The organism is Bacillus cereus group sp. Bc061 (genome assembly GCF_027715825.1).
Lineage (GTDB): Bacteria > Bacillota > Bacilli > Bacillales > Bacillaceae_G > Bacillus_A > Bacillus_A paranthracis.
Genome location: NZ_JAQFTZ010000006.1, coordinates 57,672 through 115,342 on the forward strand (window position 1 = coordinate 57,672; position 57,671 = coordinate 115,342).

Consider the following 57,671-nt stretch of genomic DNA (forward strand, 5'->3'; position numbering starts at 1 on the left):
TGTATTATCTACAGTACGAAATGAGAAACCTCATAGCGCCTTTATGATGTTTTTCCACGAAGATTTTGTACTGTATGTTGCAACAGATCGACAATCAAAAAAGATAACAGATATTAAAAACAATCCAAATGTACATGTACTACTTGGTCGTGAAGGAAAAAAATTAGATGAAGATTATATCGAAGTGGAAGGCTTAGCCTCCATCGAGGAAGACTCCACATTAAAAAACAAGTTTTGGAGTAATAGCTTAAAGCGTTGGTTACTCGGTCCTGAAGACCCTAATTATGTACTAATTAAAATCAACCCCGATACAATTTATTACATCGATGGTGCGGGTACGACGGAGCCCGAGTTTTTACGACTATAAAGTGAAACAAGCCCACCTTTAGGTGGGCTTGTTTTGTCGAAAAGTTCTTCTGAAAAAAACAATAAAATAGGTGGAACTTTCTAAAGATTCTGTTATATAATAGCAGTAACTTAAATAAACTGTATTAAAACAGATTGAGAGGAGAAATAAAATTGATGAAAAGAGAAGAACGCAAAAACATGATTGAGTTTATCGAAAAGAAAAAAGGGATTGAGCGTGACGAATTATTATTTATGACAGACGATGAAGTAGAACATATTTATAATGTAACGTATTTTTTATATGAAGAAATTGCAGAGTAGTATAATAATCCCCACCTTATGAAAAATATAAGGTGGGGATTATTATGTTATCTATCCAGCTCGTTGCGAGGCGGTAAAACCCCATTCACTTTATACATGAGAATGGTTTTCATGTATAATAATGTAAGATTGGAGGAATTTTACTATGAGTTCATGGCTCTTGTTCGCACTATTATCAGCAATTGCTGCTGCCCTTGTATCTATTTTCGGTAAGATTGGTTTAGATGGAATCGATGCCAATGTTGCTACGACGGTTCGTTCTATTATCATGGCATTATTTATGGTAGGCGTTATTATTATACAAGGTAAATTTCAAAATATTGGCGATGTACTTCTAAATAAAAAAGCACTGCTCTTTATCACATTAAGCGGAATTGCAGGTGCTTCGTCATGGCTATTTTATTTTCTTGCCCTTAAAACAGGAAAGGTTTCACAAGTAGCTCCTGTCGATAAATTAAGTGTCGTATTTTCTATCATTCTCGCTATGATTATACTCGGCGAAAAGTTAAACTTTATGACTGGTATTGGTGTTGTCTTTATTACAGCTGGTGTACTATTTATCGCTTTCAGCTAAAAAACCGCTACTCGCGGTTTTTCTTTTTCTTTATGTAAAACCATACGACACATGTAACAACTACTGAAATGGATAAAATCCATATTCCATAATGATGCAAACTATACTCAACGAAACGCCACTTCTCTCCTAACTTCCAGCCAAGTCCAATAAAAACACTTATCCAAATAAGTGCACCACCGTAAGCGTACAAACAAAAACGCCAAAGTGTTAAATTCGACATCCCAGCAAAATACGCTGTTAAATGACGTACTCCTGGGATAAAATAACCAACTATTAAAAGAAATGGGCCATATTTTTCAAATAAAATATGTGTTTTTTCAATGTGATGTTCTTTAATTCTAATTTTCGGTCCATATTTTTTTAACACAGGGAGTCCAAGTTTTAAACCTAATATGTAGCTTAATGTAATGCCTAACATCGCACCAGCCATCCCACTTAAAAACGCAGCTGTTCCTGACATAACGCCTTTTGAAACGTTATAACCAACGAAGGTCAATAAAAACTCGTCTGGTATCGGTAATCCAACAATCCCGCCAGCTAAAGCTATAATAATTCCAAAATACCCATAATGTGCGATTAACTCGCCAATATGTTGTTCCATTCGGAAGACACATCCTATACACGATCGTTATTCCACATTGTGCCCTTTCTATCTTTCAGACAAACATGGTATACATATTCACTATACATTGTTTTTATAATGAACTCTACTTCTATCCATTCCTTTAGCAGACAGAAATTGAACTATTAATCAGTGACCTCGCTCATTCTTAGTACACATCAATCACGTGCTAGACTCCCGCCTTCTTTCCTTATATCCATCTCCTCTTGAAGGACTAATCTTACTATCCACAAATACCATGATTAAAAAATAAAAATTCATATGCTTGTTTTTTTGTTACAATAAAGGAAAGTTACTTTTCGCAACGGTTTAACTCTCAGGAAAAATGATATACCTAGCAAAAACATAGTTTGGTCGATATAATGCAACTTCTACCTATTAAAAGAACATGCACCCTTTACATACAACATCATTTTTCTAAATTATACAGGGGGAACGAACATGACCATTGAAAATCAATTTATCCAAAAGGTTTACTATAAAACATTTTTAACAGAAAAAACTTCTACTCCAGTATCAGAAGTACTCGGTGAAGCATATATAAATGAATCTACAAATGAATTCTCCAACATTTCTAATATTCGCTTTGCTCAAGGTGAATTGTATTACCAAAATAAAGACTTTGAAGCAGCAATATTTAAATGGGAGAAAGTAAATAATGAGCTTGCACTTTGGGCAACCAAGAATATTGCAGATGCTTATTTTGAACTAGGATTCTTACCAAAGGCAGAAGAAATGTATCAATCTATCCAAACGGAAGATACAACTCTTACAATGGAAGTTTCCTTACAACTTCTTTCTCTTTATATCGAACAAGATCGTTTAGGTCTAGCATTTAAGACGATTAGTGAGGCTGTTGCATTTCAACCTGACTATCCAAATATTACTTCAATTGCTCGTTCATTCTATGAAAAACAAGAAGATTGGAATAACGCCATCGAACTTGCCGTTCAAGAAGGAATTCGAACAAAATCATTACACTGGTTCGATACTTTAATTAATTATGTGAATCAAGGATTTACGAAACAAATCAAACCAGAATATTTCTATGAATCTTTAAAAGCTTTATATGCAATTGATCAAGTCCAATTTAAGGAACTTGTTATTGCTCTTTGGAACAGCTATCAAAATGAAAAATCACATCTACCTTGGATTCAAACAATCAATCATTTATTCTTACATATTGAGACAGACAACAATGACGATTGGCATGAAATTGTTGAACGCTATCAAGATACGTACTTTGAATTAATTACTGGTGAACATTTCATGCATGAAATGCAAGGACTTGTACCTGACTTATTAACCAATTGGTTTAGTTTAACGAGAGCAAAAGACGCCCTATTCGTCTCTGCTGCAGTGTTAGCGTGGAATGAAGTTTCACCTACAACTTTAGAGTCATTACTCGTAAAAAGTGCGGGAGCCCTACTCTCTAATTCAACAGCTGAAACAAATGTGAATATGGAAACTGTTTCTCATTTATTCGAAACAATTGCTGTATGGGCTGAAAAAAATGATGTAGATTTAAGTCATCAATTTACGTTACTCGTTCATGAACTATGTGATTTAAATGTTACAAAATTACTAATTTCGGGAACTAGTGACTATGATAAATTATCATTCGTCAATTCAATATTAGGAGAGAACATCTTAACTGAAACTATAACAACTCCTATTCTATTTAAAGATGATAGCCAAACTGAAATAACAGAATTCACTGCGTTAGATGTGCACAATATACCGAACTTTGATGAATTCCATCAAATAATGGCTACACCTGAACAATCAGAACTTGAGAACAAATGTATAGAAATTAAATTACCAAGTAGATTTTTGAGAAAGAATAAATTTGCATTTCTTGTTACACCATCTGTTCGAGGACAAGTGGATAAAAACAGCTCATATTTTGAATACTTACAAGCCGCAGATAGCCTTATTTACGTATTAAATTCTGCTTCATCGTTACATGGTGAAGAACTTGATACATTACTTTATTTACGTGAACAAGTACCAAACTTACAAATTCATTTCGTATTACATACAAATAATGCGGATACGAATGAAAAACTAATGAGTAAGATGAAAGTCCATTTCCCAAATGCGCAGTTCTTCCCATACTCTCCTTCACAAGAGGGGAGCCAACAACTTGGGGACGTGACAGAGTCTATTCTTTCTAATCTAGCAGAACGCGATATAGAACAAGAACGTATCGAAAAACTAATATGGTTTACTCAAAAGACAATCGCATATCTTGTAAATGAACGTGTGGAATTAGAAAATACATTAGTCAAATCAGTACGCTGGAATAAACATATCTCAGTAAAACTAAACGGATTTATTAACAATCTTACTGCTCTTGAAAAAGATAAAATTCGTTCTATTACAGAATCTTATCTTTTAACGAAAGAAGAAATCACAAGAGATATCCATTCTCAAATTCCTGAATTATTACAGAGCTGCTCTGACCTTGTTCAAGAAGATAGTGATTTCAAATTAGTTCATGAAGAATTAAATACTGCGATGAACGAACGAATTCAAAAACATGTACAGCAAGTGCTTCTCCCTAAATTTACTGGGTTTATTCAAGAGTGGATTGAAACAGCACATAATGAATTTATTCAAGCTCAATCTTATTTAGATGAAATGAGTGAAACGTTTAATAAATTATATAAAGAAGAACGAATGAAACTTCCTTGCGATTTCAAATTACTAGATGATTGGCATCGAGATGTTGTACGCATGACCAATAGAATTACAGTATCGAATATCAATATTTTATTACGTTTTACACCGACACAATTTTTCTTAAAGAGTGCAGGAAAACTATTTGGTAACATGCAAAAAAATCAATCTATGCTTGCAAACAAATATAAACAATATATTGAAACGGAAGACTATACGGAAATTGCTCAAACGATTTCAAAACAATTCTTCCTTCAATTTGAAGTATTTGAAGGCGCATTAGAACGAGATATCATGATGTTCTTTAAAGATCCACTTAGCATACTGAAACAAAATGTAGAAGCCGCTCAACTTGAAATACAGGAAGACGAGCAAACATTAGCAACGTTAAGAAGCAACCCAGAAACTTATCACGATCCGTTAGCATTCTTTAAACTGCAACTATTGCAACACAAATTCGTTTTAAGTACGCACAAAAACAATGAAGACGTCTATGAATTTAATGAGTCTCCTACGATTTAACATAAAAAACCAAGCAAACTGAAATTTGCTTGGTTTTTTACTTTAATTCATTATTTTCATATGTTCAAATGGATAATAAATTGCCGCTAATTCTCCTAATACATCAGCTTTATCAATGAGTCCTAAACCATTTCTACTATCTCTGCTTATTAAGCGATTATCTCCCATAACAAAAATCTTGTTTTTAGGAACTGTAATTGGTCCAAAGTCCTCCGTTAAATTCATAAGTTTTTTTTCAGCTTGTTTTTTATTACTATACAAATACGCTTCCTCTATCACTTCATGATTCACATATAATTGATCATTTCTCACCTCAATAACATCGCCAGGCAAACCAATAACCCTTTTCACATAAAAATTATCTGTCTTTACAACAATAATATCTTCTCTCCCATAACTTTCAAATTTCTTTGCCAACTTATTCACAATCACCTTATCCCCATCTTGTAACGTTGGCTTCATAGACGCCCCTTTTACAGTCGTAGGAAAAAATACGAAAATTTTCGCCAAAAACACGAGCAAACAAGCAATTGCAATTGTTCCAAAGAATTCACGCAACCGTTTTTTCTTTTGCATCATTCCACCATCTCATCGTCTTTTTACTTTTATTATAAAGACTTCAACTGTATGTTTTCCACAAAATTCTGAATTGCGAAATTATAATATTACAAAAATACAAATAATAATATTCAAGAATGTATTATTTTGATATACTATACCTTGCATTTATCATTATATTTTTAGTTACTCAGGAGGACTTTTTCTATGAAAGTTATGCTTAAAAATGAAAATACCGGTCAAATTAAACAAGCAAAAATTGGTTTTAGTTGGACTGTATTTTTCTTTGGTTTCTTCCCTGCTATATTCCGTGGAGACTGGAAATGGTTTTTAATTATTTTAGTCGCTAGTATGTTTACATTCGGATTCTCTAACTTAGTCTTCTGCTTTATTTACAACAAGCTTTACATCAATGATTTATTATCCCAAGGTTATAAAGCAGCAGATGAATACAGCCTTTCTGCTCTACAACAAAAAAACATTGTAGCATAGTAACAAAAAAGATACTCTTCAAATAGTCTATACACTATTCGAAGAGTATCCTTTTATATTCCCACATATACAATACACATTTGAGCCGCTACATATGTAAACCAAATCCAAAGTGGTTCATACTTTAATTTGCGCCCTCCAATATCTGTCACGCCAATAATAAAATCAGAAATCACAAATAGTAAACCACCAAAAGCTGGTATCCACCATATTCCTGTATTCTCATAGTATAAGGCGAATGCAAAGCAAGCCATTCCTCCAACCCACAATCCGTAAATTAGCGCTCCTATCGTAAACAATTTATCTTGTTTCTCATTTCGAATAAAAAAGAACCATCCTATAATGAGAAAGAGTCCGTATGCGAGTAAACCAATCCAAAAACCATTCCATGAAATGCCTGTTTGCAAAAATGCTTTTACATAAAAACAATGCGCAAGCGCGAAAGTAATCATCCCTCCAATTAGCCTGTGACCAATTGGAATTAAACCTGCCATAAATAAATCCCCTACAGTTGATAACGTCATACCTAGTGCAACCCACGTACTATAATCTACTGATGGATCTTGTAACCATATCCAAATTGCACTTGCTGTTAAAGAAAAACTAAGAATAAGACGCACCGCTAAAGGTAACGGCATATTATTTCTTTTCTTTTTTGTCTGTCCTATTGCATAAATTACACCAATTAAAAAAAGAATGATTTGTGCAATTAACACCATGTAAAGTAGATTCATAATATGTTCTCCCCAATAAAATGCTTTTTGTATCTTTTTTCGTTACACCTAGTCTATTATCCTTTTTCTACATAAAAAAAGAAGAACAGTACTGTTCTTCTTTTTTAATCGTTTTCCTGTTATTTATGCTACTTGTTTTTCTTGCTCCATTTTCTGCTTAGCTGGCGTACGATTCACCACGATAATTCCCGCGGCTACACATGCTAAACCGAATAATACAAATGAATGAATTGCTTCTCCTAAAATCATGCTCGATAATAACACACCAAATACGGGTATGAAGAACATGTACATTGATACTTTTCCAACCTTGTTGTACTTCATAATTGTATTCCAAATGCAAAATCCTGCTGCGGATAAGAAAGATAAATAGATAAGCATTAGTATTGCATGTATACTAAATGTAAATGGCATAACTCCAACTTGCACAGCCCCTATACATAATAGTCCGATAGAACCAAAAATCATTTGGTAGGCTGTCATATAGCCAATATCTAATGTTTTACTACCTTCTTTCGCCAATATATTCCCATACGAGTACAACATTGCTGCAATCAGAAGTAATAAACTACCAATTCCGAAATGGAATGACAAACTACCATCACTCGGTACATTTACTAAAATGACACCACAGAAGCCGATAGAAACTCCAATTACTTTTCTCACATTAAGAGCATCATCTTTATATAAAAAATGTGCGAGTAAAATTTGAAAGAATGATGAGGTTCCTGAAATGATAGCTCCTTCAATACCAGAACTATAGCTCATTCCAATATAAAAGCATATATATTGAAGAAATGTTTGAAATAAACCAATTTGTACTAACTGCTTCCCCGTTCCTTTTTTGAAATTCATATCTTTTCCTAACGCTTTAAAGAAGAATAAAAGCATAACCCCAGATAAGAAGAAACGATAACCAGCAAATAATATTTGCTCCCCAACTTCTTGTGGCTGAATTCCAAGTTCAGCATAACTTAATTTAATAAAAGGGAATGCGCTCCCCCATAAAAAAGTCGCTACTATTGCAGCAATAAACACGCCAATCGGATGGGTAAAAAATTTCTCTGTCTTCACTTGTTGTCTTCCTTTCCGATCTTTTTACGAACAATATTCATATATACCAAAGGAACTGTGAAAACACAAGTTTTCAGTTTATACGCAAACAAAAACATATCATCTAACGAAAACATATGCTATACTATAGAATAATTACAACATAATAACTGTTAAAAACAGATTCAACAGAAATGCTGCTATCCATTATGGATGGCAGCTTTCGTCGTTTTATAGGGGTTTCGATTTTGATTATTTTTCTCAATAAGAATTTGGAAGGAGCGAGTAGTAATGAACTCAGAAGTAAAAACATTACAAGTACAAAAGTCTATTTCTCATCCCTCTTTATGGGATACATTAAAGAAACATTATGAACTTATATTTGCAATCGCATCTGGTATTTTCATTTTAGCTGGTTGGTTATTCACAAAGAACGATGTAATGAATGTAGGCATTACTTGCTATATCCTTGCTTATATAGTTGGTGGATATGCAAAAGCAAAAGAAGGTATTGAAGATACAATTGAGGAGAAAGAGCTAAATGTCGAAATGCTTATGCTCTTTGCTGCTATCGGTGCTGCAATTATTGGCTACTGGGCAGAAGGCGCGATTTTAATCTTTATTTTCGCACTAAGCGGTGCAATGGAATCTTATACATTAAGTAAAAGCCAAAAAGAAATTTCAGCGCTTCTTAATCTACAACCTGAAGAAGCATTACGTATTTCAAATGGAACCGAGGAACGTGTTCCTGTTGGACGATTACAAATTAACGACATTATTTTAATTAAGCCAGGTGAGCGCGTTCCTGCTGACGGTACGATTCATAGCGGTGAAACAAATATCGATGAGGCAGCGATTACTGGTGAACCTATTCCAAATGAAAAAAAACATGGTGATGAAGTATTTGCTGGTACTGTAAACTTACGCGGTGCTATCGAAGTTAAAATTACGAAGCCGAGCGATCAAACATTATTCCAAAAGATTATCCGTCTCGTTCAAAGTGCACAAAGTGAAAAATCACCATCACAACTATTCATCGAAAAGTTTGAAGGAACATATGTAAAAGGTGTACTACTCGTTGTTGCGCTTATGATGTTCGTCCCTCATTTCTTACTAGATTGGAGCTGGAATGAAACGTTTTATCGCGCTATGATTTTACTTGTAGTCGCATCTCCTTGTGCACTCGTTGCTGCCATTACACCAGCAACGTTATCTGCTATTTCTAACGGCGCAAGAAACGGAATTCTCTTTAAAGGTGGCATACATTTAGAGCGTCTCGCTTCAGTAAAAGCAATTGCTTTTGATAAAACAGGAACATTAACAGAAGGAAAACCTACTGTAACAGATGTATATGTTCGAGAAAATATGACAGAAAAAGAAGTACTTTCTATTACAGCAGCAATTGAAAGTCACTCTACACATCCTTTAGCTGAATCTATTGTGAAGTATGCAAAACATGCGTATGACATTACATTAAAAAAACCAGAAAACGTTGAAGATATAACTGGTTTTGGGCTAAAAGGAACATTCGAAAACAAAGCTTATAAAATAGGTAAAGCTGATTTTATTGGTGAAGAAACAAAGACATTTCATAATGGTATTTCTGCTTCCCTTGAAAAAGAAGGTAAAACTGTCGTTTATATTAGTGACGAGGATGGCATCCTTGGGCTTATCGCTTTAAAAGATACACTTCGCCAAGAAACGATAGCTGCTATTCGCGAATTACAAAGCATCGGTGTCGAAGCAATTATGATTACTGGTGATAATGAAGAAACAGCAAAAGCAATTGCCTCTGAAAGTAATATAAAGGAATATTACGCATCATGCTTACCAGAAACAAAAGTGGAAACGATTAAAAAGCTAAAAGAAAAATACGGGACAGTAGCAATGGTCGGAGATGGTATAAATGATGCCCCTGCACTCGCTACTGCTAGCATTGGTGTAGCGATGGGAGAAGGAACAGACGTAGCTTTAGAAACGGCAGACGTTGTACTTATGAAGAACGAGTTATCTCGACTTTCACAAGCAATTCGTTTATCAAAACGAATGAACCGTATTGTAAAGCAAAACGTAATCTTTTCACTAGCTGTAATTGCAATGCTGATTTGTTCAAACTTCATGCAATTTTTAGCTCTTCCATTCGGTGTTATCGGGCATGAGGGAAGTACGATTCTTGTTATTTTAAATGGCTTACGATTATTAAAAGGAAACAAATAAAGACGGGTCCCTTAGAGGACCCGTTTTTTCTAATGGTAGCTATTATGCCCGTTTGCACTACCACTCGTTTTATGCTTTGGATGCGAACTACTCTTTTGTTTATTGTTATTTTTATTGTTGTGATTCTTTTTATTATTACTCATGAAATATCCCCCCTGTTCCCTATTATTATGGAACAAGAGCTCACTTTTCATTACGGGAATTATTGTCACCCGTTCTATAATGATGGAGTAAACCATTAATTTCACCGCCAAGTAAAATTACCCATCCAGTTAAGTAAAACCATAACATTAAAATAATAATACCACCGAGACCACCATATGTATTGGCGTAATTCGCAAACTTATCTACATAATAAGCAAATGAGTACGATACCACAATCCATCCTACAGTAGCAAATGTTGCTCCTGAAATGACTTCTCTTCTTTTTAATTTTCGATCTGGTGCAAATGTATATAAAAAACTAAACAATGCAAATAACACGAAGAAACTCGCTACTAAACGCGTAATACTCCACACGTAAGAAAAACTATCCGATAAACCAATTGCTTTAAATACAGCTGCCCCAATGACTTGTCCAAACACTGGAACAATTAGTGCAAACACAATCATAAAAATAATCGCTAATGTAAATACAATTGATAACGCCCTCGTTTTAATAAAAGAACGTGTTTCTGTTACATCATACGCACGGTTAAAAGCATTCATCACCGCATTTACACCATTTGAAGCAAACCATAGCATTGATAATAAACCAAATGATAATAAACCACCATTTTGCTCATTTACAACTTTATCCACGTTTACTTCAATTAAAGACATTGCATCTTCAGGTACGTACGGTTCTAATAAGTTGAGCACACTTTCTGTTTGAAGGTCAATGAATCCAAGAAGCGTAATTAAGAAAACAAGCCCAGGAAAAATCGCAAGCAAGAAGAAATAAGCGAGCTGTGCTGCCAAGCCCGCTACATCATCGCGCATCGTTCGGTCATATAAATCTTTACCAAACGAATAAGTACGATTTCTTCTCACCTTTTCTAAAATTTTTCTCATATATGGTTAAACGCTTTTCTTCTCTTCTTTATCTTGCTTCAACTCAATGTACGCTTCAGTTTTTTTTTCCTCTACATTGGAGTCTTTCATAAATAGTTCACGCGCTTCTTTCATACCGCCATCTTCAGCAACTACCGGCTCTTCTTCTGCTTTCAGTTCATCTACTTTTGGAGAAACAGCTTGAATTTCAATCGTTTCTGGCTTCTCTGCTGGCTCAACCTTTTTCTTACTAAAAATTTCTTTCGTTTCTTTTAACGTCTCTACAACAGACGGCGTCAATTTTTTAATTTCTGCTACTTTTGCTTTCACTACATTTAAATCAGCAAGTTCGCGTCCTTTATCTGTAACAGTTTGCACTTTTTCTTTGATTTTTGCATTTTCACCAATTTCAATCATCTTTGTTTTTGCTTTTTCTGCAGTATTTTTTACTTTTTCACGGTTTTCTTTCTTCAACATAGATACAGCTACACCTGCAGCTACACCAATCGCAATGTTTCGAGCAATATTATTTTTCTTTGCCATATTCCTTCACCCTTTCATTTCTTATGTTAGAAAGTATTTCTTTCTAAGCTTCCTCATATTCCTTGTTCTTTTCGAATGAAAGCTAATAGCTTTGCACACCCTTCTGTTACAAGGTCATATACTTCTTGGAAATTCCCTGTATAGTAAGGGTCGGGAACGTCTGTCCAGCCACCGTCTGGAACAAAATCGGACAGCCTACCAATATAGCCTCCAGTTTTACCTAAACTTTTTAAATCTGCTATATTCTTGTTGTCCATGGCAATAATATAATCAAACTTTGTTAAGTCTTCTTTTTCTACTTGCCTTGCTTTAATTCCTTCAAAAGTGACTGCATTTTCTTTTAAAATTTTTTGTGTTCCTTTATGTGGCGGATGGCCAACATGCCAATCTCCAGTTCCTGCAGAATCAATGACAATTTTCTCTTCGAGTCCCTCTTTTACGACAAGATCTCGAAAAATCGCTTCTGCCATCGGAGAACGGCAAATGTTCCCAAGACAAACAAACAATACTTGAACCATATTTTTGTTTCTTCCTTTCTTGGTGCATTTCTTTATATATACTTATAGTATAAACAACCAATTAGTGAATATAAAGGAAATCCCTACTAATTTAATAGGATTGAAAAGATTCATTAACGAAAATGATAAAAAATGTTAAGATAGCCTTATGTTATTTTAAAGGGGGACACTTCGGTGGATTTATCCGTAAAGTCAGAAGAAAACGTTGAATATATGGTTGAAGCTATTAAAGAAAAATTACGTATGGTTAATGCTGGAGCGATGAGAGCTGCTAGCTTTAATGAAGAAATGTACGAAGACTTACGTGACATTTATGAGCATGTTATGAAACGTGAAACATTCAGCATTAGTGAAATGCAAGCTATTACAGAAGAATTAGGTACATTAATTAAAAAGTAAAGGAGCCTCGCTTATGGGGCTCTTTTTTACTTCCAACAAATTCATGACAACTCTTCTCTTTCCCTCAATCAACTGTAAAATATTGTACAATAGAAGTAGAACCTCACCTTAGATTTTTTCTCCATACATACTACTCACAAATAATAGCAACACTACCATTGCTAACTGTTTTTACTGGAGGTGCTTACTTATGAGCAATTGGTACAGTAAGACGAAAGACCAAACATTAATTGACTTAGAAACAAATGAACAACACGGTTTAACAGAAGAAATTGCAAGTGAACGTTTAAAGCAATACGGTTTTAATGAATTAGCTACAAAACAAAAACGCACTTTATGGCAACGTATTTTCGCCCAAATTAATGACGTCCTCGTATATGTCCTTATTATTGCTGCCCTTATTTCAGCCTTTGTAGGTGAATGGGCTGATGCAAGTATTATTGCGCTCGTTGTAGTTTTAAATGCTGTTATCGGTGTCGTCCAAGAATCGAAAGCAGAACAAGCTTTAGAGGCATTGAAAAAGATGGCGACACCTAAAGCTATCGTCAAGCGAAATGGTGAACTAAAAGAAATTCCATCTGAGCACGTCGTTCCAGGTGATATCGTTATGCTCGACGCCGGACGATATATCCCATGCGATTTACGCCTGATCGAAACCGCAAATTTAAAAGTTGAAGAATCTGCTCTAACTGGTGAATCTGTCCCTGTTGATAAAGATGCAATCTACCACCCTTCCATGCAAAGTGATGAACAAGTACCACTCGGTGATCAAAAGAATATGGCCTTTATGTCTACTCTTGTTACATATGGACGAGGCGTTGGTGTTGCTGTTGAAACTGGAATGAACTCACAAATTGGTAAGATTGCTACCTTGTTACATGAAGCAGACGATGATATGACACCACTTCAAAAAAGCTTAGCACAAGTCGGAAAGTATTTAGGCTTTGTTGCTGTAGCTATTTGTATCGTGATGTTTCTCATCGGCTTTTTACAAGGACGAGATACACTAGAAATGTTTATGACTGCAATTAGTTTAGCCGTTGCAGCTATTCCAGAAGGTTTGCCAGCTATCGTTTCCATCGTTCTTGCAATTGGTGTGCAGCGTATGATTAAACAAAATGTTATCATTCGGAAACTACCAGCTGTTGAAGCTCTCGGTTCTGTCACAATTATTTGTTCAGATAAAACAGGTACGTTAACACAAAATAAAATGACCGTTACTCACTTTTATAGTGATAACACATACGATCAATTAGAAAATTTAAACGTAAATAATGATGTGCAACGTCTATTGTTAGAAAATATGGTGCTATGTAATGATGCATCTTACAATAATGACTCACAAACGGGAGACCCGACTGAAATTGCTCTTCTCGTTGCCGGGAGCACCTTTAATATGCAAAAAGATCATTTAGAAAAAATACATGAACGTGTAAATGAGCTACCTTTTGATTCAGATCGTAAAATGATGTCAACCGTGCATACATATGATGAAAGCTACTATAGCATGACGAAAGGTGCTATCGATAAACTCTTACCTCGATGTACCCACATATTTAAAAACGGTAAAATCGAGGTTCTAACAGATGCTGATAAAGATCAAATATTAGAAGCCGCTGGGTCAATGTCTCAAGAAGCTTTAAGAGTACTTTCATTCGCATTTAAACAATACAATTCAAACGATGTGGATATAGATCATCTCGAAGAAAATCTCATCTTTATTGGTCTTGTCGGTATGATTGATCCACCGCGAACTGAAGTAAAAGATTCAATTACAGAATGTAAAAAAGCCGGTATTCGCACAGTTATGATTACTGGTGACCATAAAGATACCGCCTTTGCAATTGCTAAAGAACTTGGCATCGCTGAAGAAATATCTGAAATTATGATTGGAACTGAATTAGACAACATTTCAGATACAGAACTAGCAAACAAAATTGATCGCTTACATGTATTCGCTAGAGTCTCTCCAGAACATAAAGTAAAGATCGTAAAAGCATTACGTGCAAAAGGCAATATCGTTTCTATGACTGGTGATGGCGTCAATGACGCTCCATCTTTAAAACAAGCAGATGTTGGCGTAGCGATGGGCATTACAGGAACAGATGTTGCAAAAGGGGCAGCGGATGTCGTATTAACAGATGATAATTTCTCATCTATCGTGAAAGCTGTTGAGGAAGGTAGAAACATTTATCGTAACATAAAAAAATCAATTCTCTTCCTACTCTCTTGTAACTTCGGAGAAATTATCACTTTATTTTTAGCCATTTTACTCGGCTGGGCAACACCACTACGACCTATTCACATTTTGTGGGTGAATTTAATTACAGATACGCTGCCTGCATTATCACTTGGGGTTGATCCTGAAGATCCTGATGTGATGAAGGAAAAACCACGACATGCGAAAGAAAGCTTATTTAGTGGTAGCGTTCCTTTCCTTATTTTCAATGGGGTTGTCATTGGCCTTTTGACGCTAATAGCCTTTATCGCCGGAGCAAAGTTCTATACTGGAGATACACATCTATTCCCTCTTTTCCCAGAGCAAATTGATGAGGATGCTCTATTACACGCTCAAACGATGGCATTTGTCGTTCTTAGTTTTTCTCAGCTCGTTCATTCATTTAACTTGCGTTCAAGAACGAAATCGATCTTTTCAATTGGGATTTTTACAAATAAATATTTAGTCTTCTCCCTTCTTATCGGTGTTCTTATGCAAGTTTGTATCATCTCCATTCCGCCCCTTGCAAATATATTCGGTGTGCATGCATTAACGATGCGAGATTGGGGATTTGTTCTCTTATTAAGTATCATTCCGCTTGTTGTGAATGAAATCATTAAATTAGTGAAGAAAAACTAAAAGGCAATGAGGACTATTCCTCATTGCCTTTTCATTTACCCCACTATTCACCGGCAGTAAACATCCGATCGGTGAAGGCTAATAATCAGCGGGAATGAACAAAACCCCACTGATTAAAGTTTCACTTTATCCTTGTAATTCTTTTTTAATGTTCTCTGTTAATGTAGCCATACGTTTGCGGCTTTCTTCACGCTCACGTTTATTTTGTTCTTCAATTTGTTGTGTTTCTTGCATACCTCTTGAAATAATGTTCCAAGTTTCCTCAAGTGTTTCCATCTTAATACTAGAAGAACCTGATAACCTCGCTACTTCCACACTTTGCGTCGCAATATTTTGTGCATTTTTCTTCAGTAATTCATTTGTACGGCGATCCAGTTCAGCCATAGAATCTGCAACAAGCTTTTGACGCTTCGCATTTACCGCTTGAATGATACCATTTTTAAAGATAGGAATCGTTGTAATAAATGCTGTATTGATTTTACCAATTAATTTATTATTACCACGTTGAATCATACGAATTTGTGGTGCTGTCAGTAACGCCACCATACGTGCTTTTTCTAAATCATCGATACGTTGTTCTAAAATTTCAACAGAGTTTTTAAGCGACTCTAATTCAATACCTGCTAATTGATCATTATTACGTACACGCTCCTCATACATCGGAACTAACTCTGTATTTAAACGCTCTAATAACATTTCTCCTGCTACTACGTATTTTTCTAAGTCTAAATAATATTTTAAGTTTTGCTCATATAAACCATCTAACGTACCAATTGATTTTTTCATTTCATCTTGATACTTCGTAATTTCCACATACACTTTATCAATTTCACGGCCCATCGTTTGATACTTGCTAAAGATTTGTTCAATCATTTTATCCGCTTTTTTGAACATACGTGAGAAGAAACCGCTTTTCTCTTCCGCAAAGTCTTTGCTATCGAATCGGTCCATAATTTTACCAAGTTGTTTTAATAATTCACCCGAATCTTCTATTTTTGATAATGACATTGTATGTAAAATTTGATCAGCGAAACGTGAAATTTCCATAGAAGGTTCTTTTCCAAGTTCGATTAATTCTAATTGATCTTTAATATCTACCGCATTATAAATACGTTGTACATCTGCATCTTGTCTAAGCTGCAAGCGAACATCTTGTGCTGTTTGCTCATTTAATTCTGTTTTCGAATCTAGTACGACTGGGTTATTCATATGGTAATCTCCCTTTCCTTATAAAAATGGACGAAATAGTCCTTTTATTGTTTGTGATAAATTTTTATAGGCTGATGAACCATGAAACTCAAGATCGAAATTAACTTCTTCAAGCCAATGTGAATCAAATGCCTCCGCTTCAATATACGGTTCAATGTCGTTTCTTCCTGTTGGATTGAAATGGAATACATCTACTCCAATTTGATTTAAAAATAGTAATAAAACAGCATCAGAACGAGTTAACTCTCCACTCTTCTCATTATTAAATATAACAATTTTCGGTACATCTTGTGAATAATCAAATTTCTCAAGCTGTTCTAAAATATTCGGTGGTATTTGAGAAAGTTGCGCGAAAACATATAACGCTACATCTTGTTTCGTCTCTTTTGCAATTGGTTTACACATTTCGCTTTCACACGTATGGATAATCGCTTCTGCAATACCATGTTGTAATCCTTCTGGCAATCGTTTATGTGGCCACCAATGACTGTTCATAATTAAATCTGGATGCAATTTTCCCCCGCGGTCTAATGCATCTCGATAATGGTATTGGAAATTTGCTTTTTGTTCTTTCGTAAACGGAAATGTATTAATTAATAAACTGTTATCAAATGATGTAACAGCCTTTAATCGTTGAAAATACTCTTTATCATTCTTTGAAACACCTGATATTTTCGCAAATAAAGAAGGGATATAAATGTGTTTATTTTCAACAAAGAATGTCGGGCGTACAAACGCCTTTTCTTTCGTAATTAAAAAGAGTTCATCATATGTTGTTTTTAATGTACGAGCTACAGGCGTATAGGAACGGAATTGCCACGGCTTGTACAGCAGTGAATTATCGTGGTGAAGTACTTGCTCAATTTCTTTTGAAGCTTGATACGCTACTGTTGCAACACGCTCACGGCGGCGATCTGGAAATGGTTCAAGAGCAATACGGCCTGGATGAGACATAATAAATGTCCTTCCCTCTTCATCGACATTCTCAAATCCATCTTTTCCTTCTGGGTGATAATAAAGTACATCGCAGCCGAGCATAATAAGAAAGTATAAGAAATATATACGGCTTTCCTGTGCATCACCGTACCAAACAATACGCGGCATTTGTTTCTTATAGTTAATCGTAGAGAACCACTTCGCTACGTAATTTTCGCTTAATTTAATCATGTCGATTAAGAAACGACGGAAGCCTTCTGTCTTTAAAGATTGATTATGTTGTTTCTCATATAATTTCAATACAGAAATAAATGTCGTATGTATATAATGTTGTAAATCAGGATTATCTACTTTCGGCAAAAGTTGTTTCCCAGATAAGTGTGCCACTAGCCTATTTACTGTTAGACCATTTGGTGCTTCTTGATGTAATCCGAACACTTCTTGAATATGACGAAGTTTTTCCGAATCGATTACTTTATTTAAATTTTGTTCATGTAAAACTTCAATTCCTTTCGCTTCACTATAATCAAATAGTTCATTGAAATATTCATCTACATCATTAGGAACGCCAAGGATTCGACATGCTATATAACTAAATTTCATCTCATTCTCTGTCAGCTCATATTGTGGACGTTTTTCTAAAAGCGTTTCAAATTGCTTTAAATCTGATTCATCTTTTAATGCATATGGTTGAAGTGTAAAACGTGAAAACACAACAGTTCACCTCCAAAAACATTTACTTTTTCTAAGTCTTTCTTCTATTATAAACTATTTCTGTCTATAAAAAATGGGCGCTCGTAAAACGAGCAAACCCATTTCAATTATTTATTGTCTTCTTTAGTAGCTGCAACTTCTTCTTTAGCTTGTCCAGAATTCTTCATGTAGTGAAGTATAAATGTTGCTCCAAATGCTACAACTAAAATAATGAAGAACACTGTATGGCTTATTTCAATATGAATGACAGACAATAACATTTTTGCTGCGATAATTAAGATTAAAATATATGCTGTCGTTTCAAGTTCTGGAATACGCTCTAACAATTTTAAGAATACACCAGCGATACCGCGCATCATTAAAATACCGAGCATTCCACCTAATAATAGAATCCAAACTTCATTTGATACACCAAATGCAGCAAGTACGCTATCTACAGAGAATGCGATATCCATTAATTCAACCATCGCAACTGTTCCCCAGAAGACACCAAACATTCTGAAGAGAACACTGTTTTGGTTCATACCATGAGCTTCCTCTTCTTCTGCATTACCTTTTCGTTTATCAATAAAGTATTTAACTGAAAGCCATGCTAAGTAAAGTGCACCTAACACTTTTACCCATGCTAATTTAATTAAGAACATTCCAATTCCAATTGCGATAAATCGAAATACATAAGCTCCAATAAGTCCATAGAATAATGCTTTTTTACGTTTTTCTTCCGGAAGGTGTTTTACCATTACCGCTAATACAAGTGCGTTATCAGCAGATAACAATCCTTCAAGTACAACAAGTGTACCTATTAATCCCCAAGATACTGGATCCTGCAACACTTTAATCCACATGTCCAAGTCGAAAAATTGAGCATACGTATCAAGGATTCCTTGCAAAATACTCATCTTACCTATATCCCCTATTCTTTGCTAGATTTATAGAAAGGTCAAAAAAAGGAAACGAATATCGTTTCCTTCCTATGCATCCAAGCCATACGCTCTTACAAGCGCACCTAAGCCACCTTGGAATCCACTTCCTACTGCATTAAACTTCCACTGTCCATTATGACGGTATAATTCACAAAAGACAACTGCTGTTTCGATGGAGAAATCTTCCCCTAAATCAAAACGAAGAACTTCTTCATTCGTTTCTTCATTTGCTAAACGAACGAAAGCATTTCCTACTTGTCCAAAGTTTTGACTACGGCCTTCCGCATCATAAATCGTAACTGTAATAGCAATTTTGTGCACATCTGCTGGAACTTTCTTTAAGTCCACAACAAGTTGTTCATCATCGCCTTCACCTTCACCTGTACGGTTATCACCTGTATGTAGAACAGATCCACAAGGAGACTGTAAATTATTATAGAAGATAAAATCAGTTTCCTTCGTACATTTTCCGTTCGCGTCTAATAGAAAGGCAGATGCATCTAAATCGAAATCTGATCCACCATCATAAGATTTAATATCCCAACCAAGACCAATTACTGCTTTTGTTAAGCCAGGGCTTGTTTTACCTAAATCGATTTTCTGTCCTTTTTGTAACTGAATGGCCATGTATATTCACCTCTATATTTTAATCTTTAAAAACATATCCATTAGTAAATATATACTTACTAATGGATAGTTAAATCTATTACTCTACATCTAAACCGAAATTGTTACATAGAGACGCTAATCCACCTTGGAATCCACTTCCGATTGCATTGAACTTCCAGTCACCTGCATGGCGGTATAGTTCACCTACTACAACAGCTGTTTCAATAGAGAAATCTTCTCCTAAATCGTAACGAATTAACTCTGCATTCTTTTCTTCATCTAAAATACGTACGAAAGAGTTAGAAACTTGACCAAAGTTTTGGCTACGACCTTCTCCATCGTAAATTGTAATTGTGAAACAAATACGTTCGATATGTGCAGGTACATTTTTCAAATCTACTTTGATAGATTCATCATCGCCTTCACCTTCGCCAGTTCGGTTATCTCCTAAATGTTCTACAGCACCATTCGCACCTTTTGGGTTATTATAGAAAACAAAATCTTCTGCTCCTGAAACTTTACCGTTAGCACCTACTAAAAAGATACTAACATCTAAATCAAAATCAGCTTGTCCATCATAACGATTTGTATCCCAACCAAGTCCTACAAGAACTTTTGAAAGACCTGGATTCGTTTTTGTTAAGTCTACCTTTTGTCCTTTTTTCAATGAAATTGATGCCATATACAATTCCTCCTCGGTTTATATTATTGATAACGTGATACAATCTCACTTAAGTTTTTATCTTGTGTTCCTTCTCCAACAGCTGAAAACTTCCATTCACTTCCGTGGCGATACATTTCACCTGCAATTAGAGTCGTTTTGCCAGCATAATTATCCGATAAATTATAGCGTGCGAATTCTTCGCCAGTTTGCGGGTTTTGAATACGAATATATGCATTACGAATCATCCCGAAATCTTGACGACGATTTACACAGTCATAAATATTTACAACGAATACTAAACGATTAATACGGCTCGGAACTTTATGTAATTCTACGAAAATTGTTTCGTCATCACCAGCGCCTTCGCCTGTTAAATTATCTCCTGAATGAATAATACTACCACAAGTAGAAAGCTTGTTTCCGAAGTAAACTAAATCGTTTTTGTTTAAAAAACGATCTTCTTCTAACATAACAACTGATGCATCACAATCTACATTTGGTTTACTTCCAAATAATGAAGACAGAAACCCACCTGATTGCCCAATTGGATCCCAGCCTAAGCCAACCTGTAGTTTTGCTACTTTGGGTTGTCCTTTCGTTAAATCGATCTTTTGACCTTTTTCTAAAATAATAGGCATGCAGTTTCTTCCTTTCTACAAAGCATTTTCCAATACGGAAAATATTGTATTCTCCTCTTATATTGTAGCATTATTTACCTAGTGATAAAAAGGATAAATTCTCAGTTATATGAAAACATTCATATAATTTACTTATGATGATGTAAGAAGTGGTAAATAGCACCAATCATTCCTGCACAATTACCGTTTTGTGCAAGTTCAATCTCACAATTATTATAAATCTCTTTTTGTAAATATTTTTCTACCTCTTCTTTTACTTCTTTTAAGAACTGATTTCCTCTATCAGTAATTCCGCCACCTATAACAATCATTTCTGGATTGAAAATATAAGCAAGGTTACTAATTCCAATCGCTAAATGTTTAAAGAATACCTCAACTGCTTGCGTAACTTCCCTATCTCCTTTATCATACAGTTCGAAAATCGTTTTCCCATTCCAATCACCTTCTCCTTTATATTTTCGGACAAGATGAATTAACCCTGAAATGGAAGCGACCTCTTCAAACGGCTTTCCTTCTATTAACATATTTCCCCATTCACCAGCACTAAACGAATGCCCTCTATATAACTCTCCATCTATAAAAATTGCTCCTCCAATACCAGTTCCAAGGGTGAACATAATAAAATTTCCTTTCTCTCTTCCACTACCATTCCACTTTTCTCCAAACGCTGCACAATTCACATCATTATCAATGGATACAGGAACTTTTAATACCTCTTGCAATCTATTCATAATAGGAATCATACTATAGCCCGGAATATGATCCACACCTCCCGTCACCACCCCTTTATTAACGTCAACAATTCCCGCCGTACTAATACCAATTCCCCAAACCTTATGTTCCCCCATTAATTTTTTTGATAAAAGAATGAGTTTTTGAATGATTTGTTCTCCGCCCAAATGAATTTCTGTTAGAACTGTTTTATGCTTTAGTACTGTTCCTGTTTCTGAAACAATTCCATATTTAATGTGTGTACCACCAATATCAAATGCAATATACTCTTTCATCTGCTGTCACTTCCTCTACTGTAATGTGTGTGAAATTCCCACTACTCTACTATTATAAAGAATTTACACTAACTCTTTTCTCTCTTTAGAAATACACCACCTTTTTCTATATATAGATTTTTTTGTATAAAACTCTTTTTCCTATGAAATATTACAAAGGGATGTATTTTAGATGGAATATTAATTTTTCAGGAGGAAATCAATGACGAAAATTTTTATTTTAGCATCAACTCTTTCTTTATCTTTTTTTAGTGGTTTAAATATTGGTAATGCAGCAACAGAAAACTTCTCTCCAGTAACAAATGCGATTGTACAAAATAACGATCATTTCGCAGAAGGTAACTCAAAAGATAATAATAAACCACCAGGAAACGGTGGTTCTCAGGACGATAGTGGTTCTGGTGGCAATGGTTCTGGCGGCAACGGCCCTGATGGCAATGGTTCTGGTGGCAATGGTTCTGATGGCAACGGCTCTGGTGGCAATGGCTCTAGCGGTAGCGGTTCTGATGGCAGTGGTTCTGATGGCAGTGGTTCTGGTGGCAACGGCTCTGGTGGCAATGGCTCTAGCGGTTCTGATGGCAGTGGTTCTGGTGGCAATGGTTCCGGCGGTAGCGGTTCTGATGGCAGTGGTTCTGGTGGCAACGGCTCTGGTGGCAATGGTTCCGGCGGTAACGGTTCTGGTGGCAATGGCTCTAGCGGTAACGGTTCTGATGGCAATGGTTCTGGTGGCAATGGTTCCGGCGGTAACGGTTCTGGTGGCAATGGCTCTAGCGGTTCTGATGGCAGTGGTTCTGGTGGCAATGGTTCCGGCGGTAGCGGTTCTGATGGCAGTGGTTCCGGCGGTAATGGTTCTGGTGGCAACGGCTCTGGCGGCAGTGGCTCTGGCGACAACAGCTCTGGCGGCAATGGCTCTGGCGACAACGGCTCTGGCGACAACGGCTCTGGCGGCAATGGCTCTGGCGACAACGGCTCTGGCGGCAATCGTGGTAAAGGCGATAGCAGTTCTCAAGGGGGAAATGACTCTCATGGAGGTAACCGTGGTAAAGGCGATAGCAGTTCTCAAGGAGGAAATGGCCCTCAAGGTGGCAATAGTTCCAAAGGTGGTAACGTAAAAGATAACGCGAAAAAACAAGGCGATAAGTTACCGAATACTGCAACACATTATCCTGCATCTATTTTAATGGGACTTTCAACATTCCTAATTGGTATGTTACTATTCATTCGCCGTAAAAACGCAAAATAAAAACATATCCTTCCATCTTAAAAATACATGAAACAAATTGTAAAACTAAAAAGGACTTTGGATTGCATTTTATTATGCAGCCTAAAGTCCTTTTCATCCTTCCTATCCAAAAGAGCATTAATACGCTTTTCCCCAATACACCATTTGTTTTGCTTCTTTACCACAACAAATACATTCGTCAGCTAAATGCTCTTGCTCAAAAGGCATACAGCGAGAAGATACTCCGACTTCTTCTTTTAATTTCTCTTCACAAGCTAGTTCCCCGCACCACATCGCCTTAATAAATCCTTGCTTTTCATCAGCTAATTTTTTCATCTCTTCAAACTTCGTCACACTATACGTATTTTCATCACGAAATACTTTTGCTTTATTAAATAAAGAGTTATGAATTTCCTCAAGTAGTGCTGGAATGCGTTCTTCTAATTGATCCATTGATATAAACTCTTTTTCTTTCGTATCTCTTCTTACGAGTACAACTTGATTCTTTTCAATATCTTTAGGACCAACTTCTAATCGAATTGGAATACCTTTCATTTCATACTCATTAAATTTCCAACCTGGTGTTTTATTACTAGCATCTATTTTTACTCGTGCAACCTTTTGAATATGTCCTTGTAACTCTAGCGCTTTCGCCAAAACTCCTTCTTTATGCTGAGCAATCGGTACAATAACAACTTGCACTGGTGCAACTTTAGGAGGCATTACAAGCCCATTATTATCACTATGAACCATAATCAGTCCACCTATCATTCTCGTTGATACGCCCCAAGATGTTTGGTGTACATATTGCCACTTACCGGTACGATCCAAAAATTTAATATCAAATGCTTCAGAGAAATTCGTTCCAAAGTTATGGGATGTTCCTGTTTGAAGTGCTTTCCCATCATGCATTAAGCTTTCAATCGTATAAGTTGCCTTTGCTCCCGCAAATTTTTCTTTTTCTGTTTTTTGTCCTTTAATTACCGGTATCGCTAAATAGTCTTCACAGAAAGAAGCATATAGATTTAAAATATTTAATGTTTCAGCTTGAGATTCTTCTGCTGTTTCATGAATTGTATGACCCTCTTGCCATAAGAATTCCGTTGTGCGAAGAAATGGCCTCGTTGTCTTTTCCCAACGAACTACTGAACACCACTGATTATATAACTTTGGCAAATCATTATAGGATTGCACAATTTTTGAAAAGTGCTCACAGAATAAAGTTTCAGATGTAGGGCGTATACAAAGTCTTTCTGCTAACTTTTCATTCCCGCCATGTGTCACCCATGCTACTTCAGGAGCAAATCCTTCTACATGATCCTTCTCTTTTTGTAATAAGCTCTCTGGGATAAACATTGGCATATACACATTTTCATGACCGGTTGCTTTTAACTTCTCATCCATAACTTTCTGCATATTTTCCCATAAGGCATAGCCGTACGGGCGTAGAATCATACATCCTTTTACACTTGAATAATCAACAAGTTCTGCTTTTTTTACAATATCTGTGTACCACTGTGCAAAGTCCTCTTCCATCTTCGTAATCGCTTGTACTTGTTCTTTTGCCATAGTCAGTCTTCCTCCTTCTAGAAAATACAAAAAAGCCCGCGTCCCTAAATAGGGACCGAGCTTTGCCGGCGTTACCACCCTGATTCATGCACAAAATTGTGCATGCTCTCTTTTTGATAACGGGAAATTCCCGCTGCATATGCAGAACGCAAAGGTAGGTTCCATGTTGTCTTTTTAAGAATCTTTCAGCCTGACGGATTCTCTCTCTGCTAAAAAGGTTGAACATATACTAGTCCTTTTTCATCGTTATAACAAAATAAATTTGTTGAATATCATAATATAAATTTCACTTCAAAACAAGAGTGAATTTTCTTATTTTTATATATTCTTTTCATTTTTTACAGTTTTATACGTAGCTTTTTCGTGATATTTTTAAAAGTTGATGTGCAATCATACCAATAAGTGTACCAAGTAGGACGAAGAAACCAATAAACCCATACCCCATTCCTTCCCATCCACCAATAACCATCATTGTAACAGGAAAGGATGCTAAACAAAGAAGTATTAGACTAAGTGCAAATATAATATCGAACTGCTTGTCTGGAAACCGTTTCTTTAGTAAATACGAAATAGCAAATACAAGGATAATCGTGATTCCGCCAATGATGTAAAATATACCAAATCCATCTAACCAGTCCATACCATTCCCTCCTTCCATAGATTCCCTTATACTTATTATATGTTCAACTTTTCTGAAAATAAATAATAAATTTTATTTAAAAACATATTTTTATTACTAGGTATTAATAGTAGTATATAGTAATAGGTTTTATATAATTAGGAGGATTACTTTATGGATAAAGCATTAACGAATCGTGTCATCATTTTATCATTCGACTGTTTATCAGCTTTAGATTTTCCTATACTACAAAAATTACCTCACTTCCAATCTCTAATCAAAAAGGGTACGGTTGTCGAAAAAGTAGAACCAATTTATCCTTCTGTAACATACCCAAGTCACTCAACAATCGTAACTGGTAATTACCCTAATAAACATGGTGTTGTTAGCAATACGTTACTTCAACCTGGACGTGAATCACCCGATTGGCATTGGTACCGAAAATCAATACAAGGAACAACGTTATATGATGAAGCACATAAAGCAAATTTAACGACAGCTGCCCTTCTATGGCCTGTTACCGGCAGAGCAAATATTGATTACAATTTACCAGAAATCTTTCCAAATAGACCGTGGCAAAATCAAGTTTTAGTTTCATTATTTAGCGGTAGCCCGCTATATCAATTAGATTTAAATCGTCGTTTCGGCCATATACGAAATGGAGTGTCACAACCTGAACTCGATGATTTCGTACTTGCTTCTGCTGTGCATACAATCCAGACGAAAAAGCCTAATGTCATGTTTGTACATTTCACCGATTTAGACACCCAAAGACACTATCACGGCTTTGAATCAAAAGAAACAATAGCCGCAATTCATAGACATGATGAGCGACTAGGGAAAATTATTCAAGCTTTAAAAGACAGTGGACTATACGAAGAGAGCACTATTATCGCTCTTGGTGATCATAGCGCTTTAAGTGAAAACAAAGCCATTCAATTAAATGTACTATTTCATCAAAAAGGGCTTATCTCTATAAATTCAAAAGGAAAATTAGTAGACTGGAATGCTTATTGCCAAAGTTGCGATGGGTCCGCCTATGTATATGTGAAAGACAAAAACGATACCGATACAATTCGAGAAGTACAACTACTCCTTGAAGAACTGCTTCAAAATAAACAAAACGGTATTGAATTTATACTTCATGATGAGGATGCGAAGGAATGCGGTGCAGATGGTAATTGTTTATTTATGTTGGAAGCACGAGAAGGATATTATTTCACTGAAAACTATACAGGAGATTTTATAAAAGAAATTACTGAAAAAGATGTTACGCCTAGTAAAAAATATACATTTGGTACGCATGGATACTCTCCAACAAAACCTAACTATGAAACAATTTTTATAGCTGCTGGGAAAGGAATAAAAAGCGGCATTACCATACCGTATATGAGACTTATTGATGAAGGCCCAACTATCGCTAGACTACTCGGTTTACACTTAGGTGAAACAGACGGATCAATTGTAGAGGATTTACTCCAATTGTAAAGAACTGTGTATATATGTAAAAGTTATGTAAAATTCATCATTGTTTCTCTTTTTATAATTTTTATTTTTGTACACTGTTAGTAGAACAAATTTGAGGGGGAACATTATATGAAAAAAATGTCCAGACAAGAAAAAAGCTGGATATTATACGATTGGGCGAACTCCGTATATTCGCTCGTCATTACAACCGCATTATTCCCAATTTACTTTAAAGCAGCTGCAAAAGAAGCTGGGTTATCTGGTGCAACTTCAACAGCATATTGGGGATATGCAAACTCGTTCGCAACACTTTTAATTTCTATACTTGCTCCTATTCTCGGCACAGTTGCTGATTATAAAGGATTTAAAAAACGATTTTTCACATTCTTCTTTGGACTCGGTATCGTATTTACAAGTATGCTAGCAGTCGTTCCAACATCTCAGTGGTACTTATTACTAGGATGCTATATGCTCGCATTAGTCGGTTTTGCTGGAGCAAACATTTTTTATGATGCATTTTTAGTAGATGTCACTTCTGAAGATAGAATGGATCGAATTTCTACAAGAGGTTTCGCTTTAGGCTATATTGGGAGTACTATTCCATTTATCGGTTGTATCGCTCTTATCATTCTTGCTCAAAAAGGAACTATCCCTTTATCAGTCGGCATTGCTAGTCAAATTTCATTTGCGATCACAGCTCTTTGGTGGGGATTATTTACAATTCCAATGCTAAAAAACGTAGAACAAACGCACTATATTGAACGTCACCCAAGACCAATTACAATGAGCTTCAAACGCCTTGCTGATACTTTTAAAAATATTAAAGAATATAAAACGGTCTTTATGTTCTTAATTGCTTACTTTTTCTATATTGATGGGGTCGATACAATTATTACTATGTCCACCGCTTACGGAACAGACCTCGGTATTAGTGCAACAAATCTATTAATCATATTATTCGTCACACAAATTGTAGCTTGTCCATTCGCTTTATTGTACGGAAAACTATCGGAGACATTTACCGGTAAAAAAATGCTATATGTCGGTATTATTATTTACATCATTATCTGCATATATGCTTATTTCTTAAAAACGACACTCGATTTCTGGATTTTAGCAATGTTAGTTGCTACTTCTCAGGGCGGGATTCAAGCACTTAGTCGTTCCTATTTTGCAAAACTAGTACCTAAAGAATCTGCAAATGAATTTTTTGGATTTTATAATATATTTGGCAAATTTGCCGCGATTATGGGTCCAGTATTAGTCGGTGTTACAACGCAATTAACAGGAAAAACAAATGCTGGTGTTCTTAGTATTATTGTGTTGTTTATTATCGGTGGATTTTTATTAACTAAGGTCCCTGAAAATAATACATCCGTTACACCACCTAATCCGAAAACTAAAACGCTATAAGAAAAAGATCCTCTTCATGCAAGAAGAGGATCTTTTTTATCTATAACGTCTTACAATTAAAAACTCAACAGCCGGCTTTACAACTATCGCAGCACATAACGCAAACAATAACGGTATGTTATGAAAATCAATCCATCTATTAAAGCCTACCGATGCGAAAAACAAGCCAAAAATTAATACAACGAGTACATAATATGTAACATTGGCACTTATTTTTAATACATGTTTTTCTAAATCATCTTTCTCCTCAGTATCCCCTTCGACGCTATGTGATGCCAAACTTTTAAATAGATAATGTAACGCGATGCTACAAATAAATAGTGCATACCAGTTTACTTGAAGTTCAGTTAACCAATAGTAAAGTGCATACACTAACGTACCTATAGCAACTAATATAGTAACGAAAAGGCTTATCTTTTCTTTCCCCAACAACTACTCCCCCTACTGCTTGTACAAAAATAGTTTATCAACAGTTGTTCCTAATACTTCCGCTAAACGAAAAGCTAACGCTAAGCTTGGATCATATTTATTATTCTCAATTGCATTTATCGTTTGTCTAGAAACCTTACATTTATCAGCTAATGCGCCTTGTGAAATATTATTTTCAGTGCGTAATTCATAGATTTGATTTTTCACACCATTTCTCCTAACCTGTAAAATCGTTTTTACATCATCAGTATATAATTGGCTCATATAGTTGTCAAAAGTTCGCCAAAGAAAAAGGGAGCACTTCTGCTCCCTTACAATAGTTATTTCGACGCTAACGAATTTGTTAGTTCCTCTTTATTAGTGACATCTTCTTTCTTTATTTGCATGCGTAGAACTGGCCCTATTGCTAATAAAATAAGTGCCATTGCTATACAAAACACAATAACTAGTGATGTCATTTCCTTTAATCCTCCAGCTAAAGCAGTACCAATTAGCATAGCTCCCATAAACAGCGGTAAAATCGTCCCATTTACTCTTCCAACCATATTTTCTGGTACAAGTTGAATCATAAGCGTACCGACAACGATATTAACACAGGCTAAACAAATACCTGTTCCAAATCTCATGAAACTAGTAATCCAAAATGATGTAGATAGCCCTTCTACTAAAAATGACATCGCTAATATGCCCATACCGAATACGAACATTTTTTTCGGGTTCACTTTTGAAGCGAAAATCGCAGCAACAATACCACCAATTAACATACCTATTCCATCAGCTGCAGCTAAATATTGAACTGCTTCCTTTTCCATTCCAAGGCGTTCTATTACAAGAAACACTTCTAATGGCGTTGTTAATCCAACAGCTAAGCCTATAATGGTGAAAGTAATTGTAATCATACGTAAATTTTTCGTATGAAGAACGTATTTCCACCCTTCTTTTATATCATTTTTTAATGAATCTCTCGCCACTTGCTCTTGTTCAACCCATTTCGGTAAAAATGAAAGAGCGATAGCAGATAACAAAAATAAAATGATTAAGCTATATAGTGACGTAAATAAACCAAGTTGTGTATACACAAGTGATCCTACCACTGGTCCAAAAATCATAAATAATGACTGTAATGTTTGGTTAAATGCAATCGCATTCGCTACCTGTTCTTCCTTTACGTAGCGCTTAAATATACGCGAAGATGATGGCTGAGAGAACTGGCCTACAATCGCTGAAATGAGTGTTGCAAAAAATATAGCCTGCCAATAATCCAGTTTTAACAACAGGACAATTCCTATAATAGACATTACACTTAATACATCTCCAGCGACCATTGTTCTTTTCGGATTCCAGCGATCAGCTAGCGCACCACCGATAAACGAGAAAATAAAAATAGGTGCATATTCCATAACCGATAACAATGAAACGGAAACTGGATCATTATTCGTTCGCTCCATTATGAAATATAGAAGGGCCATATTTCTGATCCAAATTGCAAATTGTTGTAAAATATCAGACGCCATAACGAGCATAAATGCTCGGTTTTTAAATAAAGCGTTCATTTTCATTCCCCTTTCATAAACCGACCGTTCGGTCTAATTTATTTTATAGAAAAGCAACTGACTTATTATTCAGCTGCCATTCCTTTTAACAATACATCTATTGCCTTTTTATAAATACGTTTCAACTCTTTATAATCTAACTCGTAGTAAAGTACTCCAAGCCCTGATAATAATCCATTCACAATATACATAAGATCGCGCGTATTATCTTCACGAAACTCTCCAGACTGTATGCCTGCTTCAATTAGTTTCTCAAACATAACATATGATTCTCTAGTTAAAGCTAATAGTTCATCCAAAATCTCTTTACTTACAACTTGGCTCATAGAGAATTCCTCTATTGCATTTGAAATTGGTTGCTGTATGTCCTCTACATGATATTCCGCGAGACCATATAATTTTTCAGTATTCGTACTATACGACTTCTCTTTTTCATTCCATTTTTCAAGCCAATCATACGTATGCTGTTTTACCACAAATAAAAATAATTCTTCTTTACTTTTAAAGTGATAATAAATACTTCCTTTACTTCGTTCTGTAATTTCACAAATCTCTTCCATAGATGTAGCTGCATAGCCCTTCTGTGAAAACAGACTTTCTGCTTTATATGCAATTTCTTTCTTTATCTCTTCTGCACTTCTTCTCATATTCACACCTCTTTAAACCGACCGTTCAGTCTAATGATAACAAATTAAAAACCTCTATTACAAGAGGCTATATTCCTTATTTAAGAAAACGTACTCTCAAACCACGTTCGAATCATGTGTATAATTCCAATTTTAACTCCTAATTTAACAAGAAATACGCCTCCCGCAGCTAATAAAAATAACATTACTTTCCCCTTGTTTTTCACTTTCGGCTCCCTTTTCATTTCCATTCCCCTTAGTATGTTAAAAGTATTTAATCAAACGTTTGTTTAAAAAGAAATACGCCTATATAAGGCGCATTTTCATCAATCACCGCCACCACCGCAGCTTCCCCCACTATCTCCACCAAAAGACCCTCCACAATCATGTGAACCTCCATCATACGAGCTATCATTATCAGATCCAGCAAAGAAAAATAGCGGTGATGAGTTGTTAGATGAATTATGAATGTTATTTTGTTTTGTAAGATTTACCTTCTTTTTGTTTGATCGAACTGCTGTTAAGATTGTTACAACTACAACAAATAATAGTATGAAAATAATAAATTCCATATAAAAGCCTCCCCTATTCCTCGAATAATTGAATGGTTCTCTCTAGATTTTCAAGCGAAATGAAGCGCGATTCACGAAGAATCTCTTTTCCATTATGAAATAATAAAATTGTCGGTCCAGTAAATACTGCATATCGCCCTGCAACCTCTTGCATGTCTTGCAGTAATATCTCTATTTTCTCTACGTAATCATAATTCTCTAATACGTAATTTACTTTCCTTAACATGACATCACAAACACCACAATTTTCCGTTTTAATAAACAGAAGTACTAATTGTTGTTCTTCAATATATGTTACTAATTCTTCTATTGTTTCAAAGTTTTTCATCTTATCCCTCTTAACGTAGTTTATGAAATACTTTATCTTGATACATACGAAATGCTGAACTATCTTTAATCTTTCTTTTTTCCATTACTTGCTGAAAACGTAGCGTTTTTGCCGTTAACTCTTCTTTTAATTTTTTTCTCTCTTCTTCATCATAACAGCAAGCAATTAAATCCTCTATTTTTAATATATCTTTTTGCAGTTCCATTTCTGGTGGAATCATGCCCGCGTTTTTTAAAATTTTATAACTCATTCTAAGTTCTGGAGGTACCATTGAAAGGTCTTCTAATTGTAGTGGTTTTCCTTTTCCCGGAATATGATCAAGGTCTCCATTCCGTATTGCTTGTCGAATTTTTTCTTCGGCAATATTCAAAAACACATCCACATTACTCCCTCCCTTACATATTTTTACTATTATTTTACATGAAATTTCATTATCTTGCTACGCTATTACAAATTGACCTCATACAATTTTTTCTCAAATTTAACTCCAAGAAGCCCTTTCCTCTCTAATCGATATTTTATTTTCATGTGTAATCTGTATTAGAGCCATTTCATATTGAGAAAGTCTTTTCGAATTCAATAAAGCGTTTACACCAAATCTTACATTTGCTACGATTTAATCAGCTTCAGCTCCTTGTATAGACTTCGTGATGTCTGATCATTTTTATCTAGATTCATTTTGATTTATTGGCGCATGCCTTTAAATATATCTTTTATTTTGAAAGGAGAAATGGCTATGAAATCAAAAAAATTCACACTGCTATTACTATCCCTACTACTCTTCTTACCTCTTTTTCTCACAAACTTTATTACTCCCAATGTCGCATTAGCAGATTCACAAAAGCAAGGTCAAAAAATTGTTGGGTATTTTCCTTCATGGGGCATTTACGGACGTAATTATCAAGTTGCAGATATTGATGCATCAAAGCTAACTCATTTAAACTATGCTTTCGCTGATATTTGCTGGAATGGAAAACATGGAAACCCTTCTACTCACCCCGATAATCCAAATAAACAAACGTGGAACTGTAAAGAATCTGGTGTACCACTGCAAAATAAAGAAGTCCCTAATGGTACTCTCGTACTCGGTGAACCATGGGCCGATGTCACAAAATCTTATCCTGGCTCAGGTACAACTTGGGAAGATTGTGATAAATACGCACGCTGCGGAAATTTCGGCGAACTGAAACGATTAAAAGCTAAGTATCCTCACTTAAAAACAATTATTTCCGTTGGTGGCTGGACTTGGTCTAACCGCTTTTCTGACATGGCCGCTGATGAAAAAACAAGAAAAGTATTCGCTGAATCTACAGTCGATTTCCTACGCGAATATGGATTTGACGGCGTTGATTTAGATTGGGAATATCCGGGCGTAGAAACGATTCCTGGTGGTAGTTATCGTCCTGAAGATAAGCAAAACTTCACCCTACTCCTTCAAGAAGTTCGAAATGCATTAACGAAAGCTGGTGCAGAAGATGGTAAACAATATTTACTAACAATTGCATCAGGTGCAAGCCAACGTTACGCTGATCATACAGAGCTAAAGAAAATCTCTCAAATACTGGATTGGATTAATATTATGACATATGATTTCCACGGTGGATGGGAAGCTACTTCTAACCATAATGCAGCTCTATACAAAGATCCAAATGACCCAGCAGCGGATACGAATTTTTACGTAGATGGTGCGATAAACATTTATACAAATGAAGGGGTTCCAGCAGATAAACTCGTATTAGGTGTACCATTTTACGGACGCGGGTGGAAAAGTTGTGGAAAAGAAAATAACGGACAATACCAACCTTGTAAACCAGGTAGTGATGGAAAGCTCGCTTCTAAAGGTACTTGGGATGACTATTCTACCGGCGATACAGGTGTGTACGATTATGGTGATTTAGCAGCTAATTATGTTAATAAAAATGGCTTTGTTCGCGGATGGAACGATGTGGCGAAAGTACCTTATTTATATAATGCAACTACAGGTACATTTATTAGCTATGATGACAACGAATCTATGAAATATAAAACAGACTATATAAAGACAAAAGGTTTAAGTGGTGCAATGTTTTGGGAGCTTAGTGGTGACTGTCGCACCAGTCCAAAATATAGTTGTAGTGGACCAAAATTACTTGATACGTTAGTAAAAGAATTACTAGGTGGACCTATTACTCAAAAAGATATTGAGCCACCAACAAACGTAAAAAATATTGCTGTAACAAATAAAAATTCAAACTCAGTTCAATTAAACTGGACGGCATCTACTGATAACGTAGGAGTTACGGAATATGAAATTACTGCTGGAGAAGAGAAGTGGAGTACAACAACAAATAGCATTACAATTAAAAACTTAAAATCTAATACAGAATACACATTTTCAGTAATTGCCAAAGATGCTGCCGGAAATAAGTCACAGCCTACCGCTATTACAGTTAAAACAGATGATGCTAACACAACACCTCCTGGTGGAAATAGCAATGCTACCTTTTCAGTCACTTCAAATTGGGGAAGTGGTTACAACTTCTCGATTGTAATTAAAAATAGTGGAACGACCTCTATTAAAAACTGGAAATTAGAATTTGATTATAACGGCAATTTAACACAAGTTTGGGATTCTAAAATTAGTAGTAAAATAAATAATCATTACGTAATTACGAATGCAGGATGGAATGGTGAAATTCCTCCTGGTGGATCGATTACAATCGGAGGAGCAGGAACAGGCACTCCTGCTGAACTTGTAAATCCATCCATTAGCGAAAACTAAACGTAACTTCCAATAATTATTTCACTAAAGTTTGAATTTAGGTTTGATTCCTCTCTCCTAAATTCAAACTTTTAATTTTATGAAAAATCACAAATTAACATTATAATAACCTATTATAACTATATTTAGTTTACAATATGAAGTTCGTGTGAAGTTCACCTGAATTTTACATGAATTTCCTTTAAGCTCTATTGTCTTCCTATACTAATCACATTATCCTTTACATATAGGAATTATTTTCATTCCATTTCAAACTATCTATATATACATAAAGAAGGATAGTCGCCTATTAGGGAAAGGCATCTAGTATTATTATAAATATAAACATAACAAAAGAAAAAGCACGCTTATAAGCGCACCATAAGAGTGCTTCTTCATACAATTCTCATGTAAGAGTTCTCGAAAATCATGTTAATCACAAAGAAAAGGCATTAGCTTATACAAGCTAATGCCTTTTCTTTATTCATATTGTTCAGCGTTCCATTCTTCTATATTCCACACTTTTGTTATCCATGCTTCATAGAAAGAAGGCTCATGTGATACAAGTAAAACGGTTCCTTTATATCGTTGTAGCGCTTCCTGCAACGCCTTCTTTGTTTCTATATCCAAATGATTAGTTGGTTCATCTAAAATTAAAACATTACTTTTCGTTACGATCAGTTCACATAAACGTACTTTCGTTTGTTCTCCGCCGCTTAATAAAGGAATAGGTTTTAATACATGTTCTTCTCGCAATCCACACTTTGCTAATGCTTGGCGCACTTCTTTCTTTGTCATATCTGGTCGCTCTGCCCAAACTTTCTCTAAGGGTGTTGTTTCTGAAGCAAACTCTTCCTGGGCAAAGTACGCAGGATTTACTCGTTCTCCAACAGAAATTGAACCGCTTAGCGGCTTAATTTGACCTAATAATGTTTTTAACATCGTCGTTTTTCCAATTCCATTATGACCAATAATCGCTATCTTTTCTCCTTTTTTCACTTGTAAATTCAACTCTGGACATAAAGGATCACTATAACCTATCCTTAGTTTCTCAGCTTGCAATATACGACTCACCGGCTCCTCATAAACACTGAAATCAAAACGGGATCGAGTTACAGAATGAATCTTTTCAATCCTTTGCATTTTCTCTAATACTTTCTCTCGACTTTTAGCCTGTTTCGCTTTTCGAATTTTATTTTTTTGAATAAATATTTCTAACTGAGAAATTTCTTTTTGTTGTTTCGCATACGCCGATTGTAATTGTTTCTTTTGCACTTGGTAACTTTGCACAAACTTTTCATAGTTTCCTACGTATCGCTTCACTTTTCCTCCTTCTAGATGAAAAATAACATTTGTAATACTGTTCAAAAATAATTCGTCATGCGAAATGATTACATAAGCTTTTTCATATAGTCTCAAATATGATTGCAACCATTCTATATGAGCTGTATCTAAATAATTTGTTGGCTCATCTAGTAATAAAACATCAGCTTTTTCTAAAAGAAGCTTCCCAAGTAATAACTTTGTTCGCTGTCCCCCACTTAACTTCGATACATCCTTTTTCAAACCTATTTCAAATAAACCTAAACCGATTGCTACTTCTTCAACTTCTGTATGAATGTGATAGAAATTAGAGCTTTCCAATATAGTTTGTAATTCTCCATACTTTACTAACAGTTTTTCTACTTCTCCTGCTCCATTCATTTCTTCAGCAATTTTTAACATTTCGTATTCAATCGCATACAAATCAGCAAATGCACTTTGCAAGTATCCCTCAATTGTCATCCCTTCTTGTAAATCCATATGCTGCTGCAAGAAACCTACCTTCACATGCGGAAACCATTCAATGTTCCCATCATCATGTATAAGTTCTCCTGTTAAAATCCTTAGCAATGTTGATTTTCCAATTCCATTTTGCCCTACTACCCCAACATGCTCGCCCTTCAATATTCGAAAACATGCATTATATAAAATGGTTTTCTCACCATACGAATGACTTAAATTTTCTACCGTTAATATACTCATTATTTTCTCTCCTTTACTTATGATTCATAAGCTAAATAGAGAGAGCAACAGTATAAAGCCTTATTTAATTGTGCATATAAAAAATGGGTAAGGTGAATACACCTTACCCATTACATATTATCGTAAGAAAGGATTAAGGTTCTTTACCTGCTGTCTTCAATTTAGCTTAATCGATAAAAATGGGCAGACTTCTCCCATATCAAGCTAAAACCATTTGAAGAACAGTTGATAAAGTCATTTTATCCTTTCACTCCTTTAACATTTGTTATATTAAGAGTATAAACTACTCTGTTATATTCTATTCTCTATTTTTCCTTTTGTTCCTTCCCCATGTTATCGTTTTCTACATAAATTTCTTTATACATCTTTTCTAATGCATATGGACTTGTAAAGATGAGCGTTAACGATTTCCACATATAAATTCTTCTCTGTAATTCTATTCCGTATCCTTTACTCACCATACTTTTCACTTCTGAAATATGGTCTTCAGCTTGAAATTGTTGTACAGACTTCAATTCACCCGTTTTAAAATCTGTTAAAAGACCTATCACAACTCGTCCGTGTTCCTGTGATCTTTCTTCTAAATCAAACTGTATTGAATGAACAAAACCTAAAACGTGAAAAATTTGAGCATGTAAACCAACAACAGCACGCTGTTCCATTAAATTGTAGCACTCTCGTTTTAGCACCTCTACCATTTCCAAAGAATTTCTATCAACTTTCATTTTGCCGACAAACATAATTTTTACAATATGAGCGACTGCCCCCATACTTTTTAATACACTCTCTAGAATTTCTACCGCGTCTTCTACATAACCATTTGAAACTATGGAATGAATAAATTCATCTAATACCGCTTGAAACTTTTTAATTAAATGTAAATCACGTAACTCCGGAACATCTTTTCTCAATTGATCTCGACCTTGAACCCACCTTAAAATTTCTGTCATTTCTTCTTCTTTTAATTCATGATGTTCCATACCATACTTCATTAATAAAATATGATTTTTTAATACAGCTTTTCTTTCTTCAAGATTATCTGCCGTTAATTCATCCACTATTTTCTCTATAGTTTTCATCTTTCTCCCCCTATATAAAAAAGCCTCTTAACAGTAATTATACTAAAAACTGTTAAAAGGCTTTTTCTATTTTTTCATATAAGGAGCTAATACTCTCAAAATTTCTTCCTTATCTTTCTTTAACTCAAGTGATGTTAACATATCCATCGTTCTCGGCCTAGGTAATTTCACTTGTACCTCACCAACTATTGATGCTGGTCTTTGAGATAAAATAAATACGCGATCCGAAAGCAAGATTGCCTCATCTAAGTCGTGTGTAACCATAACGATTGTTTGCTTCTCTTGGTGCCAAGAGTTTAAAAGCCAGCTATGTACTTCCATTTTTGTAAAAGCATCTAATTTACCAAAAGGCTCATCAAGTAGCATAATTGGCTTTTCACATAAATATGTGCGCAGAAAACTAATTCTTTGACGCATCCCTCCAGACAATTCATCTGGATAATGGTCTGCATATTCATCTAGTTCAAACTGCTTTAATGCTTCCATTCCTTCTGTCAGCCTTTGTTTTTTCGGCTTCCCTTCAATTTCTAACGGAAGAACGATATTTTGCAAAGCTGACCGCCACGGTAGTAATAAATCCTGTTGCGGCATATAACTTACAACATCTTGCTCTTGCATTTGCTTATCGTTATACGTTACACTTCCACTTGTTGGATTTTCAATATTTGCGATCATATTTAATAGTGTACTTTTCCCACAACCACTCGGTCCTACAAAAGAAACAAATTCTCCCTCTCGTATAGAAGCACTAATATTTGCTAATACATTCTTGCCATCGAAAGATTTCACAATATCTTTTATTTGTAATCCACTCATTTTTCACTTGGAAGGAACTCATTTGTAAAGGCATCTTTCACATCAATTTTCTTCTTAATAACTTTGTTATCATATAAGAAATTCATGTAATTCGTCCAAACTTCTTCCTTCTGTACTCCCCACGCTTTTGCATCATCTTGATACTTCGTACTTAACCATTTTTGACTTTCTTGTACTAAATCTTTATTTACATCTGGAACAGCTTTAATTAAAATATCAGCAGCTTCTTTCGGCTCTTTAATTGCAAAATTATAACCCTCTGTCGTTGCACTCATAAACTTTTTCACAAAGTCTTTATCTTGCTTCGTATGTTTTTCACTCGTAATCATAACAGGACTATAGAAATCAAGCGCTGGATCTAAGTCTTTCACCATAATCGTATTTAACTCTTTTCCTTGGCGCTTCGCTTCAATTCCATCCCATCCGTAATAAATCCATTCAAAGTCTGCATCACGACCAATTGATTTAAAGAAATCTGTTTGTCCTAAAATGATTTTTTCAACTTTATTAAAATCGGCTTGGTGCTTATCCATAATTGTCTTTAATGTCGCTTCTTCCGCTGGTCCGCCCCAGCCACCGTAACGTTTCCCTTCAAAATCTTTCGGTGACGTCATATTATCTTTCTTAAGCGATGCAAAAGCTGAAGTGTTATGCTGAATAATCGCACCTACAGATACAACAGGAATACCTTCCACACGAGCCAACGTTACATTTTCTTGTGCGCTTATTGCGAAGTCAGCTTTTCCTGAAGCTATCATTTGCTCCGCCGTCACATTATCACCAGGCTGAATGATTTCTACATCTAAGCCTTGTTTTTTATAATAATCTTTCGCTTGTGCTACATATAAGCCAGTATGATTCGTATTCGGAAACCAATCTAATACGACTTTTACTTTTTGATCTTTACTTGCACTTTCTTCTTTCTTCGCCGGATTACATCCAGCTACACCTACTGCTAATAAGGCAGCCAACATAACTTTTAAACCTTTTTTCATTTTCTGCCGTCCTTTCTATATATCCATGGTGCTGTTATTCTTGCCATAAACTCCACGATAAAATACAGACATAATGTCACCATTACAATAATTGCTGCAACACCAAAGACTCGGGCTGTTAAAAAGGATTTCGTAGCCCTTGTAAGCATAACTCCTAATCCTTCACTGGCACCGAGCCATTCTCCAATAATCGCTCCCATTACGCTATATGTAACTGCAATTTTTAAACCGGAGAAAAAGTATGGAAGCACTGCTGGAAACTTTACTTTCTGGTAAACTTGCCATTTCGTTGCCTTCATCGTTTGCAACAACTTCAACATATTTTTATCTACCGTTTGAAAACCTTCTAAAATGCTAAGCGCAATCGGGAAGAAACAAACGAGTATGACTACCATTACTTTCGGTAGCATTCCATATCCAAACCAAATAATAAATAACGGTGCAAGTACAACGATTGGAATCGTTTGCGAAATAACAAGCAACGGATTTATTAAAATACGAAATAAAGGGATAACGTCCATAAGAATTGCAATGCTTGTCCCAATTAAAATCGCAAAGAACAGTCCAATTATAACCTCTTGCAGCGTCTGCATCGTATTCGGTAATAGTAAATCTTTCATTCCAATTAATTCTTGAACAATGGCAGAAGGCTTCGGTAAAATCCACGGTTCAATTTTAAATAATGAAACAGATCCTTCCCATATCGCAATGAGAAGGATAAGCCAAATTGCTGTAATTATTTTAGATTGCTTCTGGTTTTGCATATTCATCACGGTACTTCCAAACTTTTTCATCTATCGTTACACCAGTGCTTGGACGATAATGGATTTTAATAGAAGTAATCACTTCTTCTGCTCCAGCGTCCACACAAGCTTGTTGTGCACGTTTAATGATATCAAGAAGTACATCTAATTCTCCTTCCAGCGTCGTTTCCATTGCCCCTACTTCATAACGAACTCCCGATTGTTGTACAACCTCAATCGCTTTATCAACAACAGAATACACATCTTTGTTCTTTGCTTGTGGTACTACTGAAAACGAAATTGTAACTTGTTGTGACATAATAAAATCCCCCTTATGAAATTAAATTTTAAAACAAGAAAAGGCTTTCCTACTGCGTAGGAAAGCCTTGTATGCAAGTTATTATAGAATAACATATGCTACATCACTTTAAGTAACTCCCTACGCTGGCATTATCCAGATCAGGTTGAGGGTCGATGTTTGCTCACATCCTCTCAGCCAATTGGCTCCCCGGTCCTTAATTCGTTTTCATTGTAGCATGATTTATTTTATTGAACAAACAAAAGCATGTATAATCATTTCATTTAACTTTTGAATTCCCCAATTAACTCTTGTAACTCCTGTGAGAGCCAGCTTAAAGAACTGGCTAATTCAGCAATATCCTGTACAGACATTTCCTGTTCTTTCATGATTTCTTCAACATTACTACTACTATTCGCATACTTATTTGCAATAAGTGATAGTTCATTTACAACACGAACAATATTTTGGCTATTTTGCAATATATTATTTGAATTGCTAGAAACAACTCCAACTTGATTGGTAACAGTTTGTGCTGATTTCGAAATTTTTTCAAAGAAAGCACCACTACTTTCAACAAGTTTCATTCCAGACTCTACTTCTTTTGAGGTTTTTTGCATTGAAACAACAGCTTCTTCCGTTCCTGCTTGTGTTTCCCCTATTAATTTTGCTATATCTTTTGCTGATGCTTCCGTCTGCTCTGCTAATTTACGCACTTCATCAGCAACAACGGCAAATCCCTCTCCTGTTTCCTCAGCACGTGAAGCTTCAATAGTAGCATGTAAAGCCAGCGAATTCGCTTGATTTGAAATACTTGTAATTACAGTTACAATATCACTAATTTCTTTTGATCTTACTTCCAAAGAATAAATGATAGAAGATAAATCTTGTACTGCATTTTGTATTATGTTCATTTGATTCATCGTCTGTTCAATAATACCATTTCCTTTTTCTGAATGATGCTTCGTACCTTCAGACTCTTTCGTCATTTGTTTTGCAATATTAGTTATCTCTTCCATCCTATCTTCCATTTCATATACAATATCTAAATACTTTGGTACTGACGTTTCTTGCAATTGAACGCCAGCCCTTAACTCAACTATAGAACTTACGATTCCTTGGACTGCCATGCTATTTTCTTTCGTACTCACTGACAATTCTTGTGAAGATGAGGAAACCTGTTCTGCTGTCTGCTTCACTTTATCTATAATTCCTTTAAACTTCTCGATGGTATTATTAAAATACGCATTAATAATACCAATATCATCTGGTCTTTCCTCTAATTTAATACTTAAATCACCTTCACCAACTCTGCGTAATCCTTCACGTAAATCCCGCAATGGAGCAAGTGCGTTACGTACGATTAAGAATTGAATAACAGTTGCAATTAAAACAGAAATACAAATAAACATTAAACCTTGTATAATGAATTTTTCCTTTGTAATAGGAACAATAGAAGCATCTACATCGGCTGCAACAATTGCCACAATATTTCCGTCTCCATCTTTAATTGGCTCTAATATCGTTACCCATGATCCTAATAGATCTTCATATACTACTGTCATGTTTGCTTTTTTCGTGCTCATTACCTTATCGTATGCTTTCATCCAAAGATCTGGTTGTTTATAATATTCTCCCGGCCTTACTTCAACAACATTTGCTAACTCTGTAGACAAGTCGACGATTAGTAACTCACCTTTTTCATTTTTTTTTGCTCCAACAATATACGTTTGTCCAACACTATTCAATTCTTCCGTTGCTTCATCTAATTTCTCTGTTAACTTCTCTCTCTTTTCTCTTTGTGCCACTGGATCCTTTGTAACATCTCTCACTATTTCTTCGTCTAATTTATGTAATACCGTATCTCCTGTTTCAAAAGAATGCCTTTCAAATATAGACATCATGCTATTTTGAAACATGTTAAAACTTAACGCACCCATAGTACCAACAAGCGTCAAAATAACTAACACAGTTAACAATACATTCTTTTGAAGAAATGATAGCTTGTGCCAATATTTTTTCATTCACATCACCTTTCTTAATTAACTTAATATAAAGGAAAACTATTAAAATAGAAACCTTATCAACAACTGATAAGGTTTCTCATTTGTTTGCAAATAAAAAAAGACCAATGAAAAAGCATTGGTCAAGACCAACCCTATCCGTCCGGTAACTGGCTAGCGTAGCCTTTCGGCCTTAGCTCCTGTAGTTTTGCGTCCTAATGTTTCCATCAGTTTGCCTTTCTCGCTGAACGAGTTGAACGATATGGGAGTTCTATGAGAATTACATTATTCTCTATCAAAGATTACAACATAAAAATTAAAATGTCCACCTATTTAGAGATACAAATGTAAAATTTGGCTGTATTATTTTTTCAAAATAATTTAACAAAGTACGTGAATGTTACATTTCTTGTGTTATATAATAAAAAATGTATATAATACAAGGATTGTTTTGAATATTTATTTTAATTTTCTTTTAAATTAAATTATTCGAATATATCTTAACTAATGAATTTCGGAGGTAGTTTATCATGTTTTGGCTACAATTTCTTACGTTACTACTCTGCATTTTTATTGGCGCACGTCTAGGCGGAGTTGGTCTAGGAGTAATGGGTGGCGTTGGTATGGCAATACTTGTTTTCGTCTTCCACTTACAACCTACAGCTCCTCCTATCGATGTCATGCTTATGATTTTAGCAGTAATTACAGCTGCTGGTGCACTCCAAGCCGCTGGAGGAATGGACTACCTTGTTCATCTGGCCGAGAAAGCATTACGAAAAAATCCAAAACGCATTACATTCTTTGCTCCAATTGTTACTTATCTATTTACACTTTGTGCAGGAACTGGTCACGTTGCTTATTCTGTACTTCCTGTTATCGCAGAAGTCTCTCGCGAATCTGGAATTAGACCGGAACGACCAATGTCAATTGCCGTAATTGCTTCCCAACAAGCAATTACAGCTAGTCCTATATCAGCTGCAACAGTTGCACTTTTAGCAATGTTAGCTGACTATAAAATCACCTTATTAGATATTTTAAAAGTAAGTATCCCTTCTACTTTTATCGCTTGTATGATAGCTGCATTTGTTGCTAGCAAAATGGGGAAAGAATTAAATGAAGACCCTGAATACTTAAAACGATTAAAAGAAGGAATGATTCCTAAGATTGAAGAGAAAAAAGAATTTGTTGATGTAAAAGGCGCTAAATTATCAGTTATCCTTTTCTTAGTAGGAACTTTCCTTGTCGTACTTCTCGGTTCATTTGAAGCACTTCGTCCAGGATGGATAGTTGATGGGAAGTTAGCCCGTCTTTCCATGCCAAACACAATTGAAATGGTTATGTTAACGATCGCAGCTCTTATTATTATTTTCTGTAAACCAAATGTAGAAAGCATCGTGTCTGGTAACGTCTTTAAAGCGGGGGCAACAGCAGTTGTTGCTATTTTCGGTATCGCTTGGATGGGAGATACTTTCTTTAACGGAAACTTAAATATGATTCAAGGATCAATTCAGCATCTAGTAACAAGTGCGCCATGGCTATTTGCCATCGCATTATTCATTCTATCTATTTTACTATATAGCCAAGCCGCAACAGTACGTGCTTTAATGCCTCTTGGATTATCACTCGGTATTCCACCAGCACTACTGATCGCGATGTTCCCTGCAGTAAATGGATATTTCTTCATTCCAAACTACGGAACAATTGTTGCTGCCATTAACTTTGATCGTACTGGTACAACTGGCATTGGTAAATATGTTTTAAATCATAGCTTTATGATTCCAGGCCTAATCGCAACATTCACTTCTATAGGAATTGGAATGCTCTTAATATCAATTATGTTTTAAAGAAAAAGCACAAACCTACAAATTTACAGGGTTTGTGCTTTTTTAATCAAACGTTTGTTTAAATATTTTTAGCTGTCCATTCTGTTCTTTACTATTTTTGTGAAGTTCCCTTTTCCTACAAACTCCTACTTACTTCCTCTACTAATTTCTTCGTACTTTCATAAGCAGATTCCGCTAAACTAATCGCTGAAATAACTGAAACACCGTCCGCACCTGCTTCTATAACCGAAGCGGTATTTTCAATTGAAATGCCCCCAATTCCGACAATCGGTATTGTAATTCCTTGTTCTCTAAAATGAGCTAAACCTTTCGTTCCTTGCACTGCTTTCGTATCTTTTTTCGTACTCGTTGGAAAAATAGGTCCTACACCTAAATAGTCAGCCCCATTTTCAATTGCCCAGCGTGCTTCTTCAATTGTATGTGTAGATACACCGATAATTTTATCCCCCATTTTTTCACGAACAGAGGTAATTCCTTCATCATCTTGCCCAACATGCACACCATCTGCATCTAACTCGAGGGCTAGTTCCACATCATCATTTACGATGAATGGTACGCCGTATTCCTTACAAATTGCTTGTAATTCTTTTGCGAAACAAATACGTTCTTCTCCCGTTAAAGCCCCTTCTCCCTTTTCACGAAATTGAAAAATTGTTATACCGCCTTCAAGTGCCTCTCTCAATACTTGCAGTGGATCCTTCGTACAATTGTTACTTCCCATAATAAAATATACTGATAATAACTTAGACATTTCTGCCTTTGAAATACGTGACATTTATTTTCCCTCCTTACTATATAACCTCAATTTTCCCATACTTTTCTATATCACTCGAAGTCGTATTGGCTAACTGATTTAAAAATTCAATTTGGAAACTACCAGGTCCCTTTTCTACTGTCTTAGCAGCTGCTAGTTCCGCGGCTACACCATAAAACGTTAATGCCGCTACTGCAGCCTTTACATAATCCTTTTCTACCGCTACAAATGCTCCTATTACAGAAGTTAGTAAACAACCAGTTCCCGTAACTTTCGTTAAAATAGGATGGCCATTTCGAATAACAATCGTTCGCTGCCCATCTGTAACAACATCTTCTTTCCCAGTAATTACCGCAACTGTATTCAATTCATCCGCTGCCTGCTTTGCAATACTTACGACATTACCATTTCCAGCACCAGCGTCTACCCCTTTAATTTCCCATCTCTCATTAATAACGTTCGCTATTTCAGCTGCATTTCCGCGAATAATCGCTAATTCAATTTCAGCCGGAATATGTCTCGCAACTTCTGTTCGATACGATGTTGCTCCTGCACCAACTGGATCAAACAGTACTGGTACATTGTTCACATTTGCTGATTTACCGGCAAGTAACATCGCTTCTACTTCTTCCGGACGAAGTGTTCCCATATTTAATACTAACGCTCCAGCAATGCTAGCCATTTCTGCCACTTCTTCTTTTGCATACGCCATTACAGGCGATGCCCCTAACGCTAACAAACCGTTAGCTGTAAAATTTGTTACAACAACATTTGTAATATTATGAACGAGCGGATTAGATTCTCTCACCAAATCCACTACTTTACTAATTTCTTTCATATTCATCCTTCTCATCTCCTAACTATAGTGATGGGAGATACACAAAAAGGCACTTTGCGCGTACGCAAAGTGCCTGAACATGTGCTTTTACACTCTCCCTACGCTGGCATTATCCAACAGGTTCAAATGGTCAATGACGGACTAGTCATACTCTCAGTTTGTATCCACAAACTCCCATGTGTTTAGTATTCTTCTACTTCAAAGTCTACTCTTATTCTACTAAAATAACAAGTTCTTTACTTTTCTATTTAATATAGAAGCAACTAATAAAACAATACGCATAATAACTATCTATTTCTCACAGTCTCATCATGGTGCATATTATGTTCTGTCACGATTATTCACTTTCAAACAGATGTTATCCCATTAAAAAACGTTCAAATCTGGAGCGAAACTGAATCTCAAGAAGATGTATGCTATAGTTAACGTATGGAAATTTGAAAGGATGTTTTAAATATGTCAAAAAGCGTTGTAATCGCTGAAAAGCCTTCCGTTGCACGAGATATTGCACGTGTACTGAAGTGCGATAAAAAGGGAAACGGCTACCTTGAAGGTAGTAAATATATTGTGACTTGGGCTTTAGGTCATCTCGTTACATTAGCAGATCCAGAAAGCTACGATGTGAAATATAAAAAGTGGAATTTAGAAGATTTACCGATGTTACCTGAGCGTTTGAAATTAACAGTTATTAAACAAACAGGGAAACAATTTAATGCTGTAAAAAGTCAGCTACTTAGAAAAGATGTACATGAAATTATTGTAGCAACAGACGCTGGGCGTGAAGGAGAATTAGTCGCTCGTTGGATTATTGATAAAGTTCGAATTAACAAACCAATTAAACGTCTATGGATTTCATCTGTTACTGATAAAGCAATTAAAGATGGTTTTGCAAATTTAAAACCAGGTAAGGCATATGACAATTTATACGCTTCAGCAGTTGCACGTTCAGAAGCTGACTGGTATATCGGTCTTAACGCAACTCGAGCTTTAACGACTCGCTTTAATGCCCAACTGAATTGCGGCCGTGTGCAAACACCTACTGTCGCAATGATTGCTAATCGTGAAGATGAAATAAAGAACTTCAAAGCTCAAACTTACTACGGCATCGAGGCTCAAACGACAAATCAGTTAAAACTAACTTGGCAAGATGCAAACGGCAATAGCCGCAGCTTCAATAAAGAAAAAATTGATGGTATTGTAAAAGGTTTAGATAAGCATAATGCTACTGTTTTAGAAATTGATAAAAAACAGAAGAAGTCATTCTCTCCTGGTCTTTACGATTTAACTGAATTGCAACGTGATGCCAATAAAAAGTTCGGTTACTCTGCGAAAGAAACATTGAATATTATGCAGAAATTGTATGAGCAGCATAAAGTGCTAACATACCCTCGTACAGATTCGCGTTACATTTCATCTGATATCGTTGGAACACTTCCAGAACGTCTAAAGGCGTGCGGCGTTGGGGAATATCGTCCTTTAGCACATAAAGTATTACAAAAGCCTATCAAGGCTAATAAGTCATTTGTTGATGATAGTAAAGTAAGCGATCATCACGCAATTATTCCGACAGAAGGATACGTTAATTTCTCTGCCTTCACAGATAAAGAACGTAAAATTTATGATTTAGTTGTCAAACGTTTCTTAGCCGTTTTATTCCCAGCATTCGAATACGAACAACTAACGTTACGCACAAAAGTTGGCAATGAAACGTTCATTGCACGCGGAAAAACAATTTTACATGCCGGCTGGAAAGAAGTATACGAAAATCGCTTTGAAGATGATGATGTAACAGATGACGTAAAAGAGCAGCTTTTACCTCGCATCGAAAAAGGCGATACATTAACTGTAAAGTTAATTATGCAAACATCAGGTCAAACGAAAGCACCTGCACGTTTTAACGAAGCGACTTTACTTTCAGCAATGGAAAATCCTACAAAATATATGGATACGCAAAATAAAAAACTTGCTGATACGTTAAAATCAACTGGTGGATTAGGTACTGTAGCAACACGAGCTGATATTATCGACAAGCTATTCAATTCATTCTTAATTGAAAAACGCGGTAAAGATATTCACATTACTTCAAAAGGCCGTCAGTTACTTGATTTAGTACCAGAAGAGTTAAAATCACCTACACTAACTGGTGAGTGGGAACAAAAGCTAGAGGCAATTGCAAAGGGTAAACTGAAAAAAGAAGTATTCATTTCCGAAATGAAGAACTATACGAAAGAAATTGTTTCTGAAATTAAATCGAGTGATAAAAAATATAAACATGACAACATTTCAACGAAGTCTTGTCCAGATTGCGGTAAACCAATGCTAGAGGTAAACGGCAAAAAAGGAAAAATGCTCGTTTGCCAAGACCGTGAATGTGGTCATCGTAAAAATGTATCTCGTACAACAAACGCTCGTTGCCCTCAGTGTAAGAAGAAGTTAGAATTACGTGGTGAAGGTGCAGGGCAAATCTTTGCATGTAAATGTGGCTATCGCGAAAAATTATCCACATTCCAAGAAAGACGTAAAAAAGAATCTGGAAACAAAGCTGATAAACGTGACGTTCAAAAATATATGAAACAACAGAAAAAAGAAGAAGAACCATTAAATAACCCATTTGCAGAAGCATTAAAGAAATTAAAATTTGATTAAACAAAAAGGTTCCTACCTCTATCGGTAGGAACCTTTTATGTTAGTGAATGATTTTACTTCCTTTTGCGTTCTCAACGAATTTTTCGCTCGATTTGTTAATTGGTGTTTTCAGTAATAACGCAGCAACAATCATAACTACTACGAAAGCACTTAATACAAGTAAATCTCGCGTTACAATATCCCACAGCATTCCGCCTACTGTTTCACGAATTGCACTAATTGCATATGTGAACGGTAAGAACGGATAAATTGCTTGGAAGAATTTCGGTGTCATTTGAATTGGGAATGTTCCGCCCGACCCTGCTACTTGTAGTACAAGTAAAATGATCGCCATCGATTTCCCAACGTTTCCAAAAATAGAAACAAGTGAGTATACGATACAAACGAAGACCCCACCAATAAATAAACTAAATAATACAAACCAGAACTTATCGACTACGTACGTACCGAGTAAGAATATATCTCCCATTGATACGATAAACGCTTGTGAAAGACCTATCGTTAAGAATGTTAATAAACGTCCGAAGTAAATTTCATGGCTCTTATAATTCGCGCCCTCTTCATGTACTTCTACTGTTAATAATGAAACCATTAATAATGCGCCTACCCATAATGCAAGCACTGTATAGAATGGTGACATTGCTGAACCGTAGTTCGGCATTGCAAATAATTTATTCTCTTTTAAATTTACTGGATTCGCAAAATAATCACTTTGCTTCTCAACATCGTTTTTCAATAAGCGTATGATATCTTTTAAATCCTCTTCAGATTCAAAATCACGAATTTTATCTGCCAATTCTTTAATCTTTTTCTCAGTAGCTGGCATTTCAGCTTTAATGTCTGTTAATTTCTTTTTACCGTCTACTAAGCCTTTTGATGAATCTTCTAGTATTTTTTTAACATCTGGAAGCTTTTTGTCTGCTTCTTTTAAAATTTGAGATGTGTTTTTAGACATCTCTTTTGTACGAGCAATTGCTTCATTAAAGTTTGGAACGATTTCTGAATCGTATTTAGCTAAGATGTCACCTATTTGACCCGAAACATCTTTAGATACTTTATTAATACTCTCAATAACATCTGTCGCCGGTTTTTGACCTTTATTAATAGCGTCAATTCCCTTATCAGTTAAATCGATTCCTTTTTGAAGACCATCTTTTACTTTATTCAATTTAGAAATCGTGTTATTCGTGTTCTTATCACTATTTACATCTGCTAAAACTTTATTTGTATTTTCCAGAACTGGAATCATATCATTAACTAAATTCCATGCTGCTTTGAACTGTCCATTTAAATCATTTAAGGCTACTTTTGTAGAGTCTAATCCATTAACACCTGCGTTGCTTAAGTCTTCTCTTGCTTTTCCAAGTTCTGTTTTTACTCTGCTGTAATCACTTACAGCCTTATCGTACTTTTCTCTACCATTGTCTAATGCCTCATTGGTTTGATTTACTAACTCATTCGCTTTTTTTATATCTTGATTTAAATTACCTCTAAGTTGCTGAGCATCTTCTTTTACATTTTCAGCTTTGTCTTTCAATTGCTCAGCTTGGTTTTTCAATTGCTCAGCTGTGCTTACTGCTTTTTCGAAATCTGCTACAAACGTAGCATTATAATCTGCTTCTGCTTGATTTACCAAGTTATTTATTGCATCTAGCTTTTTATTAGTAGCATCTCTTACATCTTGTTTCACTTCTTGCCCTGTACCAATAATATTGGCAATATCTTTAACGCCACCATTTGCATTTACAATTGCTGTTTTAAGGTTTGTTAATTTCTCTATTCTCTTTTGGAAGAATTCTTTTCCAAAATCAGTTGATGCCGACTCTTTAAATTTAGTAAAGATATCAATTACATATGAAACACTATCTGCTCTACCTTGTAGCGTCTCAGAAACATTATTAAGATCTTGTTTCGCTTTCTCTGGATCAAAATTACCATTTTGCAACCCGTTTATAACACCTTGTGCGTAAGTTGTTCCGACACGTATCGAACTAAAAACATTATTTACAGTTTGATTAATATTTTTAGCAATATTTTTATACCCCTCACCATTCACTTGCGGTAATGCTGGAATTTCTGGTATTTCTGGTATTTGTGGTATTTGCGGAATAGTTATATTAGGTAACACTGGTAATTTAGCTGGATCTGGAAGTGTCAGATTAAAATCAAATGAAGGATTTTTTAAGTAATCCGTAATTTTCGCTGCAGCATCCAATCCCTGCTTCGTTACAATTAAATTATTCTTAATAGTTCCTGGAGCACGATTCAATGTTTCATCGTTTCTCGCAAAGAATGCATCTAAGCTCTTAAGTGTATCCTGACCATCATTAATAACACTCTCTACAACCGGCAACTCTTTCTGCGCTACTTTCACAACATCCTCTGCTCGAGTCGCATCATCTAACGCCTTATCCATCAATGTATTCATTTCTGGGAACTGCGCTTCTAACTTAAATACAAGATCTTTTACTTTCTCAATACTTGGTAAGTTTGTTTCTAAATCGATTCCAAGGTCATTGAAGATTTTAAAAATCTCACCGTTCGCTGTTTTAACAAAGTTTTTACTAATTTCTTCTGTAATACCTGATGCACCTTTTGCTGTAATCTTCGGTGCAATCGCATTTACCTTTTCATTTACATAGTAATCAAGTTCTGGTTTCTGTGGATTTTCATCCAGAACAGTTGCAATCTTTTCAGAGAAGTCTTTTGGAATTGTAATGCTTGCATAGTAATCCCCGCGTTCCACTCCGTAAATTGCTTGTTTTTCATCTACAAATTTCCAGCCAAGATTTTTGTTTTTCTTCAGAGAATCTACAATCTCGTTCCCGATATTGATATCTTTTCCTCTTAAATTAGAGCCTGCATCTTCGTTAGAAACTGCAATGGGAACTTCTTTTGTATTTCCATATGGATCCCAAGAAGCTTTAATGTTAAACCATGCATATAACGATGGTAAAATCATTAACCCTACAACAATAACAATTGCAGCCCAATGTTTTGCTACATTCCGTAAATCTGTCTTATAAATACGCCAAATTTGTTTCATAGAAGTTATCACCTAATTATATATTTTTCCTTCTTTAGAAAATGATACATACATTTTGCAATTATATCACTTTCTACATCGTGGATTAACCGAAAACGAACTATTTTTTCCCATTAACTTTAACTTACTACATTATATAACGAAGTAAGTCAAAGTATGAATACAAAATGACCAAATCGGTTTTACATTCAATAATAACAAATATATAGGAAATGTCATAAAAAATACAAGTATTTTCTCTTGGAAATACTTGTATTCCTCAAAAAAATCCTCACAGCTTTTTATTATCTGTGAGGATTTCTTCTATTATATATCTACTTGCACTTCTACACCGAAATGATCTGAAATTATATTTCGGTTTGTACCATTAAAAATAACTTTTGAAGAACGAACTTTTTCACTTCGGTTACACAATATTAGATCGATTCGTAGATTATGTTTATTTTCATCCCAACCAGCAATTTCCCCTTGGACAGTTGTTCCTTCATCCTTCTCTATTGCTAGTTCATATGTGTCATGCAAACCTTTTTGCATCATATATTCATAGCCCTCACCTTGCAAACGGGCATTATTATTAAAATCACCCATTAAGAAGGAAAATTCATTGCTATCTACATGCTCCATCAAACGATTCACTTGATCTTTAAATGATTCTTCTTCATCATTCCACCAACCGAGGTGGCAAGAGTAAAACGTGATGTTCTTACCATTATAAGCAATTGTTGCACTTACAATTTTGCGTGTTTTCCAATACGTTGTATCCTTATTTTCTGAAATAAAGAACGTATCTTCTTTTACAACATTATGCTTCGTTATAATCGCTAATCCTTCTTCATACACATCATAACCAATATGAGAGAAATCCCAAGTAATATTGTAATCTTTTACATGTAACGCTTTTAACTCTTCTAATAGTAAAAGTCCAAAATTATCTTCTTTCTTGTTACCGCATACATTTTTAGCTCCTATCGACTGACTTACTTCTTGTAATGCGATAACATCGTACTCTTCTTCTTGAATGACTTTAGCAAGATATTTTATCTTTTCTATTTGATTTTCTTCTTGCCAAGAGTGACAGTTTAAAGTTAGCAATTTCATATTATTACGCACCTAACATATCTTGAATGTCTGACTTTAATACGTCAGCTTTCGGGCCATATACCGCTTGTACACCTTTATCTTTTACGATTAGTCCTAAAGCACCATTTTGTTTCCACTGCGCTTCTGGTGCAACAACATCTAAATCTTTTACTGTTACACGTAAACGTGTCATACAAGCATCTACGTCAGCAATATTTTCTTTTCCACCTAATAGATCAATAACTTTTGTTGCTAATGAACCATCTTGTACATTTCCTGTTCCTTCTGATGCCTCATCTTCGTTATCAATATAGTTACCTGCACGTCCTGGTGTTGGTAAGTTGAACTTTTTAATTAAGAAATTGAATAATGTAAAGTTCAGACCGAAGAATACTAATGAAACGATAACGAAATTGATTAAATCTCTAGTTAGTCCTGCATTAACCATCATCGGTGTACGAGTAATTAACTCAATAAATCCGAATGCGTGAACACGTAAGTTAATTAAATCTGCTAATGCGAATGCAAGTCCTGTTGTAATTGCATATACAACATATAATACTGGAGCAATAAACATGAACATGAATTCAATTGGTTCTGTTACACCTGTTAAAAATACTGCTAATGCTGCTGATAAGAACATTGGTTTATATTTTGAACGTTTTTCTTTATCAACATTACGGAACATCGCGAAAGCAATACCCATTAATGCTGCTGTTGAACCGATAACTTGTCCAGCTTTGAAACGAGCCGGTACAACATTATTTAATAGATCGTTATATGCTTTTGTATCTCCATTTGCTAATAAGTTATTTAAATCTGTAATCCATGCAAGCCATAATGGATCTTGTCCTGCTACAACTTGTCCAATTTTTGAGCCAGTTAACATCGTATATGTTCCGCCCAGCTCTGTATAGTTCATCGGAATTGTTAACATATGATGTAAACCGAATGGTAATAGTAAACGCTCTAACGTTCCATATACAAATGGTGCAACAATTGGTGCACTATCTTTTGAAGCTGCAATCCAGCGACCAAATTCATTTAATCCACTTTGGATGAATGGCCATAAAAGTGATAATACAATTGCAGTTACTGTAGACCAAACAATTACAACGAATGGTACGAATCGTTTTCCGTTAAAGAATGCTAATGCTTGTGGCAGTTTGTTATAGTTATAATATTTGTTATATAAAGTAGCTCCTAAGAAACCTGTGATAATCCCTACGAAAACTCCCATGTTTAATGCTGGTGCACCAAGTACAGAAGTAAAGTAATCTTTTACAATTAAATCTCCCGCTAATACTGAAGAAACTTTCGCTTTTGAATCCGCTAACATTTCAGCGTTTACGCCAAATATAGCTCCTGTAATTCTGTTGGTTAAGACGAATGCTAATAGTGCTGCAAATGCACCACCTGCACGATCTTTCGCCCAAGATCCCCCAATTGCTACTGCGAATAAGATGTGTAGATTAGTAATAATTGCCCAACCGATGTCTTCCATTACGCGAGCGATTGTATGAACTGCGTTAATATCCCCAGCAGACATTCCAATTAACTTACCGATAGAAATCATTAAACCAGCTGCTGGCATTACAGCTACAACAACTAATAACGCTTTCCCGAACTTTTGCCAAAAATCAAAAGACGTAATTTTCATCTGTTCTTCCTCCCCTTTATTTATAACAACATAATGATTTAAATTATAATTTCTGTTTCCTTTATGAAAACGATTCCTTATGTTACTTCATTTTTATCTTTACGCAACCGTTTTCATAAATCTATTTTAATAAAAGCGTTTTCACTTTGCAATAGAAATTTATTATTTTTCATAAAAAAAGATGCTCTAAGAGCATCCTTTTTTATTATGAAATGCGATAAACCCTTGTTTCATAAGGCTTTAACGTGATTGTAGTTACTTGTTCATGTTCCGCAACTTCATAGTTATTTAAAAGCAAACGTTTGCGTTCTAGTGCAAATGAACCCTCATTATATACAGCTTCCTCTTTTGAGATATTACTAATTACAATAATCTTTTCATCATTTAATGTACGAGTATATGCATAAATTTGCGGATCATCTTCTAAAAGTAAATCGTACGTACCGTAATTCAGTACATCGTGCTCTTTTTTCAAGGCAATCATTTTCTTATAGAAATTGAAAATAGAGTTCTCTTCATTCTTTTGCTTTTCAACATTAATTTCTTTGTAGTTTTGATTCATACTAAACCAAGGTGCACCTGTTGTGAAGCCAGCATTCATCTCATCGTTCCACTGCATAGGTGTACGTGAATTATCACGGCAAGAAGCCCATATAATTTCCATCATATCTTGATGTGATACGCCCTCTGCAATTTTCTCACGATATAAATTTTTAGTTGCAACATCATCGTAATCTTCAACATTTGGTAATTGGACATTTGTCATCCCAATTTCTTGCCCTTGATAAATAAACGGTGTGCCATGCATAAAGAAGTACATTGCGCCTAGAGCCGTTGCACTTTCACGCCAATATTGTTTATCATCCCCCCAAGTTGAAACGATACGTGGTTTATCGTGATTCTCAATATATAAGGCATTCCACCCTTTATTTTCTAACCCTTTTTGCCATTTTGTTAATACCTTTTTCAGTCCTACAACATCAAGGTCTTTCTTCTTTTCAGCATCCCATAAGCTTAAATGTTCGAATTGGAATACCATATTAAACTTACCTTGCTCTTCTCCAACCCAAAGCTCAGCATCTTCAATCTTAACGCCATTCGCTTCACCAACAGTCATAATATCGTACTTAGAAAATGTATTTTCTTTTAACTCTTCTAATAACGGTTGAATACCATCCACATTCATATGTTTATCAAAGGATGGTACATACTTTAGTTCTTTTGGATTTGGCATATCTTTAAAGCCATCTTCTTTTTTAATATGGCTGATCGCATCCACACGGAAACCATCAATTCCTTTATCAAGCCACCAATTAACTGTGTCGTATAACACTTCTCGAACTTCTTTATTCTCCCAGTTTAAATCTGGTTGTTTACGCGAGAATAAGTGTAAATAATATTGTCCTGTTACTTCATCATATTCCCATGCCGAACCATTAAAAATACTTTCCCAGTTGTTTGGTTCCGCACCATCTTTACCATCATGCCAAATATACCAATCACGCTTCGGATTGTCTTTAGATGAACGAGACTCAATAAACCATGGATGTTCATCACTTGTATGATTAATAACTAAATCAATAATAAGCTTCATATCACGTTTATGAACCTCATCTAGTAAAGCATCAAAGTCTTCCATCGTACCAAACTCATCCATAATATCTTGATAATCACTAATGTCATAACCATTATCATCATTAGGTGACTTATACATTGGACAAATCCAAATTACATCTATTCCTAAATCTTTTAAATAATCCAGTTTCGCAATAATACCTTGTAAATCTCCAATACCATCGCCATTTGAATCCATAAAGCTACGTGGATAAATTTGATAAGCAACCGCTTCTTTCCACCATGTCTTATTCATAGTCATTCTCTCCTTTTGCATCCCATCGGAATTTTTATGCAAACGTTTTCGTAACACTATCATAACAAAATATGAATGGTTTGCAACTGTTTTCATTGAACTCTATGTAGTTTCTTGATTCTTATGCTTTATTTATTTCTCACAAAGGCAAATCTCATTCTTCTCATCTCCTTGTCCACGCTTATTACAAACCTTGTTCATATATAAAAAAGGAAGAACAAAAATGCTGTTCTTCCTTTTCACATTGAAAATCTTTCAATTGTCTGTTTCAATTCTGTTGCTTGTTTCTCTAAATCCTTTAATAATTGATCGATCGCTATCATATTTTTAGATTGTTGCAACGTTACACGTGCTACTTCTTGTGAACCAGCTGACGTTTCTTCAGCAATTGCTGCTACGGCCTTCGTCTGTGCCCCTGTTTGATGAATGTGACTCACTTGTTCATTCATATAGCTACTAATTTGCTTCGTTGCATCCGCTACTTCCATAACACTTGATGACATTTCTTTTAAAATTAATTCGGTAGCTTCCCCACGTTTCGCCTCTTCCTTAGCTATTTTCACTTGTTCTGTCATTTTCGTTGCAACTTGTTGCACTTCCTCTTGCATATTCCTTAATAACTGCGATATATTTCTTGCAGAATGGTCACTTTCATCTGCAAGTTTACGTACTTCTTCAGCTACAACGGCAAAGCCCCGTCCATGCTCTCCAGCACGAGCAGCCTCAATAGAAGCATTAAGTGCTAATAAATTCGTTTGGCTAGCAATCTCACTCACCACAGATACAATGTGTTCTACTTGTTTCATTCTTTCCTCTAACTTCTGTACATTTTGCATTGAATCTTCATTTTCTTTCGCCAATGTTTGAATACCTTGAATTAAAGACGTAAAGACACGAGTACTATGCCCTAAAGCTTGAACCATTTCTGAAGACAACTCATCAGACTGTTTCGCTTTCTCTTCTACTTCACTTGCAATAGAAGTTGTTGTATCAACAGCGGAAACAATCGCTTGAATTGATGCCGCTGATTGCTCAGCGCCAGAAGAAATCTCTGCAAGAGTTTCAGAAACACCTTGTGCTTGTTTCGTTGCTTCGCCTGTTTGTTTTCTAATTTGCTGTACTTGATTGTTTGTATACGAAAATGTTGTATCAATATTTTTTACCATGCCCCTTAAGTTCCCAAGCATCATATTAAATGCAACACTTAAAGATTTAATTTCATCATCAGTCTTCGGTAACGGAACATCTTCACGAATGTCTC

General features: G+C 35.4%; 52 protein-coding genes, 3 riboswitches and 1 other annotated feature (2 of these 56 cut by a window edge). Of the genes, 14 read left to right on the plus strand and 38 right to left on the minus strand.

Annotated features, from left to right (window positions below):
* From PDQ40_RS19430 to PDQ40_RS19440, 3 genes are all read left to right on the plus strand, one after another.
* Positions 1-367, plus strand: the 3' portion of a protein-coding gene (locus PDQ40_RS19430) for a pyridoxamine 5'-phosphate oxidase family protein (RefSeq protein WP_000550222.1). The gene continues 50 nt to the left of window position 1, outside the view; the window shows 367 of its 417 coding nt (coding positions 51-417); the start codon falls outside the window, past its left edge; its stop codon occupies positions 365-367.
* A gap of 155 nt (positions 368-522) precedes the next feature.
* Positions 523-669 carry a BH0509 family protein gene (locus PDQ40_RS19435; RefSeq protein WP_000817786.1) on the plus strand — a complete coding sequence of 49 codons (147 nt, stop codon included), beginning with the start codon at positions 523-525 and terminating at the stop codon, positions 667-669.
* Between the two features lie 145 nt (positions 670-814).
* Positions 815-1,243: an EamA family transporter gene (locus tag PDQ40_RS19440; protein ID WP_000100304.1), complete on the plus strand. Its 429-nt coding sequence runs from the start codon at positions 815-817 to the stop codon at positions 1,241-1,243.
* 7 nt (positions 1,244-1,250) lie between these two features.
* On the opposite strand, the gene PDQ40_RS19445 is transcribed toward PDQ40_RS19440, so the two are convergent.
* Positions 1,251-1,847, minus strand: a complete 597-nt coding sequence (locus PDQ40_RS19445; protein ID WP_000434856.1) for a DedA family protein — start codon at positions 1,845-1,847, stop codon at positions 1,251-1,253.
* A gap of 462 nt (positions 1,848-2,309) precedes the next feature.
* On the opposite strand from PDQ40_RS19445, the gene PDQ40_RS19450 reads away from it, so the two are divergent.
* Positions 2,310-5,072: a tetratricopeptide repeat protein gene (locus PDQ40_RS19450; protein ID WP_074542691.1), complete on the plus strand. Its 2,763-nt coding sequence runs from the start codon at positions 2,310-2,312 to the stop codon at positions 5,070-5,072.
* Between the two features lie 42 nt (positions 5,073-5,114).
* Here PDQ40_RS19450 and lepB read toward each other — a convergent pair whose 3' ends face one another.
* Positions 5,115-5,651: a signal peptidase I gene (lepB, locus tag PDQ40_RS19455; RefSeq protein WP_000983293.1), complete on the minus strand. Its 537-nt coding sequence runs from the start codon at positions 5,649-5,651 to the stop codon at positions 5,115-5,117.
* 186 nt (positions 5,652-5,837) lie between these two features.
* Between lepB and PDQ40_RS19460 the strand changes: the two genes are divergently transcribed.
* Positions 5,838-6,122: a hypothetical protein gene (locus tag PDQ40_RS19460; RefSeq protein ID WP_000867043.1), complete on the plus strand. Its 285-nt coding sequence runs from the start codon at positions 5,838-5,840 to the stop codon at positions 6,120-6,122.
* A gap of 53 nt (positions 6,123-6,175) precedes the next feature.
* On the opposite strand, the gene PDQ40_RS19465 is transcribed toward PDQ40_RS19460, so the two are convergent.
* Positions 6,176-6,856 (minus strand): lysoplasmalogenase, encoded by a 681-nt coding sequence (locus tag PDQ40_RS19465; protein WP_001051050.1) that lies wholly within the window; start codon positions 6,854-6,856, stop codon positions 6,176-6,178.
* 123 nt (positions 6,857-6,979) lie between these two features.
* Positions 6,980-7,930, minus strand: coding sequence for a DMT family transporter (locus tag PDQ40_RS19470; RefSeq protein WP_242231557.1), 951 nt, complete (start codon positions 7,928-7,930; stop codon positions 6,980-6,982).
* 270 nt (positions 7,931-8,200) lie between these two features.
* On the opposite strand from PDQ40_RS19470, the gene PDQ40_RS19475 reads away from it, so the two are divergent.
* Positions 8,201-10,126, plus strand: a complete 1,926-nt coding sequence (locus PDQ40_RS19475) for a heavy metal translocating P-type ATPase (RefSeq protein WP_270691591.1) — start codon at positions 8,201-8,203, stop codon at positions 10,124-10,126.
* Positions 10,127-10,309: 183 nt separating this feature from the next.
* On the opposite strand, the gene PDQ40_RS19480 is transcribed toward PDQ40_RS19475, so the two are convergent.
* Genes PDQ40_RS19480 through PDQ40_RS19490 form a run of 3 tightly spaced genes read right to left on the minus strand, consistent with a single transcriptional unit; the run spans position 10,310 to position 12,219 of the window.
* Positions 10,310-11,179, minus strand: coding sequence for a YihY/virulence factor BrkB family protein (locus PDQ40_RS19480; protein ID WP_001226530.1), 870 nt, complete (start codon positions 11,177-11,179; stop codon positions 10,310-10,312).
* Between the two features lie 6 nt (positions 11,180-11,185).
* A complete protein-coding gene (locus PDQ40_RS19485; RefSeq protein WP_001085393.1) occupies positions 11,186-11,701 on the minus strand; it encodes a DUF4075 domain-containing protein in 516 nt (171 codons plus the stop codon).
* Between the two features lie 53 nt (positions 11,702-11,754).
* Entirely contained in the window at positions 11,755-12,219 is a 465-nt protein-coding gene (locus PDQ40_RS19490; protein WP_000250909.1) for a low molecular weight protein-tyrosine-phosphatase, read from the minus strand.
* 174 nt (positions 12,220-12,393) lie between these two features.
* On the opposite strand from PDQ40_RS19490, the gene PDQ40_RS19495 reads away from it, so the two are divergent.
* Together PDQ40_RS19495 and PDQ40_RS19500 are read left to right on the plus strand one after the other, a co-directional pair.
* Entirely contained in the window at positions 12,394-12,618 is a 225-nt protein-coding gene (locus PDQ40_RS19495) for a DUF1128 domain-containing protein (protein WP_000366197.1), read from the plus strand.
* A 190-nt stretch (positions 12,619-12,808) separates the two neighbouring features.
* Positions 12,809-15,475, plus strand: coding sequence for a cation-translocating P-type ATPase (locus PDQ40_RS19500; RefSeq protein ID WP_270691592.1), 2,667 nt, complete (start codon positions 12,809-12,811; stop codon positions 15,473-15,475).
* Between the two features lie 126 nt (positions 15,476-15,601).
* Here the strand turns inward: PDQ40_RS19500 and PDQ40_RS19505 are convergent, their stop codons facing one another.
* The 7 genes from PDQ40_RS19505 to PDQ40_RS19535 all read right to left on the minus strand — a co-directional run bounded on the left by PDQ40_RS19505 (position 15,602) and on the right by PDQ40_RS19535 (position 22,175).
* A complete protein-coding gene (locus PDQ40_RS19505; protein WP_001064413.1) occupies positions 15,602-16,684 on the minus strand; it encodes a toxic anion resistance protein in 1,083 nt (360 codons plus the stop codon).
* An 18-nt stretch (positions 16,685-16,702) separates the two neighbouring features.
* A complete protein-coding gene (locus PDQ40_RS19510) occupies positions 16,703-18,334 on the minus strand; it encodes a YceG family protein (RefSeq protein ID WP_163258092.1) in 1,632 nt (543 codons plus the stop codon).
* A gap of 107 nt (positions 18,335-18,441) precedes the next feature.
* Complete coding sequence (locus PDQ40_RS19515; RefSeq protein WP_000025699.1) at positions 18,442-19,233, minus strand: TerC family protein; 792 nt, start codon at positions 19,231-19,233, stop codon at positions 18,442-18,444.
* A gap of 72 nt (positions 19,234-19,305) precedes the next feature.
* Complete coding sequence (locus tag PDQ40_RS19520) at positions 19,306-19,884, minus strand: TerD family protein (RefSeq protein WP_001007533.1); 579 nt, start codon at positions 19,882-19,884, stop codon at positions 19,306-19,308.
* Between the two features lie 79 nt (positions 19,885-19,963).
* The gene (locus PDQ40_RS19525; protein ID WP_000146722.1) at positions 19,964-20,548 is read right to left on the minus strand and encodes a TerD family protein; all 585 of its coding nucleotides are present in this window, start codon (positions 20,546-20,548) and stop codon (positions 19,964-19,966) included.
* A 23-nt stretch (positions 20,549-20,571) separates the two neighbouring features.
* On the minus strand, positions 20,572-21,168 hold the full coding sequence (locus tag PDQ40_RS19530) for a TerD family protein (RefSeq protein ID WP_001121580.1): 597 nt from the start codon (positions 21,166-21,168) through the stop codon (positions 20,572-20,574).
* Positions 21,169-21,296: 128 nt separating this feature from the next.
* Positions 21,297-22,175: an ROK family protein gene (locus PDQ40_RS19535; RefSeq protein WP_000666104.1), complete on the minus strand. Its 879-nt coding sequence runs from the start codon at positions 22,173-22,175 to the stop codon at positions 21,297-21,299.
* A 202-nt stretch (positions 22,176-22,377) separates the two neighbouring features.
* Here PDQ40_RS19535 and PDQ40_RS19540 point away from each other — a divergent pair, with 202 nt between their 5' ends.
* Positions 22,378-23,418, plus strand: coding sequence for an LPXTG cell wall anchor domain-containing protein (locus tag PDQ40_RS19540; protein WP_270691593.1), 1,041 nt, complete (start codon positions 22,378-22,380; stop codon positions 23,416-23,418).
* A 117-nt stretch (positions 23,419-23,535) separates the two neighbouring features.
* On the opposite strand, the gene proS is transcribed toward PDQ40_RS19540, so the two are convergent.
* The gene (gene proS, locus PDQ40_RS19545) at positions 23,536-24,966 is read right to left on the minus strand and encodes a proline--tRNA ligase (protein ID WP_001040964.1); all 1,431 of its coding nucleotides are present in this window, start codon (positions 24,964-24,966) and stop codon (positions 23,536-23,538) included.
* Between the two features lie 47 nt (positions 24,967-25,013).
* Positions 25,014-25,219: a binding site (T-box leader), on the minus strand.
* 93 nt (positions 25,220-25,312) lie between these two features.
* Positions 25,313-25,606 carry a YesK-like family protein gene (locus PDQ40_RS19550; RefSeq protein ID WP_000383851.1) on the minus strand — a complete coding sequence of 98 codons (294 nt, stop codon included), beginning with the start codon at positions 25,604-25,606 and terminating at the stop codon, positions 25,313-25,315.
* A gap of 153 nt (positions 25,607-25,759) precedes the next feature.
* Here PDQ40_RS19550 and PDQ40_RS19555 point away from each other — a divergent pair, with 153 nt between their 5' ends.
* A complete protein-coding gene (locus PDQ40_RS19555; protein WP_000356448.1) occupies positions 25,760-27,073 on the plus strand; it encodes an alkaline phosphatase family protein in 1,314 nt (437 codons plus the stop codon).
* Positions 27,074-27,181: 108 nt separating this feature from the next.
* Positions 27,182-28,465: an MFS transporter gene (locus PDQ40_RS19560; protein WP_000738822.1), complete on the plus strand. Its 1,284-nt coding sequence runs from the start codon at positions 27,182-27,184 to the stop codon at positions 28,463-28,465.
* 36 nt (positions 28,466-28,501) lie between these two features.
* On the opposite strand, the gene PDQ40_RS19565 is transcribed toward PDQ40_RS19560, so the two are convergent.
* The 8 genes from PDQ40_RS19565 to PDQ40_RS19600 form a co-directional block, all read right to left on the minus strand.
* On the minus strand, positions 28,502-28,894 hold the full coding sequence (locus PDQ40_RS19565; RefSeq protein WP_214328559.1) for a hypothetical protein: 393 nt from the start codon (positions 28,892-28,894) through the stop codon (positions 28,502-28,504).
* 12 nt (positions 28,895-28,906) lie between these two features.
* Positions 28,907-29,158 carry a helix-turn-helix transcriptional regulator gene (locus tag PDQ40_RS19570; RefSeq protein ID WP_001996603.1) on the minus strand — a complete coding sequence of 84 codons (252 nt, stop codon included), beginning with the start codon at positions 29,156-29,158 and terminating at the stop codon, positions 28,907-28,909.
* A 56-nt stretch (positions 29,159-29,214) separates the two neighbouring features.
* Positions 29,215-30,447 (minus strand): MFS transporter, encoded by a 1,233-nt coding sequence (locus tag PDQ40_RS19575; RefSeq protein ID WP_270691594.1) that lies wholly within the window; start codon positions 30,445-30,447, stop codon positions 29,215-29,217.
* 65 nt (positions 30,448-30,512) lie between these two features.
* Positions 30,513-31,094 carry a TetR/AcrR family transcriptional regulator gene (locus PDQ40_RS19580; RefSeq protein WP_001254445.1) on the minus strand — a complete coding sequence of 194 codons (582 nt, stop codon included), beginning with the start codon at positions 31,092-31,094 and terminating at the stop codon, positions 30,513-30,515.
* An 80-nt stretch (positions 31,095-31,174) separates the two neighbouring features.
* Positions 31,175-31,318, minus strand: coding sequence for a hypothetical protein (locus PDQ40_RS19585; protein ID WP_000817979.1), 144 nt, complete (start codon positions 31,316-31,318; stop codon positions 31,175-31,177).
* Positions 31,319-31,399: 81 nt separating this feature from the next.
* On the minus strand, positions 31,400-31,645 hold the full coding sequence (locus PDQ40_RS19590; RefSeq protein ID WP_000394356.1) for a hypothetical protein: 246 nt from the start codon (positions 31,643-31,645) through the stop codon (positions 31,400-31,402).
* A gap of 13 nt (positions 31,646-31,658) precedes the next feature.
* Entirely contained in the window at positions 31,659-31,973 is a 315-nt protein-coding gene (locus tag PDQ40_RS19595) for a thioredoxin family protein (RefSeq protein WP_000787596.1), read from the minus strand.
* A 10-nt stretch (positions 31,974-31,983) separates the two neighbouring features.
* A complete protein-coding gene (locus PDQ40_RS19600) occupies positions 31,984-32,355 on the minus strand; it encodes a J-domain-containing protein (protein ID WP_000382354.1) in 372 nt (123 codons plus the stop codon).
* Positions 32,356-32,709: 354 nt separating this feature from the next.
* On the opposite strand from PDQ40_RS19600, the gene PDQ40_RS19605 reads away from it, so the two are divergent.
* A complete protein-coding gene (locus PDQ40_RS19605; RefSeq protein WP_069297353.1) occupies positions 32,710-34,734 on the plus strand; it encodes a glycosyl hydrolase family 18 protein in 2,025 nt (674 codons plus the stop codon).
* Positions 34,735-35,193: 459 nt separating this feature from the next.
* On the opposite strand, the gene PDQ40_RS19610 is transcribed toward PDQ40_RS19605, so the two are convergent.
* The 7 genes from PDQ40_RS19610 to PDQ40_RS19640 form a co-directional block, all read right to left on the minus strand.
* The gene (locus tag PDQ40_RS19610) at positions 35,194-36,738 is read right to left on the minus strand and encodes an ABC-F family ATP-binding cassette domain-containing protein (protein WP_242231561.1); all 1,545 of its coding nucleotides are present in this window, start codon (positions 36,736-36,738) and stop codon (positions 35,194-35,196) included.
* A gap of 305 nt (positions 36,739-37,043) precedes the next feature.
* Positions 37,044-37,817, minus strand: a complete 774-nt coding sequence (locus PDQ40_RS19615) for a hypothetical protein (RefSeq protein WP_074542701.1) — start codon at positions 37,815-37,817, stop codon at positions 37,044-37,046.
* Positions 37,818-37,883: 66 nt separating this feature from the next.
* A complete protein-coding gene (locus PDQ40_RS19620) occupies positions 37,884-38,633 on the minus strand; it encodes an ABC transporter ATP-binding protein (RefSeq protein WP_000016058.1) in 750 nt (249 codons plus the stop codon).
* On the minus strand, positions 38,630-39,628 hold the full coding sequence (locus tag PDQ40_RS19625; RefSeq protein ID WP_000715551.1) for an ABC transporter substrate-binding protein: 999 nt from the start codon (positions 39,626-39,628) through the stop codon (positions 38,630-38,632). Before PDQ40_RS19625 ends, PDQ40_RS19620 begins: the two co-directional genes overlap by 4 nt.
* The gene (locus PDQ40_RS19630) at positions 39,625-40,398 is read right to left on the minus strand and encodes an ABC transporter permease (protein ID WP_001057149.1); all 774 of its coding nucleotides are present in this window, start codon (positions 40,396-40,398) and stop codon (positions 39,625-39,627) included. The genes PDQ40_RS19625 and PDQ40_RS19630 overlap by 4 nt, the downstream gene beginning before the upstream one ends.
* Positions 40,370-40,690 (minus strand): MTH1187 family thiamine-binding protein, encoded by a 321-nt coding sequence (locus PDQ40_RS19635; protein ID WP_000082897.1) that lies wholly within the window; start codon positions 40,688-40,690, stop codon positions 40,370-40,372. The genes PDQ40_RS19630 and PDQ40_RS19635 overlap by 29 nt, the downstream gene beginning before the upstream one ends.
* A 100-nt stretch (positions 40,691-40,790) precedes the next feature.
* Positions 40,791-40,892, minus strand: a riboswitch (TPP riboswitch).
* Between the two features lie 61 nt (positions 40,893-40,953).
* Entirely contained in the window at positions 40,954-42,693 is a 1,740-nt protein-coding gene (locus PDQ40_RS19640; RefSeq protein WP_270691595.1) for a methyl-accepting chemotaxis protein, read from the minus strand.
* 141 nt (positions 42,694-42,834) lie between these two features.
* A riboswitch (cyclic di-GMP riboswitch) is annotated at positions 42,835-42,919 on the minus strand.
* A 283-nt stretch (positions 42,920-43,202) separates the two neighbouring features.
* Between PDQ40_RS19640 and PDQ40_RS19645 the strand changes: the two genes are divergently transcribed.
* The gene (locus PDQ40_RS19645; protein ID WP_048557293.1) at positions 43,203-44,516 is read left to right on the plus strand and encodes an anaerobic C4-dicarboxylate transporter family protein; all 1,314 of its coding nucleotides are present in this window, start codon (positions 43,203-43,205) and stop codon (positions 44,514-44,516) included.
* 115 nt (positions 44,517-44,631) lie between these two features.
* On the opposite strand, the gene thiE is transcribed toward PDQ40_RS19645, so the two are convergent.
* A complete protein-coding gene (gene thiE / locus PDQ40_RS19650) occupies positions 44,632-45,291 on the minus strand; it encodes a thiamine phosphate synthase (protein ID WP_270691596.1) in 660 nt (219 codons plus the stop codon).
* Between the two features lie 16 nt (positions 45,292-45,307).
* Entirely contained in the window at positions 45,308-46,114 is an 807-nt protein-coding gene (thiM, locus tag PDQ40_RS19655) for a hydroxyethylthiazole kinase (protein WP_001056113.1), read from the minus strand.
* A 72-nt stretch (positions 46,115-46,186) separates the two neighbouring features.
* Positions 46,187-46,296: riboswitch (TPP riboswitch) on the minus strand.
* 268 nt (positions 46,297-46,564) lie between these two features.
* Here thiM and topB point away from each other — a divergent pair.
* The gene (gene topB / locus PDQ40_RS19660) at positions 46,565-48,754 is read left to right on the plus strand and encodes a DNA topoisomerase III (RefSeq protein ID WP_000047283.1); all 2,190 of its coding nucleotides are present in this window, start codon (positions 46,565-46,567) and stop codon (positions 48,752-48,754) included.
* Positions 48,755-48,794: 40 nt separating this feature from the next.
* Here topB and PDQ40_RS19665 read toward each other — a convergent pair whose 3' ends face one another.
* From PDQ40_RS19665 to PDQ40_RS19685, 5 genes are all read right to left on the minus strand, one after another.
* Complete coding sequence (locus tag PDQ40_RS19665; RefSeq protein ID WP_074531851.1) at positions 48,795-51,800, minus strand: YhgE/Pip domain-containing protein; 3,006 nt, start codon at positions 51,798-51,800, stop codon at positions 48,795-48,797.
* A gap of 306 nt (positions 51,801-52,106) precedes the next feature.
* Positions 52,107-52,898 carry an endonuclease/exonuclease/phosphatase family protein gene (locus PDQ40_RS19670; RefSeq protein ID WP_000771962.1) on the minus strand — a complete coding sequence of 264 codons (792 nt, stop codon included), beginning with the start codon at positions 52,896-52,898 and terminating at the stop codon, positions 52,107-52,109.
* A 4-nt stretch (positions 52,899-52,902) separates the two neighbouring features.
* Positions 52,903-54,540, minus strand: coding sequence for a PTS transporter subunit IIBC (locus PDQ40_RS19675; protein ID WP_000705536.1), 1,638 nt, complete (start codon positions 54,538-54,540; stop codon positions 52,903-52,905).
* Positions 54,541-54,745: 205 nt separating this feature from the next.
* On the minus strand, positions 54,746-56,410 hold the full coding sequence (locus PDQ40_RS19680; protein ID WP_001044728.1) for a glycoside hydrolase family 13 protein: 1,665 nt from the start codon (positions 56,408-56,410) through the stop codon (positions 54,746-54,748).
* Between the two features lie 239 nt (positions 56,411-56,649).
* Positions 56,650-57,671: the 3' portion of a methyl-accepting chemotaxis protein gene (locus tag PDQ40_RS19685; RefSeq protein WP_000410248.1), read on the minus strand. Its footprint extends 271 nt past the window's final position; 1,022 of the gene's 1,293 nt are visible here — the last part of the coding sequence; its start codon lies off the right edge, out of view — the gene reads right to left on this strand; it ends in the stop codon at positions 56,650-56,652.

Coding starts and splice junctions, on each gene's coding strand:
- PDQ40_RS19435 (WP_000817786.1), top strand. CDS start 523: ATGAAAAGAGAAGAACGCAAAAACATGATTGAGTTTATCGAAAAGAAA.
- PDQ40_RS19440 (WP_000100304.1), top strand. CDS start 815: ATGAGTTCATGGCTCTTGTTCGCACTATTATCAGCAATTGCTGCTGCC.
- PDQ40_RS19445 (WP_000434856.1), bottom strand. CDS start 1,847: ATGGAACAACATATTGGCGAGTTAATCGCACATTATGGGTATTTTGGA.
- PDQ40_RS19450 (WP_074542691.1), top strand. CDS start 2,310: ATGACCATTGAAAATCAATTTATCCAAAAGGTTTACTATAAAACATTT.
- lepB (WP_000983293.1), bottom strand. CDS start 5,651: ATGATGCAAAAGAAAAAACGGTTGCGTGAATTCTTTGGAACAATTGCA.
- PDQ40_RS19460 (WP_000867043.1), top strand. CDS start 5,838: ATGAAAGTTATGCTTAAAAATGAAAATACCGGTCAAATTAAACAAGCA.
- PDQ40_RS19465 (WP_001051050.1), bottom strand. CDS start 6,856: ATGAATCTACTTTACATGGTGTTAATTGCACAAATCATTCTTTTTTTA.
- PDQ40_RS19475 (WP_270691591.1), top strand. CDS start 8,201: ATGAACTCAGAAGTAAAAACATTACAAGTACAAAAGTCTATTTCTCAT.
- PDQ40_RS19480 (WP_001226530.1), bottom strand. CDS start 11,179: ATGAGAAAAATTTTAGAAAAGGTGAGAAGAAATCGTACTTATTCGTTT.
- PDQ40_RS19485 (WP_001085393.1), bottom strand. CDS start 11,701: ATGGCAAAGAAAAATAATATTGCTCGAAACATTGCGATTGGTGTAGCT.
- PDQ40_RS19490 (WP_000250909.1), bottom strand. CDS start 12,219: ATGGTTCAAGTATTGTTTGTTTGTCTTGGGAACATTTGCCGTTCTCCG.
- PDQ40_RS19500 (WP_270691592.1), top strand. CDS start 12,809: ATGAGCAATTGGTACAGTAAGACGAAAGACCAAACATTAATTGACTTA.
- PDQ40_RS19505 (WP_001064413.1), bottom strand. CDS start 16,684: ATGAATAACCCAGTCGTACTAGATTCGAAAACAGAATTAAATGAGCAA.
- PDQ40_RS19515 (WP_000025699.1), bottom strand. CDS start 19,233: ATGAGTATTTTGCAAGGAATCCTTGATACGTATGCTCAATTTTTCGAC.
- PDQ40_RS19520 (WP_001007533.1), bottom strand. CDS start 19,884: ATGGCCATTCAGTTACAAAAAGGACAGAAAATCGATTTAGGTAAAACA.
- PDQ40_RS19525 (WP_000146722.1), bottom strand. CDS start 20,548: ATGGCATCAATTTCATTGAAAAAAGGACAAAAGGTAGACTTAACAAAA.
- PDQ40_RS19530 (WP_001121580.1), bottom strand. CDS start 21,168: ATGCCTATTATTTTAGAAAAAGGTCAAAAGATCGATTTAACGAAAGGA.
- PDQ40_RS19535 (WP_000666104.1), bottom strand. CDS start 22,175: ATGAAAGAGTATATTGCATTTGATATTGGTGGTACACACATTAAATAT.
- PDQ40_RS19540 (WP_270691593.1), top strand. CDS start 22,378: ATGACGAAAATTTTTATTTTAGCATCAACTCTTTCTTTATCTTTTTTT.
- proS (WP_001040964.1), bottom strand. CDS start 24,966: ATGGCAAAAGAACAAGTACAAGCGATTACGAAGATGGAAGAGGACTTT.
- PDQ40_RS19550 (WP_000383851.1), bottom strand. CDS start 25,606: ATGGACTGGTTAGATGGATTTGGTATATTTTACATCATTGGCGGAATC.
- PDQ40_RS19555 (WP_000356448.1), top strand. CDS start 25,760: ATGGATAAAGCATTAACGAATCGTGTCATCATTTTATCATTCGACTGT.
- PDQ40_RS19560 (WP_000738822.1), top strand. CDS start 27,182: ATGAAAAAAATGTCCAGACAAGAAAAAAGCTGGATATTATACGATTGG.
- PDQ40_RS19570 (WP_001996603.1), bottom strand. CDS start 29,158: ATGAGCCAATTATATACTGATGATGTAAAAACGATTTTACAGGTTAGG.
- PDQ40_RS19575 (WP_270691594.1), bottom strand. CDS start 30,447: ATGAACGCTTTATTTAAAAACCGAGCATTTATGCTCGTTATGGCGTCT.
- PDQ40_RS19580 (WP_001254445.1), bottom strand. CDS start 31,094: ATGAGAAGAAGTGCAGAAGAGATAAAGAAAGAAATTGCATATAAAGCA.
- PDQ40_RS19585 (WP_000817979.1), bottom strand. CDS start 31,318: ATGAAAAGGGAGCCGAAAGTGAAAAACAAGGGGAAAGTAATGTTATTT.
- PDQ40_RS19590 (WP_000394356.1), bottom strand. CDS start 31,645: ATGGAATTTATTATTTTCATACTATTATTTGTTGTAGTTGTAACAATC.
- PDQ40_RS19595 (WP_000787596.1), bottom strand. CDS start 31,973: ATGAAAAACTTTGAAACAATAGAAGAATTAGTAACATATATTGAAGAA.
- PDQ40_RS19605 (WP_069297353.1), top strand. CDS start 32,710: ATGAAATCAAAAAAATTCACACTGCTATTACTATCCCTACTACTCTTC.
- PDQ40_RS19610 (WP_242231561.1), bottom strand. CDS start 36,738: ATGAGTATATTAACGGTAGAAAATTTAAGTCATTCGTATGGTGAGAAA.
- PDQ40_RS19615 (WP_074542701.1), bottom strand. CDS start 37,817: ATGAAAACTATAGAGAAAATAGTGGATGAATTAACGGCAGATAATCTT.
- PDQ40_RS19620 (WP_000016058.1), bottom strand. CDS start 38,633: ATGAGTGGATTACAAATAAAAGATATTGTGAAATCTTTCGATGGCAAG.
- PDQ40_RS19625 (WP_000715551.1), bottom strand. CDS start 39,628: ATGAAAAAAGGTTTAAAAGTTATGTTGGCTGCCTTATTAGCAGTAGGT.
- PDQ40_RS19630 (WP_001057149.1), bottom strand. CDS start 40,398: ATGAATATGCAAAACCAGAAGCAATCTAAAATAATTACAGCAATTTGG.
- PDQ40_RS19635 (WP_000082897.1), bottom strand. CDS start 40,690: ATGTCACAACAAGTTACAATTTCGTTTTCAGTAGTACCACAAGCAAAG.
- PDQ40_RS19640 (WP_270691595.1), bottom strand. CDS start 42,693: ATGAAAAAATATTGGCACAAGCTATCATTTCTTCAAAAGAATGTATTG.
- PDQ40_RS19645 (WP_048557293.1), top strand. CDS start 43,203: ATGTTTTGGCTACAATTTCTTACGTTACTACTCTGCATTTTTATTGGC.
- thiE (WP_270691596.1), bottom strand. CDS start 45,291: ATGTCACGTATTTCAAAGGCAGAAATGTCTAAGTTATTATCAGTATAT.
- thiM (WP_001056113.1), bottom strand. CDS start 46,114: ATGAATATGAAAGAAATTAGTAAAGTAGTGGATTTGGTGAGAGAATCT.
- topB (WP_000047283.1), top strand. CDS start 46,565: ATGTCAAAAAGCGTTGTAATCGCTGAAAAGCCTTCCGTTGCACGAGAT.
- PDQ40_RS19665 (WP_074531851.1), bottom strand. CDS start 51,800: ATGAAACAAATTTGGCGTATTTATAAGACAGATTTACGGAATGTAGCA.
- PDQ40_RS19670 (WP_000771962.1), bottom strand. CDS start 52,898: ATGAAATTGCTAACTTTAAACTGTCACTCTTGGCAAGAAGAAAATCAA.
- PDQ40_RS19675 (WP_000705536.1), bottom strand. CDS start 54,540: ATGAAAATTACGTCTTTTGATTTTTGGCAAAAGTTCGGGAAAGCGTTA.
- PDQ40_RS19680 (WP_001044728.1), bottom strand. CDS start 56,410: ATGAATAAGACATGGTGGAAAGAAGCGGTTGCTTATCAAATTTATCCA.